At 53.7% G+C, this 57,671-nt stretch carries 52 protein-coding genes and 1 pseudogene (2 of these 53 cut by a window edge); 37 read left to right on the top strand and 16 right to left on the bottom strand.

Going from position 1 to position 57,671, the window contains the following annotated elements:
• Both hemB and yihA read right to left on the bottom strand, forming a co-directional pair.
• A protein-coding gene (gene hemB, locus PY990_RS02560) for a porphobilinogen synthase (RefSeq protein WP_275270269.1) crosses the window boundary here: on the bottom strand, positions 1 to 401 show its 5' end (the start). Its footprint begins 595 nt before the window's first position; only the first 401 of its 996 coding nucleotides appear in the window; its start codon is at positions 399 to 401; its stop codon lies off the left edge, out of view.
• Positions 398 to 1,060 carry a ribosome biogenesis GTP-binding protein YihA/YsxC gene (gene yihA / locus PY990_RS02555; protein ID WP_275270268.1) on the bottom strand — a complete coding sequence of 221 codons (663 nt, stop codon included), beginning with the start codon at positions 1,058 to 1,060 and terminating at the stop codon, positions 398 to 400. The genes hemB and yihA overlap by 4 nt, the downstream gene beginning before the upstream one ends.
• A gap of 163 nt (positions 1,061 to 1,223) precedes the next feature.
• Here yihA and PY990_RS02550 point away from each other — a divergent pair, with 163 nt between their 5' ends.
• From PY990_RS02550 to ccsB, 3 genes are all read left to right on the top strand, one after another.
• Positions 1,224 to 1,889: a c-type cytochrome gene (locus PY990_RS02550; protein WP_240605659.1), complete on the top strand. Its 666-nt coding sequence runs from the start codon at positions 1,224 to 1,226 to the stop codon at positions 1,887 to 1,889.
• A gap of 114 nt (positions 1,890 to 2,003) precedes the next feature.
• Entirely contained in the window at positions 2,004 to 4,181 is a 2,178-nt protein-coding gene (locus PY990_RS02545) for a cytochrome c biogenesis protein ResB (RefSeq protein WP_275270267.1), read from the top strand.
• Positions 4,178 to 5,518 carry a c-type cytochrome biogenesis protein CcsB gene (gene ccsB / locus PY990_RS02540; RefSeq protein WP_275270266.1) on the top strand — a complete coding sequence of 447 codons (1,341 nt, stop codon included), beginning with the start codon at positions 4,178 to 4,180 and terminating at the stop codon, positions 5,516 to 5,518. Before PY990_RS02545 ends, ccsB begins: the two co-directional genes overlap by 4 nt.
• 73 nt (positions 5,519 to 5,591) lie before the next feature.
• Here the strand turns inward: ccsB and lysA are convergent, their stop codons facing one another.
• Positions 5,592 to 6,899 carry a diaminopimelate decarboxylase gene (gene lysA, locus PY990_RS02535; protein ID WP_413789487.1) on the bottom strand — a complete coding sequence of 436 codons (1,308 nt, stop codon included), beginning with the start codon at positions 6,897 to 6,899 and terminating at the stop codon, positions 5,592 to 5,594.
• 77 nt (positions 6,900 to 6,976) lie between these two features.
• Positions 6,977 to 7,084 (bottom strand): annotated as a pseudogene (lptM, locus tag PY990_RS02530) (LPS translocon maturation chaperone LptM); the annotation flags it as partial.
• Between lptM and cyaY the strand changes: the two are divergent.
• Positions 7,083 to 7,409 carry an iron donor protein CyaY gene (gene cyaY, locus PY990_RS02525; RefSeq protein ID WP_105028088.1) on the top strand — a complete coding sequence of 109 codons (327 nt, stop codon included), beginning with the start codon at positions 7,083 to 7,085 and terminating at the stop codon, positions 7,407 to 7,409. The pseudogene lptM and the gene cyaY overlap by 2 nt on opposite strands.
• 6 nt (positions 7,410 to 7,415) lie before the next feature.
• Here cyaY and PY990_RS02520 read toward each other — a convergent pair whose 3' ends face one another.
• Complete coding sequence (locus PY990_RS02520; protein WP_275270265.1) at positions 7,416 to 9,893, bottom strand: penicillin-binding protein 1A; 2,478 nt, start codon at positions 9,891 to 9,893, stop codon at positions 7,416 to 7,418.
• Positions 9,894 to 10,073: 180 nt separating this feature from the next.
• Between PY990_RS02520 and PY990_RS02515 the strand changes: the two genes are divergently transcribed.
• From PY990_RS02515 to PY990_RS02465, 11 genes are all read left to right on the top strand, one after another.
• Positions 10,074 to 11,042 carry a hypothetical protein gene (locus PY990_RS02515; protein WP_275270264.1) on the top strand — a complete coding sequence of 323 codons (969 nt, stop codon included), beginning with the start codon at positions 10,074 to 10,076 and terminating at the stop codon, positions 11,040 to 11,042.
• On the top strand, positions 11,033 to 11,611 hold the full coding sequence (locus PY990_RS02510) for a PilN domain-containing protein (protein WP_275270263.1): 579 nt from the start codon (positions 11,033 to 11,035) through the stop codon (positions 11,609 to 11,611). Before PY990_RS02515 ends, PY990_RS02510 begins: the two co-directional genes overlap by 10 nt.
• The gene (locus PY990_RS02505; protein WP_275270262.1) at positions 11,598 to 12,212 is read left to right on the top strand and encodes a type IV pilus inner membrane component PilO; all 615 of its coding nucleotides are present in this window, start codon (positions 11,598 to 11,600) and stop codon (positions 12,210 to 12,212) included. The genes PY990_RS02510 and PY990_RS02505 overlap by 14 nt, the downstream gene beginning before the upstream one ends.
• Positions 12,209 to 12,727: a hypothetical protein gene (locus PY990_RS02500; RefSeq protein WP_275270261.1), complete on the top strand. Its 519-nt coding sequence runs from the start codon at positions 12,209 to 12,211 to the stop codon at positions 12,725 to 12,727. The genes PY990_RS02505 and PY990_RS02500 overlap by 4 nt, the downstream gene beginning before the upstream one ends.
• Positions 12,724 to 14,805, top strand: a complete 2,082-nt coding sequence (locus PY990_RS02495; RefSeq protein WP_275270260.1) for a type IV pilus secretin PilQ — start codon at positions 12,724 to 12,726, stop codon at positions 14,803 to 14,805. Before PY990_RS02500 ends, PY990_RS02495 begins: the two co-directional genes overlap by 4 nt.
• 49 nt (positions 14,806 to 14,854) lie before the next feature.
• Positions 14,855 to 15,412 (top strand): shikimate kinase, encoded by a 558-nt coding sequence (locus tag PY990_RS02490; protein ID WP_335618241.1) that lies wholly within the window; start codon positions 14,855 to 14,857, stop codon positions 15,410 to 15,412.
• A complete protein-coding gene (gene aroB / locus PY990_RS02485; protein ID WP_275270259.1) occupies positions 15,409 to 16,503 on the top strand; it encodes a 3-dehydroquinate synthase in 1,095 nt (364 codons plus the stop codon). Before PY990_RS02490 ends, aroB begins: the two co-directional genes overlap by 4 nt.
• Positions 16,476 to 17,639: a deoxyguanosinetriphosphate triphosphohydrolase gene (locus PY990_RS02480; protein ID WP_371815435.1), complete on the top strand. Its 1,164-nt coding sequence runs from the start codon at positions 16,476 to 16,478 to the stop codon at positions 17,637 to 17,639. The genes aroB and PY990_RS02480 overlap by 28 nt, the downstream gene beginning before the upstream one ends.
• Before the next feature lie 12 nt (positions 17,640 to 17,651).
• Positions 17,652 to 18,356 (top strand): hypothetical protein, encoded by a 705-nt coding sequence (locus PY990_RS02475; protein ID WP_275270258.1) that lies wholly within the window; start codon positions 17,652 to 17,654, stop codon positions 18,354 to 18,356.
• A gap of 156 nt (positions 18,357 to 18,512) precedes the next feature.
• Complete coding sequence (locus PY990_RS02470) at positions 18,513 to 23,237, top strand: glutamate synthase-related protein (RefSeq protein WP_275270257.1); 4,725 nt, start codon at positions 18,513 to 18,515, stop codon at positions 23,235 to 23,237.
• 29 nt (positions 23,238 to 23,266) lie between these two features.
• Positions 23,267 to 24,754 (top strand): glutamate synthase subunit beta, encoded by a 1,488-nt coding sequence (locus tag PY990_RS02465; RefSeq protein ID WP_275270256.1) that lies wholly within the window; start codon positions 23,267 to 23,269, stop codon positions 24,752 to 24,754.
• A gap of 66 nt (positions 24,755 to 24,820) precedes the next feature.
• Here the strand turns inward: PY990_RS02465 and PY990_RS02460 are convergent, their stop codons facing one another.
• A complete protein-coding gene (locus PY990_RS02460; RefSeq protein ID WP_275270255.1) occupies positions 24,821 to 25,435 on the bottom strand; it encodes a hypothetical protein in 615 nt (204 codons plus the stop codon).
• A 308-nt stretch (positions 25,436 to 25,743) separates the two neighbouring features.
• Positions 25,744 to 26,640, bottom strand: a complete 897-nt coding sequence (locus PY990_RS02455) for a mechanosensitive ion channel family protein (protein ID WP_275270254.1) — start codon at positions 26,638 to 26,640, stop codon at positions 25,744 to 25,746.
• A gap of 36 nt (positions 26,641 to 26,676) precedes the next feature.
• On the opposite strand from PY990_RS02455, the gene PY990_RS02450 reads away from it, so the two are divergent.
• Entirely contained in the window at positions 26,677 to 27,093 is a 417-nt protein-coding gene (locus tag PY990_RS02450; protein ID WP_275270253.1) for a hypothetical protein, read from the top strand.
• On the opposite strand, the gene uvrA is transcribed toward PY990_RS02450, so the two are convergent.
• A complete protein-coding gene (uvrA, locus tag PY990_RS02445; protein WP_275270252.1) occupies positions 27,094 to 29,976 on the bottom strand; it encodes an excinuclease ABC subunit UvrA in 2,883 nt (960 codons plus the stop codon).
• Between the two features lie 102 nt (positions 29,977 to 30,078).
• On the opposite strand from uvrA, the gene PY990_RS02440 reads away from it, so the two are divergent.
• The 3 genes from PY990_RS02440 to PY990_RS02430 all read left to right on the top strand — a co-directional run bounded on the left by PY990_RS02440 (position 30,079) and on the right by PY990_RS02430 (position 32,510).
• Positions 30,079 to 31,359, top strand: a complete 1,281-nt coding sequence (locus PY990_RS02440; protein WP_275270251.1) for an MFS transporter — start codon at positions 30,079 to 30,081, stop codon at positions 31,357 to 31,359.
• 94 nt (positions 31,360 to 31,453) lie between these two features.
• Positions 31,454 to 31,957, top strand: a complete 504-nt coding sequence (gene ssb, locus PY990_RS02435) for a single-stranded DNA-binding protein (protein ID WP_171097448.1) — start codon at positions 31,454 to 31,456, stop codon at positions 31,955 to 31,957.
• Between the two features lie 127 nt (positions 31,958 to 32,084).
• Positions 32,085 to 32,510 carry a hypothetical protein gene (locus PY990_RS02430; RefSeq protein ID WP_171097450.1) on the top strand — a complete coding sequence of 142 codons (426 nt, stop codon included), beginning with the start codon at positions 32,085 to 32,087 and terminating at the stop codon, positions 32,508 to 32,510.
• On the opposite strand, the gene PY990_RS02425 is transcribed toward PY990_RS02430, so the two are convergent.
• Together PY990_RS02425 and PY990_RS02420 are read right to left on the bottom strand one after the other, a co-directional pair.
• Positions 32,507 to 34,255: an ATP-binding response regulator gene (locus tag PY990_RS02425; protein ID WP_275270250.1), complete on the bottom strand. Its 1,749-nt coding sequence runs from the start codon at positions 34,253 to 34,255 to the stop codon at positions 32,507 to 32,509. The two genes, PY990_RS02430 and PY990_RS02425, sit on opposite strands and share 4 nt — an antisense overlap.
• On the bottom strand, positions 34,252 to 34,869 hold the full coding sequence (locus PY990_RS02420) for a response regulator transcription factor (RefSeq protein ID WP_275270249.1): 618 nt from the start codon (positions 34,867 to 34,869) through the stop codon (positions 34,252 to 34,254). Before PY990_RS02420 ends, PY990_RS02425 begins: the two co-directional genes overlap by 4 nt.
• Positions 34,870 to 35,000: 131 nt before the next feature.
• Between PY990_RS02420 and PY990_RS02415 the strand changes: the two genes are divergently transcribed.
• Together PY990_RS02415 and PY990_RS02410 are read left to right on the top strand one after the other, a co-directional pair.
• The gene (locus PY990_RS02415; protein ID WP_275270248.1) at positions 35,001 to 35,660 is read left to right on the top strand and encodes a fumarylacetoacetate hydrolase family protein; all 660 of its coding nucleotides are present in this window, start codon (positions 35,001 to 35,003) and stop codon (positions 35,658 to 35,660) included.
• Between the two features lie 4 nt (positions 35,661 to 35,664).
• Entirely contained in the window at positions 35,665 to 36,165 is a 501-nt protein-coding gene (locus PY990_RS02410) for a DUF411 domain-containing protein (protein WP_275270247.1), read from the top strand.
• On the opposite strand, the gene PY990_RS02405 is transcribed toward PY990_RS02410, so the two are convergent.
• Both PY990_RS02405 and PY990_RS02400 read right to left on the bottom strand, forming a co-directional pair.
• Complete coding sequence (locus PY990_RS02405; protein WP_275270246.1) at positions 36,140 to 38,176, bottom strand: alpha/beta hydrolase; 2,037 nt, start codon at positions 38,174 to 38,176, stop codon at positions 36,140 to 36,142. The genes PY990_RS02410 and PY990_RS02405 overlap by 26 nt on opposite strands.
• Positions 38,177 to 38,300: 124 nt before the next feature.
• Entirely contained in the window at positions 38,301 to 39,344 is a 1,044-nt protein-coding gene (locus PY990_RS02400) for an AraC family transcriptional regulator (protein ID WP_275270245.1), read from the bottom strand.
• Positions 39,345 to 39,458: 114 nt separating this feature from the next.
• Here PY990_RS02400 and PY990_RS02395 point away from each other — a divergent pair, with 114 nt between their 5' ends.
• The 10 genes from PY990_RS02395 (at position 39,459) to PY990_RS02350 (ending at position 50,141) form a co-directional block, all read left to right on the top strand.
• Positions 39,459 to 40,580: a fatty acid desaturase gene (locus tag PY990_RS02395; protein ID WP_275270244.1), complete on the top strand. Its 1,122-nt coding sequence runs from the start codon at positions 39,459 to 39,461 to the stop codon at positions 40,578 to 40,580.
• A 222-nt stretch (positions 40,581 to 40,802) separates the two neighbouring features.
• Positions 40,803 to 41,114: an FmdB family zinc ribbon protein gene (locus PY990_RS02390; protein WP_275270243.1), complete on the top strand. Its 312-nt coding sequence runs from the start codon at positions 40,803 to 40,805 to the stop codon at positions 41,112 to 41,114.
• Positions 41,104 to 41,793, top strand: a complete 690-nt coding sequence (locus tag PY990_RS02385; RefSeq protein ID WP_275270242.1) for a DUF502 domain-containing protein — start codon at positions 41,104 to 41,106, stop codon at positions 41,791 to 41,793. The genes PY990_RS02390 and PY990_RS02385 overlap by 11 nt, the downstream gene beginning before the upstream one ends.
• Positions 41,790 to 43,595 carry an aspartate--tRNA ligase gene (gene aspS, locus PY990_RS02380; RefSeq protein ID WP_275270241.1) on the top strand — a complete coding sequence of 602 codons (1,806 nt, stop codon included), beginning with the start codon at positions 41,790 to 41,792 and terminating at the stop codon, positions 43,593 to 43,595. Before PY990_RS02385 ends, aspS begins: the two co-directional genes overlap by 4 nt.
• A gap of 20 nt (positions 43,596 to 43,615) precedes the next feature.
• Positions 43,616 to 44,125: a dihydroneopterin triphosphate diphosphatase gene (nudB, locus tag PY990_RS02375; RefSeq protein ID WP_275270240.1), complete on the top strand. Its 510-nt coding sequence runs from the start codon at positions 43,616 to 43,618 to the stop codon at positions 44,123 to 44,125.
• A 204-nt stretch (positions 44,126 to 44,329) separates the two neighbouring features.
• Positions 44,330 to 45,124 (top strand): endonuclease/exonuclease/phosphatase family protein, encoded by a 795-nt coding sequence (locus PY990_RS02370; protein WP_275270239.1) that lies wholly within the window; start codon positions 44,330 to 44,332, stop codon positions 45,122 to 45,124.
• Positions 45,115 to 46,467, top strand: coding sequence for a phospholipase D-like domain-containing protein (locus PY990_RS02365; RefSeq protein WP_275270238.1), 1,353 nt, complete (start codon positions 45,115 to 45,117; stop codon positions 46,465 to 46,467). Before PY990_RS02370 ends, PY990_RS02365 begins: the two co-directional genes overlap by 10 nt.
• Positions 46,468 to 46,492: 25 nt before the next feature.
• Positions 46,493 to 47,503, top strand: coding sequence for a ligase-associated DNA damage response exonuclease (locus tag PY990_RS02360; protein WP_275270237.1), 1,011 nt, complete (start codon positions 46,493 to 46,495; stop codon positions 47,501 to 47,503).
• Complete coding sequence (locus tag PY990_RS02355; protein WP_275270236.1) at positions 47,500 to 49,248, top strand: ATP-dependent DNA ligase; 1,749 nt, start codon at positions 47,500 to 47,502, stop codon at positions 49,246 to 49,248. Before PY990_RS02360 ends, PY990_RS02355 begins: the two co-directional genes overlap by 4 nt.
• Positions 49,245 to 50,141 (top strand): DUF429 domain-containing protein, encoded by an 897-nt coding sequence (locus tag PY990_RS02350; protein ID WP_275270235.1) that lies wholly within the window; start codon positions 49,245 to 49,247, stop codon positions 50,139 to 50,141. Before PY990_RS02355 ends, PY990_RS02350 begins: the two co-directional genes overlap by 4 nt.
• Here PY990_RS02350 and PY990_RS02345 read toward each other — a convergent pair.
• Together PY990_RS02345 and PY990_RS02340 are read right to left on the bottom strand one after the other, a co-directional pair.
• Positions 50,138 to 51,553: an ATP-binding protein gene (locus PY990_RS02345; protein ID WP_275270233.1), complete on the bottom strand. Its 1,416-nt coding sequence runs from the start codon at positions 51,551 to 51,553 to the stop codon at positions 50,138 to 50,140. The genes PY990_RS02350 and PY990_RS02345 overlap by 4 nt on opposite strands.
• A gap of 14 nt (positions 51,554 to 51,567) precedes the next feature.
• The gene (locus PY990_RS02340; RefSeq protein WP_275270232.1) at positions 51,568 to 52,254 is read right to left on the bottom strand and encodes a response regulator transcription factor; all 687 of its coding nucleotides are present in this window, start codon (positions 52,252 to 52,254) and stop codon (positions 51,568 to 51,570) included.
• Between the two features lie 136 nt (positions 52,255 to 52,390).
• Here PY990_RS02340 and PY990_RS02335 point away from each other — a divergent pair, with 136 nt between their 5' ends.
• From PY990_RS02335 to PY990_RS02310, 6 genes are all read left to right on the top strand, one after another.
• The gene (locus tag PY990_RS02335; RefSeq protein WP_171097487.1) at positions 52,391 to 52,900 is read left to right on the top strand and encodes a Spy/CpxP family protein refolding chaperone; all 510 of its coding nucleotides are present in this window, start codon (positions 52,391 to 52,393) and stop codon (positions 52,898 to 52,900) included.
• A 96-nt stretch (positions 52,901 to 52,996) separates the two neighbouring features.
• Complete coding sequence (locus tag PY990_RS02330) at positions 52,997 to 53,773, top strand: hypothetical protein (RefSeq protein ID WP_275270231.1); 777 nt, start codon at positions 52,997 to 52,999, stop codon at positions 53,771 to 53,773.
• Positions 53,774 to 53,895: 122 nt separating this feature from the next.
• The gene (locus tag PY990_RS02325) at positions 53,896 to 54,555 is read left to right on the top strand and encodes a carbonic anhydrase (protein ID WP_275270230.1); all 660 of its coding nucleotides are present in this window, start codon (positions 53,896 to 53,898) and stop codon (positions 54,553 to 54,555) included.
• Positions 54,556 to 54,638: 83 nt separating this feature from the next.
• Positions 54,639 to 54,851 carry a hypothetical protein gene (locus PY990_RS02320; protein WP_105028126.1) on the top strand — a complete coding sequence of 71 codons (213 nt, stop codon included), beginning with the start codon at positions 54,639 to 54,641 and terminating at the stop codon, positions 54,849 to 54,851.
• Positions 54,852 to 54,859: 8 nt separating this feature from the next.
• Complete coding sequence (locus tag PY990_RS02315; RefSeq protein WP_275270229.1) at positions 54,860 to 55,282, top strand: GNAT family N-acetyltransferase; 423 nt, start codon at positions 54,860 to 54,862, stop codon at positions 55,280 to 55,282.
• Positions 55,283 to 55,296: 14 nt separating this feature from the next.
• A complete protein-coding gene (locus tag PY990_RS02310; protein ID WP_275270228.1) occupies positions 55,297 to 55,890 on the top strand; it encodes a TetR/AcrR family transcriptional regulator in 594 nt (197 codons plus the stop codon).
• A gap of 83 nt (positions 55,891 to 55,973) precedes the next feature.
• On the opposite strand, the gene PY990_RS02305 is transcribed toward PY990_RS02310, so the two are convergent.
• Both PY990_RS02305 and PY990_RS02300 read right to left on the bottom strand, forming a co-directional pair.
• A complete protein-coding gene (locus PY990_RS02305; protein ID WP_275270227.1) occupies positions 55,974 to 56,735 on the bottom strand; it encodes a hypothetical protein in 762 nt (253 codons plus the stop codon).
• A gap of 140 nt (positions 56,736 to 56,875) precedes the next feature.
• Positions 56,876 to 57,671, bottom strand: partial view of an acyclic terpene utilization AtuA family protein gene (locus tag PY990_RS02300; RefSeq protein ID WP_275270226.1) — the end only. Its footprint extends 986 nt past the window's final position; the window shows 796 of its 1,782 coding nt (coding positions 987-1,782); the start codon falls outside the window, past its right edge — the gene reads right to left on this strand; the stop codon is at positions 56,876 to 56,878.

Below are 57,671 nucleotides of genomic sequence, written 5' to 3'. Positions count from 1 at the left end.
CCGTCCTGGCCGTGACTGGTGAATGGGTCGAGTGCGACGTCGGTCAGCAGCATCAATTCAGGAAAGCGCTTTTTCAGTTCGCGCACCGCATGTGGCACCAAACCCTCGGGGTTGGTGGCTTCCAGGCCATCGGCGGTTTTTTTATCGGTTTCAATGACCGGGAACAGGGCCATGACAGGCACACCCAATTCCAGGCATTGCTCGGCTTTGGCAAACAACAGGTCGAGTGACAGGCGTTCTACGCCGGGCATGGAGGCCACGGATTCACGTTTGTTGCTGCCGGGTATGACGAAGACTGGATAAATGAAATCGGCTGCGCTCAGTGTGTGCTCGGACACGAGGCGACGCAGTGCGTCGGTTCGACGCAGGCGACGGGGGCGATGATACAAGTGTTGGGTCATATTGTCGGCGGCTCGGTTTCAGGTGTTTCGGGGGTGGGTGCAGGGGGGCGAACCCAGTTCGACAGTTGGGTTTCCAGTTCAACCATGCCGATTTTTTTCAATGCAGACCACAGTTGAACCGTGATTTCATGGCCATTGACCCGATACGGATCGAGGGCTTTTTGTGTGGAACGCAAGGCAAGCACCTGCTCTTGACGGTTGAATTTGTCGGCCTTGGACAGAAGGATGTGCACCGGCAACTGGCGATGCCCCACCCATTTGATTAAAGCATAATCCAGTTCAAGCAGACCGCGACGGCAATCTACAATCAGCACCGTACCCACCAGGCTGGGGCGTTCAGCCAGGTAGCTACCCAGTTCTTTGTCCCACACGCTTTGGCTGGTTTGCGCCAATTGGGCAAAGCCGTAGCCGGGAAGATCGACCAGGCGCGCAATTGGCTCAGCCTGCTCAATGACATGAAAAAAGTTGAGAAGCTGGGTGCGGCCGGGCATTTTACTGGCATAGGCCAATTGCCGCTGTTTGCACAGGGTGTTAATGGCCGTGGACTTGCCGGCGTTTGAGCGCCCGGCAAATACGATCTCGGGGACGCTGGCGCCCGGGCATTCGACCATGCGAGATGCTGAGATCTCGAAATGCGTGTTGTGGAAATTGATTGTCATGCGCACATTTTAGATGCAAGACAGCCGCTTGAGTGGTTATAATCTAGGGTTTGTGAAAACTTTGCTGCAGTTGCGCGCCTTTGGTGGCAGCGCCCTTGTTTTTGATTGGGTAGGCTGGGCAGGGTTTTTTGGATAGCCGCACTATTTTTTGATGCACTTTTTGATGGGTTTGACCATGCTGAACAAGCTGACGACGCTTAAACTGAGTTCTCTGTTTGCCGCTTTGATGTTTTCAATGTCTGTGGCCCAAGCTGCCGGCCCCGTTGAAGTGTTCAAGCCCGACTTGGCCAAAGGCAAGGAAATCATGCAGCAGTGTGTGGCCTGCCATGGTGCCGATGGCAATGCTTCTGCCCCTATTTACCCCAAGATCGCGGGTCAGCATGCCGAGTACCTGTACAAGCAGCTTGTGAATTTCAAGCCTGGCAAAGATGGTGAAAAGCCGCTGCGCGACAATGCGATCATGGCAGGCTTTGCGGCTGCTTTGTCAGATGAAGACATGAAGAACGTATCGGCGTACCTGGCTGCTCAGAAGCAAACTCTCGGTTCTGCCAAGAACAAGGACACTCTGGCCTTGGGTGAAAAGATTTACCGCGGTGGTATTGCCGACAAAAAAATTCCAGCCTGTGCCGGTTGCCACAGCCCGAATGGCGCGGGCATTCCAGCCCAGTATCCACGTTTGGGTGGCCAGCACGCCCAGTACACGGAAAGCCAGTTAATTGCCTTCCGTGATGGTGTGCGCAACAACAGCGAACAGATGACCGTGATTGCAAACAAGATGTCGGACAAGGAAATGAAAGCCGTGTCCGATTACATCGCAGGTTTGCGTTGAACATTTGACGCGATCGCCGGTCAAAAAGGGGCTAGAGGATAGCCCCTTTTTTTTCGGCATGGGCAAAAGTCGGAAAAGTGAGAGAAGTACAAAGAGTCAATAGTGGGGAAGCGTGTGAGTAGTTCAGGGGACGTGGCAAACAATTTGAACCCACAAAGAATGGGCAAGCAGTCGTTTTGGGTCAGTTTGATGGAGTTGCTGGGCTCCATGCGTTTTGCAATTAGCCTGCTGACGCTGATTTGTATCGCCTCTGCAATTGGTACGGTGGTTGGTCAGGCTGATCCCTGGGTGAACTACGTGAACCAGTTTGGGCCTTTCTGGGCTTCGTTTTTCCAGCCCATGGGTTTGTTCCGAATTTACAATGCGCCCTGGTTTATCGCCGTGATGGCGTTTTTGGTGGTGTCCACTTCCTTGTGCGTTTACCGCAATACGCCCAAGATGATCAAGGAGATGCGGGTGTATCGCGAGAATATTCGCGAGAACAGTTTGAGGGCCTTCGCTCACCGTTGGGAGGGGCGATTCAAGGAGAAGCCCTCTGAATTGCCTGGTATCGTCGCCGAGTGGCTGGAGCACAAAGGTTTCAAGGTAAAACAATCGGTGCGCGACAACGGCACCATGGTGGCCGCCAAAGCAGGCAGTGCAAACCGTTTTGGATACATCGCCGCGCATTTGTCGATTATTGTGATTTGCATTGGTGGCTTGCTGGACAGCGGTGTGCCTTTGCAGCTTGCCGTTTGGGCAACTGGCAAAACGCCTGTGACCGGGGCTGAAATTACTGCGGGTATTCCCGAAAAAGCGCGCCTTTCGGAGTCGAACCCTAGTTACCGTGCCAATTTGCTATTGCCGGAGGGTGAAACCAGCCGAGTGGCTGTGTTGAACACCGATGATGGTTTGCTGGTGCAAGACCTGCCGTTTGAGCTGACCCTGAAAGAATTCCGGATTGATTTTTACAGCACGGGCATGCCCAAGTTGTTCGCCAGTGATGTGGAGGTTTTTGACCCAGACACACAGGAGCGATTTGAGGCCACGATTGAGGTTAACAAACCGCTGATTTACAAGGGTGTGACGGTGTATCAGTCGAGCTTTGACGATGGTGGCACCAAGGTTCAACTCAAAGGCATTCCGCTGACCGGCGAGCGTGACTATCGCTTCGACCTGGATGGTGTGGTGGGCGGTGGCCGAGACCTGAGCCAGTTGCAAGGCGATTTGAGCCGGGATTTGAAGGTGGAGTTCACTGCCTTCAAATCAATCAATGTAGAGGCCTTGCCCGTGGAGAACGCCGATCAGGTGAGCGTGGATGATTTGGCTTTGGGCAATGCCGACGCGCTGTCGCCTTTCGAGACCAACCTTGCCAGCGTGTTGGGCCCCGGTGTGAAAGAGGACGCAAAGACCAAATTCACGAACATTGGTCCCAGCATTACCTACAAGTTGCGCGACCAGGCGGGGCAAGCCCGTGAGTTTCACAATTACATGTTGCCCATTAACCTGGATGGCGGGCGCTATTATTTGGCGGGTGTGCGTGAAACCCCCGCGGATGGTTTTAAGTATCTGAGAATTCCAGTCGATGACAACGGCCAACTGGAGGGTTTTATGCGCTTCCGTGCGGCTTTGCAAAATGATGAAATTCGCAGAACTGCGGCACAGCGTTTTGCGCAGCAGGCATTTGGTGACAGGCCCGATTCGGCACAGTTGGTGGCCAGTGTGGCCGACAGTGCGCAGCGTGCCCTGGAGCGTTTTGCGGGCTTGAATAATTCGCTGTCAGGCTTGCCCGCCATTGCGCAGTTTATTGAAAGCACCGTGCCCGAGGGCGAACGCGAGAAAGCCAGCGATGTGATTATTCGTCTGTTGCAAGGTGCCATGTGGGAGGTTTATCAACTTTCACGCACCACGGCCAACTTGCCTCCGGCAGTACCTGATGAAGTACATGGACGGTTTGTGCAGGACGCACAAATTGCTCTGTCTGATTTGTCGCTGTATGGCGCGCCTGTGATGTTTCAGCTGGACCAGTTTGATGAGGTGAAGGCCAGCGTGTTCCAGTTGGCCAAAGCCCCGGGGCAATGGATTGTGTATCTGGGTTGTTTGTTTTTGTGCATCGGGGTATTTTCGATGTTCTACATCCGTGAGCGCAGGGCATTTTTCTGGGTAACCCAGGATGAAGAGGGCTCCAAAGTGATGATGGGTATGTCCACCACTCGAAAGACCATGGATTTTGAGAAAGAGTACGAGCAGTTTGTGAATGAATTGAACAGCAGGGCTGCGCCTAAAGCAGCCTCGGCAGGAGATGCGGTATGAGTTCGACCTGGATCAATCAAAGCCCCACGGGCGATAAGCCAGGCTTGCCCACGAAAAAGGCGGGTTGGTTTTCAAAATCATTTCATTGGAGTGACTTTGCGTTTGCCGCATTGTTGGTGGCCGCGGCGGGTTATGCCTCGCAGCAATACCACAGTTTCATGGACATTTACGAGATCACTATTTTGTGGAGTTGTGTGCCAGTTGTTGCCTACATGGCCTACCGCTGGGGATCACTGAAATGGTTGATTTTGACTGTAGCGGGCTTGAGCTTGTTGGCGATTTCAAGTTATGGCGGTGATTTGGCAGCCGCTGAGCAGAAGTTTTTCCTGAAGTATCTGCTTTCAAGTCAATCCGCCATTTTGTGGATGGGCGTGATGTTTGTGGTCGCCACTGTGTCCTATTGGATTGGTTTGGTGGGGCGTTCACCCACAGCGGGTTTTGTGGGCACGGCGCTGACTTGGGGTGCTGTGGTGATGGGCTTTGCCGGCATGTTCATTCGCTGGTATGAAAGCTACCTGATCGGGCCAGATGTAGGCCATATTCCAGTTTCTAATTTGTACGAAGTGTTTGTGCTGTTTGCGCTGATTACGGCCATGTATTACCTGTTCTATGAGCAGGTGTACAAAACGCGCCAGCTAGGTGCCTTTGTGATGTTGGTGGTGGTGGCTGCTGTGGGCTTTTTGGCCTGGTACGGCGTAGAGCGCCAGGCTTATGCCATTCAGCCTTTGGTGCCCGCTCTGCAAAGCTGGTGGATGAAAATTCACGTACCGGCCAACTTTATTGGTTATGGCACTTTCTCGATTGCAGCAATGGTGGCGTTTGCTTACCTGTTGAAGGTGTATGCCCATGCGCCCAGTATCAAGGCATTGATTCCCACAGGTATTTTGGGTGTGTTGATGTTCCTGGAGCCCATGGTGTTTCGCACCGAAGGCATATCGATTTACTGGGCCTTGTACCTGGGCATTGGTTGTGCCGTGGTGGGTGCGATTTTGCTGGCGCGCAAGCGCATTGCAGATGCCTTGCCCGCGTTGGAAGTACTTGACGACGTGATGTACAAGTCGATCGCCGTGGGCTTTGCATTTTTTACAGTGGCCACCATTTTGGGCGCTTTGTGGGCCGCAGAGGCCTGGGGCGCGTACTGGCAATGGGACCCGAAGGAAACTTGGGCGCTGGTGGTGTGGCTGAACTATGCTGCATGGCTACACATGCGTTTGGTGAAAGGCCTGCGTGGCGTGGTCGCATCCTACTGGGCTTTGGTGGGCTTGCTGGTGACTGGATTTGCATTCCTGGGCGTGAACATGTTCCTCTCTGGCTTGCATTCTTACGGCGAGCTTTGATGTAACAAGCTGTGATGTAAAAAAGCCCCGGTTCGATTGAATCGGGGCTTTTTTCTTTCATACCTGGATGTGATTAAACGTCGAGTTCCGGGCGAAGCTGGTCTTCGATGGATTCTCGACGGCGAATCAAGGTAACTTTGCCGTTTTCCAAAAGTACTTCGGCTGCACGGCCACGGCTGTTGTAGTTCGATGCCATGGTTTGGCCATAGGCACCCGCTGACAAAATGGCAAGGTAGTCGCCCTGTTCAATGGCCAGTGTGCGGTTTTTCGCCAGCCAGTCGCCCGATTCACACACCGGGCCTACCACATCGTATTCTTGCGCCGTAGCATGGGGATTGTTTTGTACAGCCACCACACCGTGGAACGCTTTGTACATCGCCGGGCGCATCAGGTCGTTCATGGCGGCGTCTACAATCGCGAAGTGTTTGCCTTCATTTTCTTTCAGGAATTCGACCTGGGTCAGCAAAACCCCCGCGTTGCCCACAATGGAGCGTCCGGGTTCGAATGACAAGGTGGGCATGCCGCGACCCTTGGCATGAGCCCAGCTTTGAACTTTGCTGATTAATTTGGGTAGTACTTCAGCCGGTGTGGGTGGTGTTTCGTCCAGATAACGAATGCCGATGCCGCCACCCAGGTCGAGGTGGTTGATTTCAATGCCGTCGGCTGCCAATTGGTCAAGCAATGCCAGCACCCTGTCAAGCGCATCGAAATAGGGGCTTGCATCCGTGAGTTGAGAGCCAATGTGGCAATCGATGCCGTGCACATTCAACCACGGGTGTGAATTGGCAAATTGATAAACCCGCTTGGCCGCGTTCATCGACACGCCAAATTTATTTTCTTTCAGGCCCGTGGAAATATAGGGGTGGGTTTTTGCATCGACATCGGGATTCACACGCAACGACACATTGGCTTTCCGTTGCAATTTCTCGGCAACCAGGGCCACGCGCTCCATTTCGGCTTCAGATTCCACATTGAAGCAGCCCACGCCTTGCCCCAGCGCATACTCAATTTCCTGCATGGATTTGCCCACGCCCGCGAACACGGCCTTTTCAGGTGCGCCACCCGCCGCGATGACACGTGCCAGTTCACCGGCAGACACAATGTCGAACCCAGCACCCTCTTGGGCCAGCAATTTCAGAATGTGAATGTTGGAGTTGGCTTTGACCGCGTAGCAGATGGTGACGTGGGCTAGACCCTGACAGGCGCTGGCGTATGCACGATAAGCCGCTTTGATGGAAGAGGCGGAATACACATACAAGGGTGTTCCGAATTCCTGCGCCAAACCGGAAAGCTCGGTGCTCTCGAATTGAAGTTCTCCACTGGCTGTGTCGAACTGCAAGTGGGGGTTGAGATCGCTGGGATTCACTGAGTTGTTTTGCACGGTAAAATTGCTCGAAAATTGTAGGTTTAGCGGTTTTGCTGTTGTTCAGGTTTGTCGTAGCCAGCGGGTTTGGGCAGGGGTGCGGGCGGCTCGGGCAAATAAAGTGGTCCGCGTTGGCCGCAAGCATTCAGGCCCAGTGCAAACAGGGTGACAATGGCCAATGTTCTTAGAGGTGATTTTTTCATGACAGACACAGAATTCCAGGCGGTGGTGGATGCCACCTTGGTTCAAGTAGAAGAGTATATTGAATCCTTGGTCGATACGCTGGACCTTGATGCAGATTCAATGCGCTCGGGCAATGTATTAACCCTTGATTTTGAAGACAAAGGCAAGATGATTTTAAACAGCCAGGTGGCCAATCACGAGTTGTGGCTGGCTGCAAAATCGGGTGGTTTTCATTATCAGTATGCCAATGGCGAATGGCTGGATACCCGCAGCAAAACGCCCTTCAAAACCCACTTTGTTGAACTGCTGAGTGGCCAATTGGGGCAGAACTGCCCCAATTTCTAAGTTCTTTTAATTGTTGCCGAACAGCCGTTCAATATCATCCCGCGGCTGCTCTCGTGGACGGGCGGGTGCCGCGTGGCTGGTGCCATCACCGGCGGTGGGGTTGCCACTGATGGGTGCTTCACCGCTGCCCTCGAGCATGCCGCCCAAGCCCTTCAGGAAGTTAAACAGACTCGGAATGTCGTCACCACCACCGTTCACATCGATGCGCCCCACGCCGTTGCCCGGTGTGTATTCGGAGTAGTAATAATTCCCGTCAATGTATTCAATGCCTGGGGGGACCACTTGTGGTTTTTCTGGTGAATCAGCCAGCGCCACTTTCATGTAATCAATCCAGATTGGCAAGGCCAGGCCTCCACCGGTTTCGCGGGCACCCAGGTTGCGGGGTTGGTCGTAGCCAACCCAGGCCACCGCTGAAATATCGCTGTTGTAGCCTGCGAACCATGCATCATGGCTGTCGTTAGTGGTACCTGTTTTGCCAACAATGTCTCCCCGGTTGAGCACTTTGGCCCGGGTGGCTGTGCCGCGCTCGACCACTTCACGCAGCAGGCGGGTTGTCAGGAATGCATTGCGGGCATCGATTACACGGTTGGCTTCCTCGCCTGCAACAGCGGGGCGCGCACGGGCGACAATTCGACCGGTGCCATCGGTGATTTTTTCAATCAAATAGGGTTTTACGCGGTAACCCGAATTGGCAAATACGGCAAACGCGCTGGCCATTTGAAGAGGGTTTGTGGTGACAGCGCCCAAGGCCATGGTGAGGTAGGGTGGCACATTCGCAGCAGGAAAGCCGAACTGTGTGGCCCAACGCTGGCCGTATTGTGGGGTAATTTCTTGCAGTACCCGGATGGATACCATGTTTTTCGACTTGGCCAGGCCTTCTTTGAGCAACATGGGGCCGTCGTACTTTCCGTCGTAGTTCTTTGGGCTCCAGTCCTTGCCACCCGGGGTGTCGGCTGGCACAAAAATGGGTTCATCGGCCACCAGTGTGGTTGGTGTGATTCCCTTTTCAAGTGCAGCAGAATACACAAACGGCTTGAATGCCGAGCCCGGTTGGCGGGTGGCCTGGGTGACATGGTTGAATTTGTTGCGAGAAAACTCGAACCCACCGGACAGGGCGCGGATTGCGCCGTCTTTGGGGCTGATGGCAATAAACGCAGCTTCCACTTCAGGCAATTGCGTCAGCATGGGGGGCTGGTCTTTGCGTTTTAAAATACGCACAACAGCACCGCGTTTCAGTCGTTTGTTGGCAGGCGCGCGTTCATTTAACCAGCTTTCTGCGGGCTTCAGGCTGGTGCCTGTCAGTTTTAGCGGCTCCCCTGCGCCCTGCGATACCACCACTTCAGTGGGACTGGCTGATAGCACCACTGCGCTTTGTAAAAAACCGTAGTCGGTGTAGTCGCTGATGTTGTCACCGATGACTTCTTCGGCTTCTTTTGGGTCGTTCGGCAGTTCAATGTAGCCTTCCGGGCCACGGAAGAATTGACGCAGTTCATAGTCCATCACGCTGTTGCGCAAGGCGCGCTGGGCGGCACGCTGTTCTTTTGCAATCAAGGTTGTGGTTACGGTGATGCCCGAGGTATAGGCCTCTTCGCCATACATTTCAACCACGGCCTGGCGTGCCATTTCAGCTGCGTAGTCGGCATTGATGGTCAGGCCTGTCGTGGCCTCGATGTCATCGCCGTTGGCTTTGCGATTGCGGTACACCAACTCGGTGTTCAAGGCTTCTTCAAATTGTGCATCGTCGAGATACTCGAGGTCGTTCATGCGGCGTAGTACATACTCCTGGCGCACACGGGCACGGCTTGGATTCACAATTGGATTGTAGGCAGAGGGCGCTTTGGGCAAACCAGCCAACATGGCTGCTTCTGCGGCATTGATGTCGCGCAGCGGTTTGCCGAAATACACTTGTGAGGCAGATTGAAAACCGTAGGCGCGTTGGCCCAGGTAAATCTGGTTGATATAAAGCTCCAGAATTTCGTCTTTGCTCAGGCTGCCTTCAATCTTGTAGGCCAGCAGTACTTCATACAACTTGCGGGTCCAGGTTTTGTCTCGGGTCAGGAAGAAATTGCGGGCGACCTGCATGGTAATGGTGCTGGCGCCCTGTGTGCGCCCGCCCGAGGTGACGTTGGTCACCAAGGCCCGTGCAACACCCATGAAGTCGATGCCGCCGTGCTCGTAGAACCGATCGTCCTCGGCCGCCAAAATGGCTTGTTGCATCACCAAGGGCACCTCGGTAATGTCGACTGGGCGGCGGCGTTCTTCACCAAATTCACCGATGAGTACGCCATCGGTAGTCAACACGCGCAGCGGCACTTTGGGTCGGTAATCGGTCAGGGTATCGAGGTCGGGTAACTTGGGGAAAATAAGTGCCAAGGCCACGCCCACGAGCAGCGCGCCAGACACGCCCAAGCCGATCAGTACGGTGAGCGCGGTCGCAATGAAGCCATCGGAGTGGTGCTTGAGGCGGATTTTGTTTGAATTCACAGGTCGGAACAGGATAGGTGTTGGTGGCTACATTGTATCTGCCAACGCACGGGAATTTCCGATCGTTGACTCTAGTGGTGAATTCGTGCTCTCCCCCTAGTGGTTGTACCCCTCCAATGAGGGTTAGCTGGCTCCGCTGAATTCTCTACCCTGAAGCTCTACCTTGCTCAGGGTTCATTCATGAAATCAGTTCGAAAGTGGTTTTTCAGCCTACACGCAGGCGCGGCCCATGCCTTGTCCATCTCGTTCAGTGGGGGCAGGTGGCGGTGGGTTTACGGAGAAATTGAGCGCCAGGGCTGCCTGTCATTTAAGTCGATTCGTGCATCGGGTGGCGGCACCCTGGAGCTAGTCCCTCAGGATGATGCTTTGTTGAGCGCGGTATCCCTGGAGCAAGCGATCGTGGCTGCGATTCGAGAGCTACCGCCCACGCTGACCAAGCCGCAGTTCGTGGTGGTTTCTGTGCCTTCCAAACATGCGTATTTGGGGGAGATTGGCGTGGCCAAGGATGAGCGCGAGAACTTGATTCGTTTTCAGATTCAGGAATTGATGGAGGCCGCTGCAGGGGAATCGGAGCGTGAGGCTGCTTTTGATTGGCAGGTGAAGGCAGAACTGTCAGATGGCAGTGTCAGCCTTGCTGTTGCAGGGATTGACCAAAAACAGGTTGATGAAATCATGCGTGCCTGTCAGTCCTGTGGCTTGACCTGTTTGGGAATTACGCTGGACACCGTGGCTGCTATGAATGGCTATTTGCAGATGGCTCCTGCTGCATTGAAGTCGGCAGATATCCGTTTTCTGTTGCATGGTGAACTGTCTCGCCACCATGTTCGATTGGCTGTTTTCTCTCAAGGCGTGCTGTTCAATGAAAGCTGGGAGCACAGCGAGGAGGGCTTCTCGGTGGTGCAGGCAGTTTCTGCGTTGGAGCGCCTTGTATCGACCTGGACACGGGACGATGCCCCTGAGGAGGTTGCTTCGGTTCGCCTGATTCTTGGAGGCGAGCTGATGTATGCAAAAGGGTGTGAGTCAACTGCCAAACGCAGCCAAACCCTGTCACCTCGCTTGATTGATATTTCTCCCCGAAAAGAATTGCAAGGACGATGGCATGACGACGTGGTGCCATTCGGTGCGTTGGAGGCGATGCCATGCGAGTAATTCTATTCAATCTTTACCCTTACCGGGTGTTGCGTGAGACACGCAGAAAACGCCGATTCATGGCCGAGTTGACGGCGGGTGTAGTGCTCGGTTTGGGTGCCTGCTACGCCATTGGCAGTGAATTTAGCGCGCGCGTGGCAAGACAAGAGGTATTTCTTGGCAATTTGAGCGCGATGGAGTCGGAAATGGCGACACGCGTGGCGGAGGTTCAAGCCATGAAAGACAGGGTGACGGTGTTGAATCGCCAGGTGAGTGCTTTGGAGGCGGTGGAAAAAGAATCGATTCTTGCTAGCCGCTGGGTTTCTTTCCTTGACGGGACGGTGCCTTCCAATGTGTCGATGACGCGTTTGTTTGTGAGCAAAGACGTGCTGATCATCAACGGCTTTACAGATGCGGTGTCAAGCTTGGCGCAGTGGGTGGACCAAATGGAGGCTGGCAACAGCCTGTTCGAATCTGTCGACCTGGTATCGGTCACTGAGCCGAAGCAGACGGTCAAGGGTGTGGTGGACAACCGCCACCTGTTTGAGATCAAGGCTATTTTGCGAGGTGCTGAGCATGCGCCTCGATGAGATGAGTTTTCGGGACTTGGCCGATGAACTGCCCTTGCTTCCCTGGTCAAAAAGGCTGTTGTTGATTGGGGGGCTTTGGTTGGTGTTTTTGGTGCTGGGCTTTTTTCTGTTCTGGAAAGACACGTTAACCATAAGCACACAACTTGAAACCAATATTCAGGAATCTTTGGCACGCCTGGATACGCAGTCGCGTTTGTTGCTAGACCGACCTGCGATTGAGGCTGAATTGGCTCAACTGGAGGTGCAATTGCCTTTGCTGAAAATGGCATTGCCCTCTGAGCGTGAACTGGCCTCGCTTCTGGAACGTATCAATGAAGTGATTCTGGATCACGGGTTAAAGCTTGCCGAGTTTACGCCCAAAGAGCCATTGAGTCGCGAAGTGATGCGTGTGGTGCCCGTGACAGTCAGTGTGCGTGGTGATGGCGATGCAATTTCACGTTTGCCGAATTACATTGCCGCACTTAGCCGCCAGGTAAGTTTGAAGGAGTTTGACATGGCGTATTTGCCGGATGAGGGTGGTTGGAAAATGACCGGTGAGCTGAATGCCTTTGCACAACTGCCCTTGAATACACCGCAAACCGTGGAGGTCGAAAACCCATGATGGACTTTCTCTTTTCGATACTGCTGGTGCCCTTTTTTCCTGAATTGGGAGATCCCCAGGACAATCACGCCGTGGCCATGGCGGAGTTGGGGCAACGCCTGAACGCGGGTCAGAGACAAGCTGGGAATGTATCTGAGCCTGAGGATTCAAGCGCGTTACAACACACGGGCAACTTGAGTGTTCGTGCAGCAGATTTACCGCCGATCACCGGTCGTTTGTTTCAATGGTCGAGTACCCAATGGGGCGATGAAGCCGATCGGCGCGCAGCCGTTAATTTGTCGGCGGAATCGTTACGCCTGACGGGTTTGATTGAGTCGGCTGGTCAACGTGTTGCCATTCTGAATGACGGGCAAGTCGACCATGTTGTTGGGGTGGGCAGTTACGTGTTGGGCACCTACAAAGTGACCTCTTTTGGACCGGGACAGGTTGTGCTGTCGCGAATAGACTCCAGGGCGGGAGAAAAGCGCCTTGAACTGAACTTGATGCCAGTGAACATACCCGAGGATGCTCAATGAACAATCAACTATTTAATGCTGGGTTTGTGCGAACTTGTTTTAAGGCAGTTGCGCTGGCAGCGGGTTTGCTAATGCATCTTCAAGTCCATGCCCTGGCGGTGGTGGACGCCAAACTGGAAGAGTTGGCCGACCAGGCTCGCGTTACCCTGTTTTTTGATCAGGATTTCGATGGCAAATTGGGCTTGTTCCGGATTGCAAACCCTGCCCGACAGGTGCTTGATTTTCCCGTCGAATTGGGTAACAGCACGCTACCCATGGCTTTTCCCTCGGGCAGCAGAATCAAAAAGGCCCAGCTGATCGCGGCGGGCGGAAAAACCCGATTGGTGTTTGAGTTGGCGCAAAATTACGAAGTACGGCTTAATCAAAAAGACCGCGCAATTGAGCTGACATTCTCCGGACCAAAACCCTTTCAGCCCAACGGGGGGCAGGCAGCGGTGCTGTCTGAGCAAAGTGAGCTCAAAGACACTGTTGCGCAGATCATGGGCAAGCCTGCAATAATTGCAGAAGGCCCGGTCATGAAAGCCTGGAAGCTGGACAAAGTGGCCGGGAAATGGGTGCTTAGGCTGGAGTTCGATCGGCCCGATATCGTAGCGGACGCGGTGCTGCTGAACGACCAGTTGAAAGTCAGGTTCGCTAATGCGCAACTTGCTTCGGGTGTTGCGCGGCAATTGCAAACCACTGGAGATTCACCGATTGCCATGGCGGAGTTGAAACCTGGAGATTTGGCATTGACTGTTCAGATGAAACTGAATGGTGCCACGCACCTGGTGCGTCAACGCGGACCAGTGGTGGAGGTTGAGCTAAGCCCGACGCAAAACATGGCTATACAAACAAAGGCAATTGAACTGAAGCCCGCAAACTCAGAGCAAAGTGTGGTGGCCCGATACATAGGCCGCCCAATTACGCTCGACTTCAAGGATGCCGATATACGCACCGTGATGCAGGTGTTTGCCGACTTTACAAAAATGAACCTGGTGTTGAGCGACTCGGTTCAGGGCAAGGTGACGGTGTTTCTTAAAGATGTACCGTGGGACCAGGCGCTGGACATTGTGATGCGCTCCAAAGGTTTGGTGTCGAGCCAGTCGGGCAATGTGTTGTTGGTGTCCACGCCCACGGATGTCACCAACGATCAGTTTCAAACCGCCAACCGCCGTGCTCAGGACGAAATGGAGCCCTTGGTGTCCAAGGTGTTTCAGGTGAGTTACCAGAAAACGGCCGACTTGGTGGGTTTGATCAAGTCGGAGGATTCCAAACTGTTGTCGGCTCGAGGCACCTTGATTTCAGATGAGCGCACCAGCCAGATTTTCGTTCAAGACACGCCCACCCGGCTTGAGCGCATCAGCATGATCGTCAATGGTCTGGACAAACCTGTGAAGCAGGTGATGATTGAGGCGCGTGTTGTGCTTGCAGATACCTCGGTGTCTCGAGATTTGGGCATCAGGTTGCGGGCTTTGTCAGCTAGGGCCGACCCGGGTTTTGATGATGTTGGCGATCAGTTTGGCAGCGGTAATTTCGTGAATACCGGCGTTGAAAACACAGCCAATCTGGGCTACACCCTGTTCAATGCCAATTCAACGCGATTAATCAATCTGCAGCTTCGGGCGCTTGAAATTGAAAACAAGGTGCGCACGGTGTCCAATCCCCGCGTGATTACCTCGAACAAAGAACCTGCCTTGATTGAGCAGGGTACTGAAATTCCTTACCAAATTGCCACTAGCAGTGGTGCCACTGCCACCGAGTTCAAGGAGGCCAATTTGAAGCTTGCCGTGACGCCGCAAATTGCACCCGACGGCACCGTGCTGCTGGATGTGGATGTTGCGAAAGACTCCATTGGAATAGAAACTTCCAACGGACCTGCGATCGACACCCGCCGGGTGAAAACTAAAGTTCTAGTGAGCGACGGAGGCACAGTGGTCCTGGGTGGTATTTTCGAAGAAGATGACAATGTGCTGAATGACAAAACCCCGTTTCTGGGTGATATCCCGGGGTTGGGTGTCTTGTTTCGTGGCAAAAATGAATCCAAGCGCCGTGCTGAATTGTTAATCTTTTTGACGCCGGTTGTGCTTACAAGCCAATAGCACATGCTTTACCGTACAATGATTTGATTGTTCACAAAGACTTAACGAAGTGTCTAATCAATGCATTGTGCTGGTGGGCATGATGGGTGCCGGCAAAAGCACAGTCGGCAAGGCCTTGGCCAAGCATCTGTCCTGGGAATTCACTGACACCGATCACCTGATCGAGCATCAAACAGGTGTCAGCATTCCCGTTATCTTCGAGATTGAAGGCGAGGCCGGTTTTCGTCGACGAGAATCGACTGCACTGGCCAGCTTTGTTGGCCGGGAAAGGCAGGTGATCGCCACCGGCGGCGGCATCGTGCTGGCGCCAGAAAATCGTGAACTTCTGAAGCAAATTGGTGCCGTGGTGTATTTAAGCGCCTCGGCGGCTGAATTGTACCAACGCACTCGGATGGACAAGAACCGCCCCTTGCTGCAAGGCCCCAACCCCCGCAAAAAAATTGAAGAATTGCTGGCAGCGCGATTGCCTTTGTACAAACAGTGCGCCGATGTGGTCGTTGAGACTGGCAGGCAACCTGTTTACCAAATTGTGAACAAAATCAGCCATGCGTTAAAATTGGGCCAAAAGGCGCCCGACACTGAACAGAAGGCCACCGGAACAGAATGAGTCAATACACCCTTGAAGTTGATTTGGGCGAACGCAGTTACCCCATTCACATTGGCGCGGGCCTGCTAGACAAGGCTGCCCTTTTTCAGCCCCATGTGGCGGGTAAAACCGTGATGATTTGTACCAACACCACGGTAGGGCCGTTGTATGCAGAACATTTGAAAGCCACGTTGCAGCAAGCAGGTGCGAAACTGGTACATGTGGTCAGCCTGCCGGACGGCGAGGAATACAAAGACTGGCCCACCTTACAGCGGGTGTTTGATGCCTTGTTGCAAAATCACTGCGACCGCAAAACCGTGCTGGTGGCGCTGGGCGGCGGTGTGATTGGGGACATGGGCGGCTTTGCGGCGTCCGCCTTCATGCGCGGAATTCCCTTCATTCAGGTGCCCACCACTTTGCTGAGTCAGGTGGACAGTTCGGTGGGTGGAAAAACCGGTATCAATCACCCGCTGGGCAAGAACATGATTGGCGCGTTTTACCAGCCGCAAATGGTGTTGACCGATATCTCTACCCTGAACACCTTGCCGGATCGCGAACTGAGTTGCGGCCTGGCTGAAATCATCAAGCATGGCGCAATTGCAGACACCGAATACCTGGACATGGTCGAGGCCAATATGCCCGCTCTGCTGAACCGTGATCCCGAGTTGCTGGCGCTCGTGGTGAAGCGTTCTTGCGAGATCAAGGCTGACGTGGTGTCGAAAGACGAGCGCGAAGGTGGCATACGCGCCATTCTTAATTTTGGTCACACCTTTGGTCACGCCATAGAAGCAGGTATGGGCTACGGTCAGTGGTACCACGGCGAGGCAGTGGGTTGCGGCATGGTGATTGCGGCCGACTTGTGCCGTCGCATGGGTCGTTTGAGTGCTGAGGAGTCTGCGCGTTTGAAGAAAATTGTCATTGATGCCCGGCTGCCAGCCATTCCGCCGCGCCTGGGTGTGGACAAGTTCATGGCGCTGATGGCGCATGACAAAAAAGCCGACTCCGGTTCCATCAAGTACGTGTTGCTCAATGGTTTGGGCGGGGCGTCCACTTCGCCTGCCGACGAGGCCCTTGTACGGCAAACATTGCAGGAAATGGGGGCAGGGGACTAACAGTGCGCAACTTTGAACTCAGTTTGGCCCCGTATGCAGTCAGTTCCACAAACACACGTGGTCGATTGCACCCTGAAAAAAGCCCGGAAGGCCGAACCGAATTTGAACGTGACCGCGACCGCATTATTCACAGTGCAGCGTTTCGTCGCCTTGAATACAAAACCCAGGTATTTGTAAACACCGAAGGTGATTTGTACCGCACACGCCTCACCCACAGCCTTGAAGTGGCACAAATTGCGCGCAGCATTTCCCGCAACTTGGGCTTGAACGAGGAGTTAACCGAGGCGGTGGCGCTGGCCCATGATTTGGGGCACACGCCCTTTGGCCACGCCGGGCAAGACGCACTCAATGAATGCATGGCCCCGCACGGGGGCTTTGAGCACAACCTGCAAAGCCTGCGGGTTGTGGATGAGCTGGAAGAGAAATATGCCAGTTTCAATGGCCTGAACTTGTGCTTTGAAACCCGTGAAAGTATTTTGAAACATTGCTCGAGGCCCAATGCAGAGAAGCTGGGTGAAGTAGCCGACCGTTTTTTAAGCAACCGCCGTCCGGTGCTTGAAGCACAAGTGACTAACCTGGCCGATGAAATCGCCTACAACAACCACGACATCGATGATGGTTTGCGTTCGGGGCTGATTACCCTGGAGCAAGCGGCCGAGGTTCCGCTGTTCAAAATACACCTGGACCGTGTGAAAACCCGTCACCCCAATATTGAAGGTCGCAGGCTGATTCATGAAACTGTGCGCGGCATTATCAATGCCTTGGTTCAAGATCTTTTGCATGAATCGGAGCGCCGAATTCAAGCCATGAAACCCACCTGTGTAGCCGATGTTCAATTGGCCGACAAGTTGATTGGTTTCAGCCCGGAAATGGCTGAGCTGAACCACGCCCTGAAGGTGTTTTTGCGCAAAGCCCTGTATCAACACTATCAAGTGTTGCGCGCCACGTTAAAGGCTCGTCGCGTGGTTCAGGAGTTGTTCCATATTTTCATGGATGATCCGCGCCTGTTGCCACCCCAGTTTTTTCAGCGTTCCGAAGCGGATATACCGCGCGCAATTGCGGACTACATTGCCGGAATGACTGACCGCTATGCCATGAAAGAGCACCAGCGCCTGACTGTGCCCGGCGTTCAGTAACACCAGCGCCCCATGGCTCGCCAAGCCCGACTGTTTATTCCTGGATGTCCCATGGTGCTGGAGTTACAGGGCATCGCCGGGCAGGACGTATTCAAAACCCGCGAGGCTTTTTCCTTGTTTCATGCCCAGTTGCCCCAAAGCGCTTCCGAAGAAGACGTGGCAATTCATGCATATTGCCTGGTGCCGGCAGGTGCATTGCTCATGATCAGCACTGCCCAGGCTGCCCAAGCCGGGCGTTTTGTACAAAACCTGAACCGGCATTTTTCGCCTGCTGTTCGGCAGGTGCAAGCAGTGCATTCCAGTGCGCTGTGGGAGCCCCGGTTTAAATCCACAGTGGTTCAGCCCGGTTTGCACAGCTTGAAAGCCTGCCTGTTTGTTGAGCAATTGGCCATGCGTGCGGCAGGTGCCCCTGATTTGGCCACTTATCCCTGGAGCAGTTTTGCTGCCCATGCCGGAGTGGTGAATGAAGCCTGGTTGGTTGATTTGCCAATTTATTGGCAACTGGGCAACACACCCTTCGAGCGTCAAAGCCGCTATAGGCAGTTCAGTGAACAAGGCCTTGGCGAGCACGACAGCTCAGCCCTTGCAGAATGCTTGCGCAAGGGGTGGCTTTGGAGCGATGATGTTTTTTGCGCGCAAATTCAAGAGCTTGCGAATCGACCGGCTCGCCCTCGGTCCCGCGGACGTCCAACAATAAAGAATCAAGGCACCGACTAGGTGCAAAAAACACGCTGATTTATTTTGTGTGTCCCTATTTATAATCCCCTGATTTTGATGGGGTGCAATAAATAGGGTCAGACCCCTTTTATTTTCCTTGAGAATCTTGCCGCGCTGCAGTAAAGTGACCAACGTACTGAAATCAGGGGCTTTTCCATGCAACAAGACATTAGAAAGATTGCCGAAGAAAAAGGCATGTACTCCGCCAGCAATGAACACGACGCCTGTGGCGTTGGTTTTGTGGCGCACATCAAAGGCAAGCGTACGCATGACATTATCGCGGGCGGCCTGAAAATTCTGGAAAACCTGGACCACCGTGGTGCCGTGGGTGCCGACCCATTGATGGGCGACGGTGCCGGTATCCTGATTCAGATCCCCGATGCCTTCTTCCGTGAAGAAATGGCCAAGCAGGGCGTAACACTGCCACCCGCCGGTGAATACGGCGTGGGCATGTTGTTCTTGCCCAAAGAAACAGCATCACGCATTGCTTGTGAGCAGGAAATCGAGCGTGCGATCAAGGCCGAAGGACAGGTGTTGTTGGGCTGGCGCGATGTGCCGGTGAATGCCGACATGCCCATGAGCCCCACCGTGCGCTTGAAGGAGCCGGTAATTCGCCAGGTGTTCGTAGGCCGTGGCCGCGACATCATGGTGACCGACGCGCTGGAACGCAAACTGTATGTGATTCGCAAGCGCGCAGTGCACGCCATCAAGAACCTGAACCTGGCGCACGGCACTGAATATTTCAGCCCCTCCATGAGCGCTCGTACCATTGTGTACAAGGGCCTGTTGTTGGCCAACCAGGTTGGCGAGTACTACCTCGACCTAAAAGATTCACGTTGCGTGTCGGCCTTGGCCTTGGTGCATCAGCGCTTTTCAACCAACACATTCCCGGAGTGGCCGCTGGCTCACCCCTACCGCATGTTGGCGCACAACGGTGAAATCAACACCGTGAAAGGCAACTTCAACTGGATGCGTGCACGTGAAGGCGTGATGAAGAGCGCCGTGTTGGGCGACGACCTGCAGAAACTGTACCCCTTGATTTTTGAAGGCCAGTCTGACACCGCCTGTTTCGACAATTGTCTGGAACTGCTGGTGATGGCAGGCTACCCGATTGCCCAGGCCATGATGATGATGGTGCCGGAAGCGTGGGAGCAGCACACCTTGATGGACGACAACCGTCGCGCCTTCTATGAGTACCATGCCGCCATGATGGAACCTTGGGACGGCCCTGCTGCCATGGCTTTCACCGATGGCAAGCAGATTGGTGCCACGCTTGACCGCAACGGCTTGCGCCCAGCACGCTACATCGTGACCGAAGATGATTTGGTTGTGATGGCTTCGGAATCGGGCACATTGCCAATTCCGGAAAGCAAAATTGTAAAGAAGTGGCGCCTGCAGCCCGGCAAAATGTTCCTGATCGACATGGAAGCTGGCCGCATTATTAACGACGATGAGTTGAAGAACCAGCTCAGCGCTGCCAAGCCATACAAGCAGTGGATTGATACCATTCGTGTGAAGCTGGACGAAGTGGAAGGTCAACCCGAGCCAATCGAACCCAATGAAACCTTGCTGGATCGCCAGCAAGCGTTTGGTTACACCCAGGAAGACCTCAAATTCCTGATGGCCCCCATGCTGCAAAACGGCGAAGAGGCCACTGGCTCCATGGGCAACGACAGCCCATTGGCGGTGATGTCCAACAAGCTCAAGCCGCTGTACAACTATTTCAAGCAGTTGTTCGCGCAGGTGACCAACCCACCAATCGACCCGATTCGTGAAAATCTGGTGATGAGCCTGAACAGCTTCATCGGCCCAAAGCCCAACCTGCTTGACCTGAACAACATCAACCCGCCCATGCGTCTTGAAGTGTCACAGCCTGTGCTCACATCGAAGGATATGGCGAAGATTCGCAACATTGAAGCCTTCACTGGCGGCAAGTTCACCAGCCATGAATTGAACATTTGCTACCCAGTTGCATGGGGCAAGGAAGGCATTGAAGCGCGCATCGCTTCCCTGTGTGCCGAAGCGCGTGATGCAGTCAAGAACGGTGTGAATATTTTGATCATCACCGACCGCATGATGAGCCGTGACAACGTGGCCATTCCTGCGCTGCTGGCTGTTTCCGCCATTCACCAGCATTTGGTGAAAGTGGGCCTGCGTACCAGCACTGGTTTGGTGGTTGAAACTGGTTCTGCCCGTGAAGTACACCACTTTGCCTTGTTGGCAGGTTACGGCGCAGAAGCCGTGCACCCCTACCTGGCCATGGAAACCATTGCTGATATGAGCAAAGGTTTGCCTGGCGACCTGAGCCCCGAAAAAGCGGTATACAACTACATCAAGGCGGTGGGCAAGGGCTTGATGAAAGTGATGTCCAAGATGGGCATTTCTACCTACATGAGCTACACCGGCGCGCAAATTTTTGAAGCGGTTGGTTTGAACCAGGCTTTCGTAGATGCCTACTTCGCTGGCACCCCCACCAAGGTAGAAGGCATTGGCGTGTTCGAAGTGGCTGAAGAAGCCATTCGCATTCACCAAGCCGCTTTCAGCCCCGACCCCGTGTTGGCCGGTGCTCTGGATGCGGGTGGTGAATACGCTTGGCGTACCCGTGGTGAAGAACACATGTGGACCCCTGATGCAATTGCAAAATTGCAGCATGCCACACGTTCAGGCACTTACAACACTTACAAGGAATACGCGCAGATCATCAATGATCAAAGCAAGCGCCACATGACCTTGCGTGGATTGTTCGAGTTCAAGATCGATCCTTCTAAAGCCATTCCAATTGAAGAAGTGGAAGCGGCTGAAGAAATCGTGAAGCGCTTCGCAACCGGTGCGATGTCACTGGGCTCGATTTCAACTGAGGCGCACTCCACCTTGGCAGTTGCCATGAACCGCATTGGCGGCAAAAGCAACACTGGTGAAGGCGGCGAAGATGAAAAGCGTTACAGCGCTGAACTGCGTGCAGGCCTTGAAAAGTTTGGTCCCGGCCAAGGTTTGATTCAAGACGGCGAGACACTGAAGAGCTTCCTTGGTGACGTGGTGGTTGCAGACTTCCCCTTGAAGAAGGGTGACTCACTGCGCTCACGCATCAAACAGGTTGCTTCAGGCCGTTTCGGCGTGACTGCTGAATACCTGACTTCGGCTGATCAAATCCAGATCAAGATGGCGCAAGGCGCCAAGCCTGGTGAGGGTGGTCAGTTGCCTGGTGGCAAGGTGTCCGATTATATCGGCAAGCTGCGCTATTCCGTGCCTGGTGTGGGCTTGATTTCTCCTCCCCCTCACCATGACATTTATTCAATCGAAGATTTGGCGCAGCTGATTCACGACCTGAAGAACGTGAACCCGCAAGCCTCGGTCTCGGTGAAGCTGGTGTCTGAAGTGGGTGTAGGTACAATTGCCGCGGGCGTATCGAAGGCCAAGGCTGATCACCTGGTAATCGCTGGTCAAGACGGTGGTACTGGTGCGTCGCCTGTTTCATCGATCAAGCACGCAGGTACCAACTGGGAACTGGGCTTGGCTGAAACACAGCAAACGCTGGTGCTGAACGGTTTGCGTGGACGCATTCGCGTGCAGGTTGACGGCCAAATGAAAACTGGCCGCGACGTGGTAATTGGCGCCATGCTGGGTGCAGATGAATTCGGCTTTGCCACCGCACCGCTGGTTGTTGAAGGCTGCATCATGATGCGCAAGTGCCACTTGAATACCTGCCCCGTGGGTGTTGCGACACAGAACCCTGAACTTCGCAAGAAATTCACCGGCAAGCCAGAGCATGTGGTGAACTACTTCTTCTTCGTGGCCAACGAAGTGCGCGAAATCATGGCGCAGCTCGGCATTCGCAAGTTCGACGACCTGATTGGCCGTGCGAATCTGCTTGACATGAAGAAAGGCATTTCACACTGGAAGGCCAAGGGCCTGGACTTCAGCCGCTTGCTGTGGGTACCAGAAGGCACCACAGAGCCGCTGTTGCACACAGGCAGCCAAGACCATGGTCTGGACAAGGCGCTGGACCAGAAGCTGATCCAACTGGCCAAGCCAGCTTTGGAAAAAGGCGAGCGCGTTTCCTTCATCACACCGATCAAGAACGTGAACCGCACTGCGGGTGCCATGTTGTCAGGTGAAGTGGCCAAGCGCTACGGTCACGCTGGCTTGCCAGACGACACCATTCACATTCAGTTCACAGGCACAGCAGGTCAATCATTCGGTGCATTCCTTGCGCATGGCGTGACTGCTGACTTGGTCGGTGAAGGCAACGACTACGTGGGCAAGGGCTTGAGTGGCGGTCGAATCATTGTTCGCCCCACCAACGACTTCCGTGGCCTTTCTGAAGAAAACATGATTGTCGGTAACACCGTGTTGTACGGTGCAATCGCAGGTGAAGCATTCCTGAGCGGTGTGGCGGGCGAGCGTTTCGCAGTTCGCAATTCAGGCGCTGCCGCGGTAATCGAAGGTACTGGTGACCACGGTTGTGAATACATGACCGGCGGTACTGTGGTTGTGCTGGGTGAAACTGGCCGCAACTTTGCTGCGGGTATGAGCGGTGGCATGGCCTATGTGTACGACATTGACGGCCTGTTCGCAAAACGCTGCAACATGGCGCAGGTTGAGCTGGAAGAAGTGGTGCCCGCAACCGAACAGGAAGCGCTGGGTAACCGCGAAATCTGGCACAGCCCTGCACGTGGTGCAGACCGTCAGCCTGACGAAGTGATTCTGAAGAGCCTGGTCGAACGCCATGCCCGTTACACCGGCAGCGAACGCGCCAAGGAAATTCTGGAAAACTGGGGCACCGAACGCAAGAAATTCGTGAAAGTATTCCCGACAGAATACCGACGCGCCCTGAAAGAACTGTACGTGGCAGCGCAGGCCAAACCTGCCGTGGCCGCTTGAGAACCAACCTGTTAGTGAGGATTTGAAAAATGGGAAAGGTCACAGGATTTATGGAGTTTGAGCGTTTGAAGGAAGCCAGCGAGGCTCCAGAAAAGCGCGTCAAGCACTACAAAGAATTTGTTATTACATTGAACGACGACGAAGCCAAAATTCAGGGTGCGCGTTGCATGGATTGCGGCATTCCGTTTTGTAACAACGGTTGCCCGGTCAATAACATCATCCCCGACTTCAACGACCTGGTTTACAAGCAGGACTGGAAGGCGGCGCTGCAAACTTTGCACAGCACCAATAACTTCCCAGAGTTCACGGGTCGTATTTGCCCAGCACCTTGTGAAGCAGCGTGTACATTGGGTATTCACGAAGAGCCCGTCGGCATCAAGAGCATTGAGCACGCCATCATCGACAAGGGCTGGGAAAACAACTGGGTGGTGCCACAGGTGCCAACACAGAAAACCGGCAAGAAAGTGGCTGTGGTGGGTTCAGGCCCCGCAGGCATGGCTGCTGCGCAGCAGTTGGCACGCGTCGGCCACGATGTGACCGTGTTCGAAAAGAACGACCGCATTGGCGGTTTGCTGCGTTATGGCATTCCCGACTTCAAGATGGAAAAGCACCACATTGATCGCCGTGTCGAGCAAATGCAAGCCGAAGGCGTGACCTTCAAGACAGGTGTATTTGTGGGCGAAAAGCTGGCCGAGGGTGGCATCACCAATTTGGCCAAGGAAACCATTACACCGAAAGAATTGATGGCTCAGTTTGACGCCGTTATTTTGACGGGTGGTTCAGAAGTGCCACGCGACTTGCCAATTCCTGGTCGTCAATTGAAAGGTGTTCACTTTGCGATGGAATTCTTGCCCTTGCAAAACCGCGTGAACGCTGGTGACAAGTTGAAAGACCAAATCATGGCCACGAAGAAAAGCGTGCTCGTGATTGGTGGTGGCGACACAGGTTCCGATTGCGTGGGTACATCCAACCGCCATGGTGCCAAGCAGGTGACGCAAATTGAATTGATGCCCCAGCCACCCGAAGAAGAAAACAAGCCGTTGGTTTGGCCTTACTGGCCCATGAAAATGCGTACCTCTTCTTCACACGAAGAAGGTGTGGCACGTGACTGGGCAGTCACCACCAAGGAATTCATCGACGATGGCAAAGGCAACGTAAAAGCGGCCAAATGCGCCAAAGTGGAATGGGTAAAAGACGAAGCCACTGGACAAATGAAGATGCAGGAAATTGCAGGTTCAGAGTTCATGGTTGAGGCGGACCTGGTGTTGTTCGCAATGGGCTTCACAAACCCGGCGAAAAGCATTCTCGACGCCTTTGGTGTAGAAAAAGACAACCGAGGAAACGCCAAAGCCACCACCGATGGCGAAGGCTGTTACCGCACCAACGTCGACAAGGTGTTTGCTGCAGGCGACATGCGTCGTGGTCAATCCCTGGTGGTGTGGGCCATTCGCGAAGGTCGCCAGGCCGCACGTGAAGTGGACGAGTTCCTGATGGGCGCGACTGTATTGCCGCGTTAATTCCCAGCCAGTTCTGCTTCGGAGATTGTTCCGCAAAACCGCTGTTGGTATGCCAACAGCGGTTTTTTATTGTTTGTAGCGAGAGTCTTTGAAACTGATGTCAAGATTGCCCTTGACGGTTTTCATATTGAACTTTTCCGGTAAAGGCCCCGAAAATTTGCGTGGTAAAAAAAAGAAAGGTGCAATCGTCCTGTCGCGGTTCAGCGCTTTGAACGTGAATCGCATGTCAGACGAAAAAGATTTTGGGGCTGAAAGGTAGCCAAATCGGACTCCTCGGTTAATTAATGCCTGAGCGAATTCTTCCAAAAATTGGCCTTTGCCGATGTCGCAAGCGGCCAACTTGATAACGCCGATTTCTTGCAAGCCACTGGCGACCACGCAATCGGCCAGCACGGCAGGGGTGTAATCCTCAAAATGGGTTTTGTTGCCGTGTCCAATGAAATCAAGGCGGTCATGGCGCGTAAGGTGAGCCAATGGACGTTGGCCATTTAGAACTTCACTCAATAAGTTGTTGGTCGAAAACACATTGGCTTTTCTGCCATTGGCGGTCAGATTAAATCGGTTGTGGGGCAAAACCTTGCGGGTATTGGCCAGGTTTCGGGCACTTTGGTCAACGACCAGGTCGGTGTTGCTGGAGACGACAGCACGTTGCCCGAATTTGAGCAAGTCGGGCTGCAACACTTGGGCTTGCAGGGCATCGGGATTGATGCATTTGTATAGGCACCGAGCCAGTCGGTGAGCGACGTTTGAGATCCGGGGCAGATTGCGCTGTACAGAGTTAATGCGCTCGTTCTGAATAGAATGCGCAATCTGTGCCGTATACGCCGAACGTTGATTGTTTAATGAGGGGCTATCCATTGTGGTCGAATATCGAATTCTGATATTCATTAAGTGGGATGTTCACGCCGAAAAGTTTCAGTTTGAACAGGTCGTAAAATAAGTCATCAAAAAAGCCGCTGGCAAAACCAGCGGCTTTTTCTTGCTTTTGATTAGCTCGACGAAATCTGCGCTGGCAGCTCCACAGCACCTCCACCACTTGGACACATGGTCACGTGAGGGAATGGAATTTCAATACCAACATTGTCAAACGCCGCTTTAATACGCTTGTTGTACTCTCGTCTCACAGCCCATTGCTCACCAGGCAGTGTTTTGAATCGCACACGGATCACTACTGCAGAATCGGCCAGTTGCTGCACACCAAAGGTCGACATGGGCTCTGTAATTTTCGAGCGCCATTCCTTGTCTTCAGCCAGTTCCGTTCCCACCTTTTGCATCACCTGGATGGACGCATCAATGTCTTCTTTGTAAGCAATGCCTACATCAATCATTGCATACGCGAATTCCATCGTGGAATTGGTGACGGAGTTAATTTGCCCGTTCGGTACAAAATGCACATTGCCTTCGGCGTCGCGCAAGCGTACGTAACGCAATGTCATGTTCTCTACCGTTCCGCTTTTGCCGCCTACTTCGATAATATCGCCCGCGCGAATCTGGTTTTCGATCAGCAAAACAATGCCTGTGAAGTAATCTTTCACCAAGCTTTGTGCGCCAAAGCCGACCGCCAAACCCACCACCCCAGCAGCAGCGAGCACCGGTGCAATTGAAATACCAATGGTCCCCAAGGCAATCAGCGCACCCATTAGCAAAATGACCACGTTGGCCACGTACTTCAGCACACGCATCAGGGTTTCGATTCGTTTTTGATCGTCAAGTGTTTTGCTGCGGGCCTGCATGCGCGTACCGACGCGATCGATTGCTGTTTTTACCAAGCGCAATACAATCAAGGCAACTACGATGACCAGAAAAAATTTTGCGGCTTGCAAACCAAGGTCCAGCAGCTTGGCTGGTTCGATGTATTTGAATAGGGTTTCGAGTTGCTCGTTCATGGTGCTCCCACTGCTAAAAAGAGCCACCTATTGTACATGACTGAAAAACTGACGATATTTCACAGGGGAACTCCTTCCCCAGCCTTCAGTTTAAGTAGACCCAATGATCTGGATGTGGTGGTTAGCCCCTCTGCCATGGACCGTCTGTCCGATCTTGATCACCTGGGCTTGAGTCAACTCGGGTTTAAGTCCGAGCCTGGAAACACAGAAAGCCTGAGCTGGGCAGGGCAGGGGCGTGAGTCACTGTTGGTGGATGTAGTGCCCGCCAAAAACAGCATCGCTGGTCGGGGTTTTGAACACCGGCAGATGCACGGAGGAGTCAATGTCATTCCGCTTCAAGCGCTGGTCGACAATTTAACCTACAGGGTACAAAGCGAACCGCTCAACGACCAGGCCCGCGGTGATCTCGCTCGTGGAATTGATTTGTTGAATGCAAACAAAGCGCGCGTTTAACTACAAGCCATTGGCGCGTTGTGCTTTGTCAGACTCGTCGTTGTAAAAGCGGGCCAAAAATTTTCCGGTGTGGCTGTTTGCATTTTTTGCAATGTCCATGGGTGTGCCTTCTGCAATCAGCATGCCGCCGTTGTCGCCACCTTCTGGGCCCATGTCCAGCACCCAGTCTGCGCATTTAATCACGTCAAGGTTGTGCTCAATCACCAGCACGGTATTGCCTTGTTCAACCAGCGGGTTCAATACTTTCAGCAACATGGCAATGTCATGAAAGTGAAGGCCAGTGGTGGGCTCGTCCAGTATGTACAAGGTTTTGCCGGTGTCGCGTTTCGACAGCTCAAGCGACAACTTCACACGCTGTGCTTCACCGCCCGACAGTGTCGTGGCCGACTGCCCGAGGCGAATGTAACCAAGACCCACATCAATCAGGGTTTGTAGTTTGCGCGCAATATTGGGTACGGCCGAGAACACTTCCAACGCTTGTTCAACTGTTAATTCCAGCACCTCGGCAATGCTTTTTCCACGGTATAAAATTTCAAGCGTTTCCCGGTTGTAGCGTTTGCCGTGGCATACATCGCAAGGCACATACAGGTCGGGTAAAAAGTGCATTTCCACTTTCACCACACCATCGCCCTGGCAGGCCTCGCAACGCCCACCTTTCACGTTGAATGAAAAGCGGCCCACATCGTAACCGCGCTCACGCGAGGCGGGCACGCCTGCGAACAATTCACGAATGGGCGTGAACAAACCTGTGTAGGTTGCCGGGTTGCTTCGGGGTGTGCGGCCTATCGGGCTTTGGTCAACCGCAATTACTTTGTCGAAATGTTCAAGCCCGCTGATGTGGCTGTGTGGTGCGCCTTCCTTGTGCGCACGGTTTAGCTGGTGTGCAGCCTCGGCCAACAGAGTGTCGTTGATCAGGGTTGATTTGCCTGAACCTGAAACACCCGTAACGCACACAAACAAACCCACCGGAATACTCGCGGTGACATCTTTCAAATTGTTACCGGTGGCATTGTGAATGGTCAGCATGCGCGCAGGGTCAGATTTGCGCATGGGGCTCAGACGTTCAATTTTTCGCTTGCCATTCAGGTACTGGCCAGTCAGCGATTCCGGGCTGGCCAGAATTTCCGCGGGTGTGCCTTGTGCAACCACCTGGCCACCGTGCTCGCCAGCGCCTGGACCCATGTCCACCACATAATCGGCGCAGCGAATTGCGTCTTCGTCGTGTTCAACCACCAGTACGGTGTTGCCCAAGTTCTTCAGGCGCAACAGGGTTTGTATTAGGCGGTCGTTGTCGCGTTGGTGCAAACCAATTGAGGGTTCGTCCAGTACATACATCACACCTGTTAGCCCTGATCCAATCTGACTGGCCAGTCGGATACGCTGGCTTTCGCCACCGCTTAGCGTATCTGCACTTCTGTTCAGCGTTAAATAGTTCAGGCCCACGTCGTTCAAAAACTGCAAACGCGCCTTGATCTCCACCACAATTTTTTCTGCAATTTGCCCTTTGGCGCCCTGCATTTGCATGGTTTCAAAATAACTCAGTGCTTTGTGAATGGGCAGCTCAGTGACCTGATGCAAGGCCTTGCGGTGTTCGTGTTCGCCAATGAATACATGGCGCGCACCGGTTTTCAGGCGTGAGCCTTGGCAGGCCTGACAGCTTCGCACTGCCATCAGCTTGCCCAGTTCATCACGCACCGCTGAAGAGTCGGTGTCGCGGTGGCGGCGCGTGAGATTGGGCAAAATGCCTTCAAAGGCATGGGTTTTGGCCACTGGTTTGCTGCGCTCACTCAAATACGTGAATGTAATTTGTTCGCTGCCAGAACCATACAACACCACCTGCTGCACATCTTCTGGCAACTCGTTCCAGGGCGATTCCGGGTCGAATCCATAATGTGCAGCCAAGCTTTGAATCATCTGGTAGTACAAGGCGTTGCGGCGATCCCAGCCGCTGATTGCGCCCGCAGCCAGCGAAATATCGGGGTGGGCCACCACGCGCAAAGGGTCGAAAAAGTTTTCATGGCCCAGGCCATCGCACACCGGGCAGGCGCCCGCCGGGTTGTTGAACGAGAACAAGCGAGGTTCCAGTTCGGTCAGGCTGTAGTCGCACACCGGGCAGGCAAATTTGCTGGAAAACACGGTTTCAGTGTTCGTGTCCAGGTTCACTGCGATGGCTTTGCCATCGCTTAGCCGCAGTGCAGTCTCGAAACTTTCCGCCAGGCGCTGGCGGGCATCCACGCGCACTTTCAGGCGATCAACCACCACGTCCAGATTGTGCTTGTGGTGTTTATCCAGCGGCGGGAGCTTATCCAGTTCCAGAATTTCGGGTGCCTCTTGTGGGCCCTTTTTCAGGCGAATGCGCACGAAGCCCTGCGCGCGCAGGTCGTTGAGCAAATCCACATGTTCGCCTTTTCGCTGGTTCAACACCGGCGCAAGAATCATGATGCGCGCTTCCTCGGGCCAACTCAGTACGGTGTCCACCATCTCTGAAACTGTCTGCACACTCAGTTCAAGGTCATGTTCAGGGCAGCGGGGTGTGCCGGCACGGGCAAACAGCAAGCGCAGGTAGTCGTGAATTTCAGTCACTGTGCCCACGGTGGAGCGCGGGTTGTGGCTGGTGGCTTTTTGCTCAATGGAAATAGCGGGGGACAGCCCCTCGATCAAATCCACATCGGGTTTTTCCATCAACTGCAAGAACTGGCGGGCGTACGCGGACAAACTTTCCACGTAACGGCGTTGCCCTTCGGCATACAAAGTGTCGAAAGCCAAGCTGGATTTGCCAGAGCCAGACAGCCCGGTCAGCACCACAAGCGAGTCGCGCGGCAGGTCAAGCGAAATGTTTTTCAGGTTGTGGGTTCTAGCGCCACGAATGCGTATGGAGTTCATGCGGTACAACAAATGGAATCAGCGGCCAACCTGATACTATAGACGGTTTCCCGGAATAAGACATCTGCAAGGGTTGTTCAAGCCCTTGAATTTCAATCACACATGAGCCGCAAGACCGTGAGCCATACTGCAGCCCCCGATGCTTTCAAAATGCTGCCCTCCGAGCGCAAAGCCGCAGGGTGGCTGGCCAGCATCTACGCGTTGCGCATGTTTGGCATGTTCATGATTTTGCCCGTGTTCTCCCTGCATGCTGCGGGTATGCCCGGTGGTGACAATTTAAGCTTGGTGGGCCTGGCCATGGGTATTTATGGCCTTGCACAGGCGTGTATGCAAATTCCCTTGGGTTGGGCCTCAGACAAACTGGGTAGAAAGCCCATTATTATCGGTGGCCTGTTGCTATTTGCTGTTGGTTGCTGGTTGGGCTATGTGGCCGAAACAGTAGAGCAGCTGGTGTGGGCGCGCGCCTTGCAGGGCGCTGGTGCCATTTCAGCAGCTCTGTCGGCCTTGCTGGCCGATGTAACCCGCGATGAAGTGCGCTCCAAAGGCATGGCCATGATTGGTGCCTCCATTGGCGTTACTTTTGCTTTGTCGCTCGTGTTTTCGCCGGTGTTGTACAAGTTTTTTGGCTTAAGCGGGCTGTTTGCCATGACCGGTGTGCTGAGTATTCTGGGCATTGGTGTGGTGATTTGGCTGTTGCCCACCCCCAATTTGGCCGATCAGGAAGCCAAGCTCAAGGGCAGTTTTGCCGATGGTTGGGCCGTGCTTACCCAGCCCGATTTGCTGCGTCTGAACCTGGGTATTTTTACCCTGCATTTAACGCAAATGTCCCTTTTTGTGGTGGTGCCCAGCCTGCTGCTCAGCAGTCTTGAATTGCCACTGGCTGAACACTGGAAGGTGTATTTGCCGGTGGTATTGGGCTCGTTTGTGCTCATGGTGCCACTGATGGTGTGGGCCGAGAAAAAAGCGAAAACCAAGCAGGTTAAACTGGGTTCAATCGGCCTGATGGGTGCGGTGCTTTTGGGTTTCGTGTTGTTTTCAAACCAAGGCTGGGCGCTGGTTGTGCTGTTACTTGCCTACTTTGTGGGCTTTAATTTGCTTGAGGCTACCCTTCCCTCGTGGGTGTCACGAGTGGCACCCCTCAGTCACCGGGGTTTGGCTTTGGGTGTATATAATACTTCTCAGGCATTGGGGCTTTTTGCAGGTGGCGCTTTGGGCGGGCTTGCGTTTCGCCACCTGGGAGCGCAAGGTGTGTTTGAGGGTGCGTTGTTGCTCGTGGTTGTGTGGTTATTGTTAGCCATGGGCATTAAAGCTTTGCCCCCCCGCGCAGCCACGGTGGCCGAAGTTCAGGTACCTGCTGATGGCTCAACAAGTCCACTTGCTTAGTCACGCTTGGCAAACTCAACTCAGCGCGCCAATAAGTAGTCTCGCTCAAATGCATTTCAATACGTATTCAAGAATTTAAGGAGCAATTCATTCCATGGCCTCAGTAAACAAAGTAATTCTGGTTGGTAATTTGGGCAAAGACCCCGACGTGCGCTACCTGCCGGATGGCGGTGCTGTAGTTAACCTGGCCTTGGCCACGTCGAGCAGCTGGAAAGACAAAAACACGGGTGAAAAGCGCGAAGAAACTGAATGGCACCGTGTTGTAATTTATGGCCGCCTGGCGGAAATTGCAGGCGAGTACTGCAAGAAAGGCCGCTCGGTGTACATTGAGGGGCGTTTAAAAACACGCAAGTGGCAAGACCAGTCGGGCGTGGACAAATACACCACTGAAATTATTGCAGATCAGATGCAATTGCTGGGTGGTCGTGAGGGCGGTGGTGGTGGCGGTGGTTCATCCATGGGGGCAGGCGATGATTTTGATCAGTCGCCAGCGCCTAGCCGCAACTCGGGTGGCAGCAGCATGCGTTCATCTGCACCTGCACCGCAGCGCTCAGCCCCACAAAGCGTAGCCGATCTGGATGATGACATTCCGTTCTGATTGTTGTTTTGCAGTAACTCCAAAAAGCCTGTCGCCTTTTTAGGCACAGGCTTTTTTTGATTCCGGCTTGCTCTACCCAGTAAGCCTCAGTATGCTAATTGCAATAAGTAACGTTGCAGGGGGCTACATGAATTACAGGGTTGTTTTGCTGAGTGTGTTCTCGATAGCTTTTTCTGCCGCCGTTCATGCGGACACCGCATTGCCTCAGGAGCACCCGCTGGTGGGCTTGTGGCGAATCAATCTACCTGAACAAAACTGCGCTGAAATCTACGACATTCGTACCGATGGCACCACCCAAATTCTGAGCGGCGGACAGGTGGTGCAAACCCGGTATGACATCAGCTTGCGGCCAAATGCGCAGGGCTTCTACACTTGGGTCGACACGGTGGTGCAGGTGAACGACCAACCCGATTGCATGGGTCATAAAGTGCCGAATGGCAATGTGGCCACCAATTACATCGTGATGCATGCCACGGGCTCCAAATTCATGATGTGCCAGAAGGCTGAGCTTGACACCTGCTTTGGTCCTTTTTTGAAAGAGGCAGGTATCTAGGGTTTACCAAGCAAGTGTGTCAGCAAGGTTCTCAACTTGGCTGCACTCAGTGGTTTGTGAACCAATGGGAATCCTGATGACCGAGCTTCGCGAATGCGCTCGGGCTCGGTGTCACCAGTCAGAATGGCGGCGGGCACTGTGCCCCAGCGGGCCTGAATGGCTTTAATGGCCTGAACACCCGTTTCATCGTGTCGAAGGCGATAGTCGGCCACGATCACATCGGGCACAAATCCACTCATCTGCATCAGTTCGAGTGCTTCCTGTGCGGATTCAGCGGTAACCGCGGCGCAGTCCCAACGTTCCAGCATTTCGGCAACACCCACTCTCAAATTTGGATCGTCATCGATAAACAGCACAGTTTTGTCTCGCAACCCCTGGTTTGGGCTTGGCTGTACAAGTTGGTCAGGTGTTTCGGTTTGAATTTTTCCGAGGGGTACCGTGACTGAAAACACAGAGCCGCGACCCACAGTGGAATTCAGCCTGATGGGGTGTCCCAGCAAACCCGCCAGGCTGCTGGCAATGTACAAACCCAGGCCTAGTCCTTTCTCGCGATCTCGCTCGGGGTTGTCCAGTTGCACGAATTCCTTGAAAACCTTCTCGTGTGCCTTGTCTGGAATTCCAATGCCTGTGTCATGAACCTCAATCCGGACATCGCTTTCCTGTCTTCTGCATCCAATCAACACACTGCCTGCTGGCGTGTATTTGATCGCGTTGGACACAAAGTTGCGCAGTATTCGTTCAAGCAAATTGGGGTCGCTATGCACACAAAGCCTGCTTCCTACAAAACGAATGGAAATACCCTTGCGGTCTGCTTGGGCACAAAAATCGGTTTGAAGCACATCAAAAATCGATTGAATCGGAAAATGTTTTTTGTCCGGAGTAATTGCCGCAGCATCAATTTTCGAAAAATCGAGCAGGGCATTCAATAAGGTCTCAAGTCCTCGACCGGCAGCACGAATACGGTTCAGCATCACGGTGGCCGGCGTGTCCTTGAGATCTTGATCAAGTACATCGACAAACAGTTCAATGGCCTGCACTGGTTGCCGAAGGTCATGGCTTGCTGCGGCCAAAAACCGTGTTTTGGCCAGGCTTGCCTGCTCAACAGCCTCTTTTTGATGGGTCAGTGCCACCACAAGGTCGGCGTTTTGGAACCGCAGTCGCATGGTTTCAAGCAAGTTTCCCTGCAAGTTGCGGCCATACAGAATATTCACCAACATGAAGGTGAGTGAAAGGGTGCCAAGAACGACGTGAAAACCATCCAGCTCGGCGAAGCAGCGCAAGGCGAACGGGCTCACGGCAGGCACTGCAAAGGCAATATAAGCTGGAAGATGGCAGCTGTGGGATGAAACCGCGCCCGCTGTCATGCCGCCCAAAACAATCACCAGCGTCATGAGCACCAGTGGAGTGTCTTCAAAAAACAGAACACCCATGCTTCCCCACAGCAACCCTGCCAACGCGGTGAGTGCTGTAGCCACGTATATCCAGCGATTGGCGTCATAATCGGTGCCCAGTCGCATAAAGTATTGACGAATCTTCCAGCGTGCGAGGCACAACAGGTAGACCAGCGCCGTCCAGCCAAGAAGTACGGAATGCGCAACTTCATTCCAAAGAATCACGGCGACGCCTGTGGCAGAAACCAGGCTGCCGATCAGCACGAATGGCAGGTGTTCAAAAAGCAGGCGCGTCTGTTCTTTAAGAATGAGTGGTTTGTACTGATCGTCGTTGATGTTCAGTGCGGCGGTCACAGCAAACCCTTGCGTTTGGCCAATATGGCTGCTTCGGTTCTTGATTTTGCGCCCAAGGCTCGAAATACGCTGGCCACGTGGCAACGCACTGTGTTCTCGCTCATGCTCAGCGTGCGTCCAATTTCCTTGTTGGAATGTCCTTCGCACAACTGGGCCAACACCTCGACCTGCCGCGGCGTGAGGTGATAGGTTTGGTCCAGCCGAATGCCAACTCCTTGTGAGTTGCTGATCTCGGGGGGTATGTGGTGTTCGCCGTTGATCACTTTTCTGAGACCATTCAGCATGTCTTCCGCGCTGCCGGATTTCGAGACAAAGCCTTGGGCGCCACTGCGTATTCCCTCCGCAATTGCGCGTTGGTCTGCAACGCCGGAAATCAAGGTGATTGGGCTGGTGGGGAAAGCCCCCTTTAATGCATGCAGACCCTCCAGTCCTTGAAGGCCTGGTAACTGCATGTCCAGTAAAACAAGATCAAATTCGGTGATTTGCTTGGCGATTTCTATTGCATCCTGAACAGTGCCGCATTCGTGAATATCAACAGTTTGGTCAAGCCTCAGTAATATGTGGCGTAACCCTTCGCGAAACAGCAAATGATCGTCAACAACAAGTAATTTCATGCGGTGAGTTCGATTTTTTTTGATGGTGACAAATTCAGGTACCTTGCGCAACTGAAATCGTCTCGTCCTTATGGACGAGACTTTGACTTGATGCACAATTGAAAGATAAACGCTTTAAACAGGACACTTCCATGCCTCACATTGCCTTGTTGGCCCAGCAAACCAAAGCAGTACAGGTTCGTAATATTTTCTGCATCGGCCGAAATTACGCTGCGCACATTGCCGAGTTGGGCAATCGCCCCGAAGAAGATCCGGTGGTGTTTATCAAACCCACCTCGGCTTTGCATCCGCCGGGAACACCCATTGTTTTGCCTGCGCATTCCGGTGATGTTCACTACGAGGCCGAGTTGGTGTTGCTGGTGGGGCAGGGCGGGAAAAATATTGCCGAGGACAAGGCATTGAAACACATTGCTGGCTACGGCCTGGGCTTGGACTTGACTGCGCGGGACCTGCAAACCAAAGCCAAGCAGGGCGGCTTGCCCTGGGCTGTGGCCAAGGGTTTTGACTGTGCGGCCACAGTGACGCAGTTTGTGCCCGCTGAACACATTGAGCACCCGCACAGTATTGAGTTTCAAATGCATTTGAACGGGCAAATTCGCCAACATGGCGATGTCCGAAAAATGCTGTTTCCTATTCCGTTCATCGTGCGTTATTTAAGCCAGGTCTTTACCTTGCAGGAAGGTGATCTTGTTTTCACCGGAACTCCCGAGGGCGTTGGGGCTCTAAAAAGCGGCGATCAACTTCGTTTGGTGCTTCCGGGCTTGATCGATACTGAATTCAAAGTGAGTTGATTCAATGAAAAAATGTCGTACGAATTATTGGCTGGGCGCTTTGCTGGTAGCTTGCTCGGGCGTGATCTCTGCTTGCAGTGACAAGCCGGCAGAGATGGCCCAGCAAGGAGACAATTTCGTTGAGGTGTGGAAAACACCCACCTGTGGTTGTTGCTCGGAGTGGGTTGAGCACCTGGAGGAGAACGGCTTCACCGTGAAGGTGAATGATGTTCAGAATACCGATTCATTCCGCGCCGCTTTGGGCATGCCACAGCAATATGGCAGCTGTCACAGTGCCAAAGTTGCGGGCTATGCCATCGAGGGGCATGTGCCCGCTGGCGATATCAAGAAGCTGTTGGCCCAGAAGCCTGCTGACGTGGTGGGTTTGTCCGTGCCAGCCATGCCCATGGGTTCGCCTGGCATGGAACACCCTGATTACCCCAGCAAACGCGCCGAATACAATGTGTTGCTGGTGAGCAAACAGGGTGAAATCAGCTCATTTACACATTACGAAGCTCGCCCTTAGCACCCCGCTTGCGTTTGAATGCCAGTAAGCAGATCACCAACGCTGTCAGGCCCGGCAGTGTGGTTGATCCGCCGCCTCCCGAGGCGCTTCCCGCGTTTTCTGTGTTTCCCGAACCTTCGTTGGGGTCTACTTCGACGGGTGTTCCTGTGTCAGAGTCGGAAAGCTGAAGCTCACCTGCCAGTGCCTGAAATTGAAAGTCGGTCAGCTGCAGTTGGGTAGGGCCAACATGAATCAATTCCAGAGCGGCCAAATGTTCAAAATCCACGCCTTGAAAGCTGGCCAGCGGTAAGCGAACCATGTTCAGCAAGGTTTTTGCACCTTCGGTGTTCAGTGGGTCTCCAGGTGGCAAATAAAGCGCGTTTGAATAGCTGGCGACATCGACTACGGTGCTTTGCCCAAAGGTGTCGGTAAGCATGGCACGCATGTTGGGAGCCGTTGCCAGAGGATTATTCTCGGCAGCCTTGACTGGTATGCCAACCCTGAAGGTCAGGCTGTCATAAGAGGTCACGTCCAGATCATTCAGCTGGGTTTTGAAGCGTGATTCACTGTTGTCAGATTCCAGATAAAGCTGGCCACTGGTGGCCCAGGTGCGCAGGCTTGGACAGCCGGTCGAGTTCACGGTGCCCGATTCATTTCGGGTTGAGCAAAACTCAAAACGATCTGTGTCACTTGTGCTGTTTGCGCCGCCCAGCTGGTTGTTTGTCAATGATGTTGCGGTGGCTGTGTTGTCAATTTCAAGGCGTTCTTCCTTGGGTGTTTGTATGGTCAAGTGCACACGTTCATCACACCGTTGCCCCGCATTGGCCGAACCCACAGGGCAGGCGTCGGCGGGCAGGCTGGCCATGCCTGACCAGTAAGATGAGAATTGCGTTTCATTGCCCAAGAAAAGACGAAAGAAAGAAGACATCAGGAATTCGCCATGTCGACGTTGGTCAATGGGGCTGTCACGTCCACTCGTTTCAGCAGCACTGTCGCACCAAGAGTCACTGTTGGAATAATCATCCCCAGACCATGTGGTGTTGTAGAAATTGTGGTTTGCGCCCATGGTGACAAGTTGAAACTTTCGACTCGGTGTGGTTTCCTCCAGATTGCGGCTTTCGTCATACATGAATGCGCCTTGCAGGTTGGAAACATCCCCGTCGCAATAAGGCAGCAATACCGCAAAGGTGGCGTTGGGCGCGGTGATGATGTCGAAGTTGGTCGGGGCCAGGGCAAACACAGCACTGATATTGTGTGGCTGGTTGAATGCGCTGCCAGCTGGCGTTACTTCACCTACTTCCAGTGTGGGGCCACGTGCCTGGTTCACACTGAGTGAATGCGTTACGCCTTGCCCGCCGCGGGAATGGCCCATCAGGCCCACCTTGCCCATGTCGATTTTGCCCCGCAAACTGGCCAGCAGGTAGGGTTCGTCCAGCTTGCTGTAAAAGCCCGTCCGGTTGATTTCACGCAAAATATCGAGGTGGTGCAAAATTAATTCGGATCGCGCCTGAACCCCTGCATCACCGGCCAAATCTTTGTCGTTCACATCGTTGGCATTAATGGATACCACTACATATCCGTGTGCAGCCAAATTTCTGGCCATGTAATCGTAGCCTTTGTAGCTGTCCACCGATTTCACCACGTTCAGTGGCTGGCCGAGTACGCTGGGTAGTTCAAGATCACATTCGCCAGTGCTCAAAAATTCGGTTCCCAAATAGCTGCAGGTTACGTGGCGGCCATGCAAATAGAGCACCACTGGAAAGGGTCCATCTCCGTCCAGTGGGTAGCGCACCAGTGCATTCACGTCTGCGTTGTAGGCAATGCCTTCGGGGTCGGTGACGATGATCTGTGAAGATCGATAATCCAGAGGTTCGGACACACGAGAGGTCCCTGTCTGGTCGCGCACGCTCGGAGCGATGTCCTGTTGTTGCAAATTGCTGCTTGCTGCACCAAATGCAATCAGCCCACCCAGTGCAAAGGGCAAAACAAGTGCACAGGAGAGAAAGAATCGTGTAGGTTTATTACTTAGCATTGCACCAACTCCAATCAAAAGTAATCAAGTTGCCGTCGGAAAGACTTGGCATAAAGTAGATTTACTTTTGTTGCAGTGCAAAACCCGTGCCGTGTTTGTAGGTACGTGGCTCTACGAATGTTAATTATCTTTCGCGTATGTCGCTGGGGCTTTTGCCAAACCAGCGTTTGCAGGCCCGGCTGAAGGCTGAGGCATCAGAGAACCCCAGGTCAAGTGCGATTGCGGTAAGCGAATCCTGACTTTGCTTCAGGCGTCGTGTGGCTTCGCTCTGCCGAATTTCGTCCACAATGCTGGCCAGGTTGGTCCCTTCCTCTGCTAACCTGCGCTGCAGATTGCGGGCACTCATATTCATGAACGAAGCAGCTTCTTCAATGCTGGGTGCGCCTTGTTGCAGGCGGTCGATAACCCAGTGGCGTATTTTCTTGCTGGCACTGCTTGCAGGCTTGAGTCTTTCAATTGCTGCCTGGCTGGCTTGGTCCAAGTGCTCCGCTATTAACGGGTTGGCACCTTTCAGCCGGGTACGCACCATGGCAAGTTCGTAAACAATGCGCATGGTATCGCAACCAAATTTCAGTGGGGCTGCAAAACTTTTCTCAAAGAAATCCAAATTGCTGACTTGCGGGGCAGGGCGGCTGAGTTCAACCCTTTGTGGCACAAGGCTGGGGTCGCCAAGGCCTTTGCCTGCATTGGCCAGCAGGCACAAAAAACCATCGGTCGATTGATGTGCTGGTTGCGCACCTTCCCTCAATTTCAGCTCAACAACAAATTCATAGTCGGTGCTCAGAAGCTCAATTTCGCTGGCGTCGGTCACCAGATCGACAAATCGGCGCATTCGGCCAAAAGCCTGTTCCAGGGTTTCGCTGGCCATTACGCTCAAGCCCACAGCATGAAAAGTGGCAGGGGTAATGTGCCGAATGGCCTTGATGCCCAAGGTTTCGTCGCCAGTGGCCGCCACTGCTTTTTGCCAAAGCAGGGTGGTTTGGGGCACGGGGTAACGTGCTTCGGGTTCGTCCAGCAGGGAAAAGTCCAGCCCGGCCTCGCTGAACAAAGCCTGTGCATCGCAGCCTTGGTGTTCAAGTTCGCGGGCAAGGCCGCGCATCCAACTGGCCAGGGCCGTTGGGATGTTGCTGGCTGGGTTAGACGCTTTGTGGGTCACTTTACTGGTCATTGAGTGCTTATTGTGGCGTCGAAGGTCATAAGCTTGTCGTTTCAGAACAAGCTTTACTGCGCAACACCAAGCATACTTCAATCATCAAAAGCCAAATCATAAAGAGGCAAGAGTATGTCAAGTTTGAGTGAAAAGCTGATGAGCCAGCCGGCCAAGGCCGAAGGTGGTTCAAGAATCAAGCAGAACAGTATCAATACGCAAGACCAAAAGCGCATTGCAACCATCAAAACAGCGGTGCTTGCTGAAGGCGACAGAATTCGCGCCAAATACCCGATTCTGCAGCATCAAGACGCCATTGGCATGGCGATTTTGCTGTTCTCGATGGCGGGCGCAGTGTTGACTGGTTGGGCTTACCTGGAAGGTGTGCTGGCCTGGTATGTGACCATTCCGGTCATCGCCATATTCCTGAGCTTTACGCATGAGCTGGAACATGACCTGATCCATTACATGTATTTCCGCAAGAACAAGTTCATGCATAACCTGATGATGGCACTGGTGTGGATTTGCCGCCCCAGCACAATCAACCCATGGTTGCGCCGCCACCTGCACCTGCATCATCACAAACATTCCGGCACGGAAACTGATCTGGAAGAACGTGCTATCACCAATGGCGAGCGTTTCACCCCCTTGCGCTTGCTGATGATGCTTGATCTTGAACTCAGCGTGGTGTTGCGTATCCTGAAAGTGCCCAAGCACCTGCGCTTGAAAGCACTGATGCGTGGTGCAATTGGCAACTTCCCCTTGGCCTCTGCTTTCTACATTGGATGGCACGCCTACGTGGCTTACTGGGCGGTGGAGGCTGCAGCCTGGGCCGTAGGTTACAGCGTGCCTTGGCCCGCATTTGTTACACCTGAGCTGGTGGCTACCGCCAACACTGTTGCAGTGCTGATTTTTGCACCCAACCTGTTGCGTTCATTCAGCATCAACTTCATTAGCTCGAACATGCATTACTTCGGCGACATTGAAGACGGTAACTTCGTGCAGCAGTGTCAAGTCCTGAACAGCAAGTGGTTCATCATTCCCCACCTGTTCTGTTTCAATTTCGGCTCCACCCACGGCATTCATCACTTCGTAGTGCGTGATCCTTTCTACATTCGTCAGATGACTGCCAAGAAGGCGCACGAAGTGATGCGTGCAAACGGTGTGCGATTCAACGACCTAGGTACCTTCAAGCGCGCCAACCGCTGGTCAGCCAAGGAGCAGGGTCAACAAGAGGCAGGATACCAGGCCGCCTAAGAGCCTGTTGATCCAAAACCGCTCTTTGCTAGAGAGGGGGCGGCGTAGTTCTAGTGTCATTGGCTGAATTCATGATTGGGGCAGCCTACTCCGTCGACACGAAGAGCGCTTTTCGAAAGGAAAGCGCTCTTTTTTTGTCGTTGAAATTCAGGATGTTGGAGTTCTTGAGCCTTCCATCTTATAATGGGGAGTTTTTCGTTTGTATTTGCAGGTGTAGCGGAAATGCCTATTTATGCGTATCGCTGTGAAGCGTGTGGCTTCGAAAAAGACGTGTTGCAAAAACTGAGCGATGCCCCCTTGACCCAGTGTCCAAGTTGCGGGCAGGCCAGCTTTGCGAAGCAGGTGACTGCGGCGGGCTTTCAATTGAAAGGCTCCGGTTGGTATGTCACTGATTTCCGGGGCGGCGGCGGTGCATCGTCGGCCGCTGCTTCGACTGCTTCGTCCACCTCGGAAAAGCCGGCAGCGGGTGCAGCAACTGCTGCGTCAAATGCAAGCTCCCCATCAACCACGGCGTCAAGTTCAGATGCCAGCTAAGCCGTCGGTCAAGTTGCCTGAACGGGTATTGAACTCGGACATCATCAAGAAATACCTGCTGACGGGGTTGTTGATCTGGGTGCCCTTGGGTATCACCTTGTGGGTATTGGCCTTGGTGGTGGGTTTGATGGACCAAACCCTGATGTTGCTGCCCGATGCGCTGCACCCCCGGGTGTGGCTGGGTGTGCATATTCCCGGGCTGGGTGTTATTTTGACCCTTGCTGTGTTGTTGGGCACGGGGGTGTTGGCGGCCAATTATTTCGGGGCTTGGTTATTCAAGGCCGGTGACTGGGTACTGTCGCGCATTCCCTTGTTCAAAATTGTGTACAACAGCGTCAAGCAGGTGTCCGATACGCTGTTAAGCTCATCCGGCAAAGCGTTCACACGTTCGGTGTTGGTACCCTACCCACACCCTGGGGTGTGGGTCTTGGGTTTTGTGACCGGCACACCGCCGCCCAGCTTGCTGGAAAACCTGAATGATCAGGGGCCGCTGGTGTCGGTTTACGTGCCCACATCGCCTAGCCCTGCCTCGGGATACGTGATCATGGTGCCCGAAAAATTATTGCGGCCGTCCGGTTTGTCTGTGGACGAGGCCTTGAAGTACATTGTGTCTTTGGGGGTGGTAACACCTTCTGATGACGTGTTGGATCAACCCATTAAAAAAGACTTACATTCATGAAAATGCGTACTGACTATTGTGGCAATGTGTCACAGGCCTACTTGGGTCAAACCATTGCCCTGTGCGGCTGGGTACAACGTCGCCGAGACCACGGCGGAGTTATTTTTATCGACCTTCGCGACCGCGAGGGTTTGGTGCAGGTGGTGTGTGACCCCGACCTGGCCGATGTATTTTCCACCGCAGAAACTTTGCGCAACGAGTTTTGTGTGCGTGTGGAAGGTCTGGTGCGTGCTCGCCCGCAAGGCACTGAAAACAGCAACCTGAAAAGTGGTGGCGTGGAGGTGTTGTGCAAAGGCCTTGAAATTCTGAATGCCTCGGTCACGCCTCCGTTCCAGTTGGATGATGAGAATTTGTCTGAAACCACTCGCTTGACCCACCGGGTTCTCGATCTGCGCCGTCCGCAAATGCAGAAGAACCTGATGCTGCGTTACAAAGTGGCCATGGCCATTCGCAATCACCTGGATGCGCAGGGGTTTGTTGACATTGAAACACCGATGCTGACCAAGAGTACGCCTGAGGGCGCGCGCGATTACTTGGTACCTTCCCGTGTGCATGCTGGCGAGTTTTTCGCCCTGCCGCAGTCCCCCCAGTTGTTCAAACAAATGCTGATGGTGGCTGGTTATGATCGTTATTACCAAATCACCAAGTGTTTCCGCGATGAAGACCTGCGCGCCGACCGTCAGCCTGAATTCACCCAGGTGGACATTGAAACCTCATTTCTGACCGAGCAAGAGATTCGTGATTTGTTTGAGGACATGATCCGCAAGGTGTTCAAGCAAACCATGGATGTGGAATTGCAAAACCCCTTCCCGGTGATGCCCTACAGCGAAGCCATGGCGCGTTTTGGTTCAGACAAACCCGACCTGCGCGTGAAGATGGAATTCACTGAACTCACCGACATCATGAAAGATGTGGATTTCAAGGTGTTCTCTGGCCCGGCCAATACGGACAATGGCCGTGTAGTGGCGCTGCGTGTGCCGGGTGGCGCTGAAATTCCGCGTTCCGAAATTGACAACTACACCAAGTTTGTGGGCATTTACGGCGCCAAGGGGCTGGCCTGGATCAAGGTGAATGAACTGGCCAAGGGCCGCGATGGTTTGCAGTCGCCCATCGTGAAAAACATTCACGACACCGCCCTGAATGAATTGCTCAAGCGCAGTGGCGCAGCCGATGGCGACATTCTGTTCTTTGGTGCTGACAAAGCCAAGGTGGTGAACGACGCCATGGGTGCTTTGCGCCTGAAGATTGGCCATAGCGAATTTGGTCAGAAAGCCGGTTTGGCGCAGGGGCGGTGGGAGCCATTGTGGGTGATCGACTTCCCGATGTTTGAACTGGACGAAGAAGCCGGTCGCTGGGTGGCTTGCCACCACCCCTTCACCAGTCCCAAAGACGGCCACGAAGACTACCTGACTACCGATCCTGGCAAATGTATTGCCAAGGCTTACGACATGGTGTTGAACGGTTGGGAGTTGGGCGGCGGTTCAGTGCGTATTCACAAGGAAAAGGTTCAGAGCAAGGTGTTCCGTGCGCTGAATATTTCTGAAGAAGAAGCGGCAGCCAAGTTTGGTTTCCTGCTGGATGCCCTGCAATACGGTGCGCCACCCCATGGTGGTTTGGCCTTTGGCCTGGACCGCATTGTGACCATGATGAGTGGTGCAGAGAGCATTCGCGACGTAATCGCTTTCCCGAAAACACAGCGTGCGCAGTGCTTGTTGACCCAGGCCCCAAGCCCTGTAGACGAAAAGCAGTTGCGTGAGTTGCATATTCGTTTGCGGCAGACCGAACCCAAAAACGTGGCTTGACCACGTAGGGCGGCGCAGTTTTGAGCGGTCATAAAATCCCTGTGTCGGTGCTGGTCGTGATGGTCAGCCCGGACGGGGATTTTTTATTGATAGAACGGGCTGACAAAGCCGGTTACTGGCAATCGGTGACCGGCAGTCTCGATTTTCCAGATGAATTGCCCTTACATGCGGCTGTGCGTGAGCTGGCCGAAGAAACCGGGTTTGTGGCCACGCCTGTGCAGTCACCCACTGTGGTGGATGCCAAACCTGATGAATTGTTGCAACCCGGTGTGCTTAGGCCGTGGCCACACAGTTTGCAGTACGAAATTTTCGAACATTGGCGTCATCGTTACCCGCAAGGTGTTACCCACAACACCGAGCATTGGTTCTTGGCCTGTGTGCCTGTCGAATTTATTCCCAAGTTGGCTGCCGATGAGCATGTTGGGTATGCCTGGATGAATGCACAAGAGGCAGCGGGCCGCTGTTTTTCACCCAACAATGCACAAGCCATTCTTGATTTGAACTTAAAGCTTCAGGCCGGGCTGGCCTGAAAATACAAAGGGGCCGCGAAGGGCCCCTTTTTTCATATACGGTATGTAGCTACTGCTGGAAACGGTTTTAAACTGCTTTAGAAGGTTCAATATTTACAAATTGAGTTTAGGGGTAACCCTAATTGGGGGGCAATACCCTGTGTTTGTGACATGACTTGAATTGACTTGGTAATTTACCGATCTATTTTCTAGGTATTGCATGTAATGCGACTTCGAATTGCGACCTACAACATTCACAAAGGGGTGATGGGCCTGCGCAAGCCTTCCCTGACCATTCACGCCTTGCGCGAACAAATTCATGCCATGAATGCGGACCTTGTATTTTTACAGGAAGTTCAGGGTCGGCACGATCGCCATGCGGGCAAGTTTGAACATTGGCCCGAGGGCGGGCAACACGAGTTTCTCGCCCAATCGCCCTCTGCGATTGACAACCTGTTGGGCCATGCCAGCCAACAATACTTCACAGCTTACGGCATGAATGCGGTGTATTCGCACGGGCACCATGGCAACGCCTTGTTGTCGCGATACGAAATTGAATGGATGCTGAATCAGGACGTGTCAGACCACCGGCTTGAGCAACGTGGTTTGCTGCATTGCTGCGTAAAAACTCCAGCAGGCCCCATTCACGCCATGGTGGCGCATTTTGGTTTGCTGTATCGCAGCCGTGTACGGCAGGCCAGCAAACTGATTGAGCATGTGGGTACGCATGTGCCCGCTGGCATGCCTTTGGTGGTTGCGGGCGATTTCAACGACTGGCAGCGCCGCTTGGGGCCAATTTTGCAGCAAGGCTTGCAGGCCGAGGAAGTCATGCCCCTAGGCAAACACAATCGCCTGGCCCGTGTGGGTAGTTTCCCAAGCCGGTTTCCTTTGCTGGGGCTTGACCGCGTATTTGCCCGTGGTTTTAAGGTTCATGAGGCCACGGTGCTTCATGGGTCTGCTTGGGCCAAGTTGTCTGACCATGCGCCATTCGTGGTCGACCTGGAGTGTGCATGGTGTTGAACCTATTGCCAGCAGCCGCGCCCGAGCGGGAGGGCAATGCGGTTGAGTTGTTGGTGGGCGGCGAGCAACTGTTCCCAAGAGCGTTGAATGCCATCGAGCAAGCCAGGCATGCCGTGCGCGTCGAAACCTATATTTTTGCAAACGACTCAATTGGCGAAGCATTTTGTGAGGCGATGTGCCGTGCCGCAGCACGCGGGGTGAATGTGCGCCTGGTGCTGGATGGTTTTGGTGGACAGGAAGGCGCGCGCACATGGGTGCCCACTTTGCAGCAGCATGGCGTGCATGTGCGGGTGTTTCGACCTGAGGGCGTGTTGTTCAAGCTGAACCCGAAACGGCTTCGTCGCATGCACCGGAAAATCATTGCTGTCGATCACGACATTGCTTTTGTGGGTGGCATTAACCTGATTGATGACTGGAATCATGAAGGGGAACGCGATGAGTTGCTCAAGGCAACAGAGCGCGCGCGACAGAAACGGGAACCGATTTGGGGCGCTTCAGGTGGAATGCGCGAGCAAGCCATGGTGGTGAACACCGATTTGCTGGATCAAAAAACCTTGGGGCCCCGCTATGACTTTGCTGTGCAAGTGCAAGGCCCTGTGGTTCTGGATGTGTGGCACAACATGGAGTGGCTGTGGCTCCAAATTGGCCCGGGCGGCCGGGTGACTGATACTTTTAGTTCGGCTTGGTGGAAGGAAAGGGTTGAACAGTTACAAGAGGCAATGGCCCGCCAGCGCGCAACGCCCAAACCCAAAGCAGCGGGCAAGGTAAAAGCCCAGCTGGCTGTGCGCGACAATTTTCGCTTGCGCAGGCGAATTGAGCGCGCCTACGTGCAGGCCATTGGCAATGCGCAGCGCTCAATCATTCTGAGCAATGCTTATTTTTTGCCCGGCCGCAAAATACGCAAAGCCTTGTTGGCTGCGCGTGCGCGCGGCGTGCATGTTCAACTGTTGTTGCAAGGGCGAGTGGAGTATCGCTTTCAGCATTACGCCACGCAAAGTTTGTATTCGAGTTTGTTGAGTGCAGGGGTCGATATTTATGAGTATTTGCCCAGCTTTCTACACGCCAAAGTAGCAGTGGTGGATTCCAACTGGGCCACGGTGGGTTCATCCAACTTGGACCCATTGAGTTCTCTGTTTGCACGAGAGGCCAATGTGATTGTGTATAACCGCGAGTTTGCAAGTGCGCTGCGCGAAGAACTACAAAAATCCATTCAGAAAGACAGCCGCGAAATTCAAGCCCATGAACACGCACAGCGACCTTTGAAAGAAAGGGTGTTCAGCTGGCTGTGTTATAAATTAATGCTCTTGGCTGTTTTTCTGGGTGGTTTTGGCAGCCGGTATTAGTGCTTGTTCTTGAAGGTTGTGCAGCATGGATTTGGTGGTGAGTCGCCCCGAAGGTTTGTATTGCCCACCGGGCGATTTTTATATCGACCCGTGGCGCAAGGTAGACCGCGCAATTATTACCCATGCGCATGCTGACCATGCCCGTGTTGGCCACAACCATTACCTGTGTGCTGCGCCCGGCGAAGGTGTATTGCGTACCCGCTTGGGCAATATTTCTCTGGACACCTTGCCTTATGGCACAAGCACCGTTCACAACGGTGTGAAAATTTCGCTGCACCCGGCGGGTCACGTGTTGGGGTCTTGTCAAATTCGGCTGGAGTACCAAGGCCATGTGTGGGTGGCCAGCGGCGATTACAAGGTGGCTCCCGATTTAACTTGCGATGCATTCGAACCGGTGAAATGCCACACCTTCATCACAGAGTCTACCTTTGGCTTGCCCATTTACCGCTGGCGTAGCGACGCCGAAATTTATGCCGAGATCAATGCCTGGTGGGCTGCAAATGCAGCACTGGGCAAAGCCAGCGTGTTGTACGGCTATTCATTTGGCAAGGCACAACGAATACTGGCGGGTGTTGATTCAAGCATCGGCCCGATTGTGTGCCACAGTGCTTGCGAGGGGTTGAACAAGGCCTATCGAGATGCGGGTGTGAAGTTGCCAGAAACATTGACCGTGAGCGAGGTACTCGATAAATCCATTTACAAAACCTGTCTTGCCATTGCACCGCCCGCTGCCCAAGGTGCAGCCTGGATGAAGCGATTTGGCAATGCGTATTCCGATGCATTTGCATCGGGCTGGATGCAGTTGCGCGGCGGGCGCAGGCGCAGCAATGTAGACCGGGGTTTTGTGATGTCTGACCATGCAGACTGGCCCGGCCTGATGCGTGCAATCGGCGCCACTGGTGCGGAACAGGTGATTGTGACTCACGGCTATGTTCAGGTGATGGTGCGCTGGCTGCAAGAGCAGGGATTGAATGCACGTGCCTTCGTGACTGAGTATGGCGGCGAAGGAGAAGGCGAACAGGAGCCTGCCGCATGAAGCAGTTTGCAGAATTGTTCGCTGAACTGGATGGCTCTACCTCAACTTTGCACAAGGTGCAGGCCTTAAAGCGTTACTTTGAACATGCGCCTGCTGAGGACGCCGCTTGGGCTGTGTACTTCTTGTCGGGTGGAAAACCCAAGCGCACTGTGCCCACACGGACACTGCGGGAGGTTGCCTTGCAGGTGAGTGGTTTGCCCGATTGGTTGTTTGAAGAGAGCTACCAGGCGGTGGGCGATTTGGCAGAGACAATCGCGCATGTATTGCCGACCTCCTCTACAGTGCCCAGCCAGTCGCAAGGATTGGCCTGGTGGATGCAACACCGAATTCTGCCCCTGCGCAATTTGCCCGACGAAGATCGCATTGCGGCTGTGCAAAGCTGCTGGAATGAACTGACCGCCACAGAGCGATTCCTGTTTGTGAAACTGGTGGGAGGTGGATTTCGAGTGGGGGTGTCTAAGCTGTTGGTGACCCGTGCCTTGGCTGAGCTGGCTGTGCTGGATGCCAAACTGGTGGCCACTCGCATGATGGGATTTGCCGATGCAAGCAATCAACCCACCGCAGAGCAGTTCAGTGCCTTAGTGGCTGCAACCGTGGATAACAGCACAGGGCAAGACCCCGGCCGTTTGGGGCAACCCTTGCCGTTTTTTCTGGCGCATCCCTTGCAGGAGGAACCTGAAAATTTAGGTGCCGTTGACGACTGGTTGGTGGAATGGAAATACGATGGCATTCGCGCCCAAGTGGTGAAAGAAGGTGGGCAGGTGTGGGTGTGGTCGCGCGGCGAGGAGTTGGTTAGCGAGCAGTTTCCCGAGTTGCAGGCCGCGTTTGCAGAATGGCCAGACGGCTGCATTCTGGACGGTGAAATTTTGGTGTGGCAAGGCGATGCGCCGGCTGGGTTCAATGCTTTGCAAGGGCGTTTGAATCGCAAAGTGGTTAGCAAAAAATTGATGGCCGATGCGCCGGTTGTTTTTTTGGCTTACGACCTGCTTCGGCTTCATGGCGACAACATGGTGAATCTTCTTCAGCGTGAGCGTCGAACTGCGCTGGAGAAATTTCATGCTTCACACCATGAACAAAGTACCGTGAATGCCATGCCGCGTTTGTTGTTGTCGCAAAGTGTGAAAGCACCCAACTGGGATGCATTGAAACTGTTGCGCGAAGAGAGCCGTGGGCGAGGTGTGGAGGGTTTCATGCTGAAGCACTTGGAGTCCAAATACGGAGTTGGGCGCACCAAAGCCGATGGCTTGTGGTGGAAATGGAAAATTGATCCAATGACCGTGGATTGCGTGTTGGTGTATGCCCAGCGGGGCCATGGCCGCCGCGCAAGCCTTTACACCGATTACACCTTTGCCGTGTGGGAAACACCGCCCGCCTCGAAGGCGCAAGCGCAAGAGGTGGCACAGGCGATTGCGAACGGTGAGAAAGTGGAAGACACCGTCGCCCGTGGTTTGCCCCGTTTGGTGCCATTTGCCAAGGCTTACTCTGGCCTTACCGATGAAGAATTCAAGGAAGTGGATCGAGTCATTCGCAAACACACTGTGGACAAGTTTGGGCCGGTTCGCACTGTGGTGCCAGTGCTGGTTTTCGAACTTGGATTCGAAGCAATTTCCCGCTCCACTCGCCACAAAAGTGGGGTGGCCGTTCGTTTTCCACGTATGCTGCGCATTCGCCATGACAAACCTTTGCATGAAGCCGATCACCTTGCCGTGCTCGAAGCTTTGTTGCCCCCGGAGAATGCAGTTTGAATCCCGAAAACAGTCGCTTGCTCGGCATTGATTTTTCCAGCAGCCCCACCAAGAAAAAGCCGATTGCTGTGGCTGTGGGCCATTGGCAAGGCGCTGTGCTGGCGGTTGATGAACTGATGTCGCTGACCACGCTGGGCGAGTTTGAAACCCTGTTAAAAGAGGGGCCGCAGGCGTTTGGAAAATTCGAGCGCGCAGCCGGGCCTTTGGAACAGTTGGGGTTTGTGGCTGCGATTGACATGCCGTTCGGTTTGTCGCGCAAACTGGTCGAAGGTTTGAAGTGGCCAGGTGCCGGGCGTACCGACTTCAAGGCCTGGGAAAATCTGATCAGTTACTACAGTGCGCTAAGCCGCGAGCAAATTCGCGCCACCTTCAAAGCCTGGTGTGATGCACGGCCTGCGGGGCATAAGTTTGCGCACCGCGAGTGCGATGGCCCTGCGGGCTCCTCGCCTTCGATGAAGTGGGTGAACCCGCCGGTGGCCTACATGCTGCACGCGGGCGCACCGTTGTTGATGAAAACAGGCGTTCATATCCCAGGCATGCAACGTGGCGACCCCACACGCGTGGCCTTGGAAGCCTACCCCGGCTACCTGGCTCGCAAGGTATTGAACCGCGCCAGCTACAAAAGCGATGATCCGAAGAAAGACACAGCGGATCGCCGAATGGCCCGTTCCGAGCTGCTGTGTGCTTTGGAAGAGGGCATGTTGTTCGGTATCAAGGTGCAAGTGCGGCCTTATTTGCGCGCGAAGTTGCTTGACGATGTCAAGGCCGATCACCTGGATGCAGTGTTGTGTTGCTTGGTCGCCGGGTGGGCTGCAAAACGAGCCGATTCCAATTTCGGTTTGCCCAAGTTAATCGATCCTGTGGAAGGCTGGATAGCGGGTGTGACGCCCTAAGTGCCCTTGCCTGGCAATTCAATGCACACGAGCAAGCCGGTCGGCGCACAGTTGCGTGCGCCAAGTACCCCATTCACACGCTGAATCGACTTCTTGGCGATTGCCAAACCCAGACCATGGCCTGAGTGTTCTCCATGCTTGAAAAATGGAGTGAACAGTTTGGGCAGCAGCGCGGCGGGCACACCCGGGCCTTGATCCCTGATTTCAATGCGCAACTGTTTTTCCTGAAGCGAACAATCGATGCTCACGGCTGTGTTGGCTGGTGTGTGCTTGATCGCATTGCGAATAATATTGTCGAACGCGCCTTGCAGGCTTTCAGCATCGCAGTTCAAACGCCATCGTTTTACCCGGCTGTTGAACAACACTTGTTTGTTCTGTTGTTCGGCTTCAAATTGCGCGTCATCCACCACGGCCAACAGCAATTCAATCACATTGTGTTCGCGGTTGCTTTCCGGGTTTTGCTTGGAGTCGAGTCGAGACAGGTTGAGCAGTTGTCCGATCAGGTTGTCCAGTCTTTCTGCCTCGGTTTCAATGCGGCTCAAGCTGGTGTCCAGCTGTTCGGGGTTCTGGCGGGCAAGGCCTACGGCCAGATTCAGGCGTGCCAATGGCGAGCGAAGTTCATGCGACACATCATGCAGCAGGGCTTTCTGTTGTTCAATGCGGGTTTCAATTTCTTCAGCCATGTGGTCAAAACCACTGAGTAATTCCCCAATTTCATCGCTGCGTTTTTTACCGGTTTTGTGGCCGTTTGAGATGCGCACACCCAATCGACCCTTGCCCGCTTCCCTGAACGCATTTTTCAGAGTGTTCAACGGCCTGCTGAATGTATAAGCCAATACCCCGGCAAATAAAAGGCTGGCCAAAAACGCGGCAAACAAACCCGCGCCGGGGAGGGGTGGAAGTGGCGGCTCGAGCGCCTCACGTTGCTTGCGCTTTTCACTGTGAGTTTGTTCGGGTTCGCCAGTGTTTGGATTGACAGTATTTGCTGGTTCTGGATGGCGACGATTGCGTGGAATGAAAAGAATCCATTGCGACTGATCTTGTGCGGTGACTCTCAAGATACCCTGCTCGGTTGGCTCGTTGTTGTTGAACAAGGCGGTAATCCGTTGCTGAATATTCTCAGGCACCTCGCGGCTTAAAATCTCCTCGCCTTCGCTCGACACCGCAAACACCGGTATGGCGTTGCCGGTTCGCTGGCGGTTGCGGTCCAGCAGGTCCCGCAGGGCATCGGGCCCTTTGCCTTCGAGTACTTCTTGAATGGTCTCCAGCATGAACTGTGCGCGCGGGCCTTCAGCAATGTCGCTGCTGGCGGGTTTCTCCCGTATCAGGTATAACGCTGTCCCGGTGGCCACAGCCGCAGCGATCAGGCACAACCAAAAACCAAAGAAGAATTTCCAGAACAACTTGCCCATGAATGCAGCCCTGGCTAATCGAGACTGAGCTGATAGCCCTGCCCGCGAATGGTGTGGAGGGTCAAGGGCAGTCGCTCGTCGTTCAGATTAAGCTTGTTGCGCAGGCTGCTTAAGTGCACATCAATGCTGCGGTCAAACCGCTCCAGCGGGCGACCCAATCCCTGCTCACTCAGCACCGCCTTGCTGACCACCTGGCCTGCATGGCTGGCCAAAACCTCCAGCAAATTAAACTCGGCACTTGTCAGCTCTACCTCGTTGCCGTGTAACAGCACCTTGCGTTTGGCGGGCTGCACCTCCAGTGGGCCCAACTGAAGAGCCTGCTTCGGCGCATTGTTGGAATCACTGGCGCGCCGTAAAATTGCGCGGACACGGGCCACAATTTCACGGGGCAGGCAAGGTTTGGGTACGTAGTCGTCGGCACCCAGCTCCAACCCCACAATGCGGTCAATATTGTCGCCCCGCGCAGTCAGCATCAACACTGGGGTGTTGTACTTCAGGCGAATCTGTTTCAGGGTTTCAAGCCCACTTTGCTGCGGCATCATGACATCGAGCACCACCAGTTGGTATTGATCGTCAGCCAGTTTTTTTAAACCCTCAATTGGATTTGCGCAATGCTCTGCCTCAAAGCCTTCACCGCGCAAGTATTCGCACAGCATTTCGCCCAGTTCAATGTCGTCGTCGATATGAAGTATTTTCGTCATGGCTTCAATATTACTAGGCAGCCTGGGTTGATGCGCACTTGTTTGCAAACGCTTTACCCATCTTTACACAGCTTACATCCTCGTTTACAAGCCGGTTTTGCACAATGCAGTTGTCCATTACACAAGGAGTAGACAAATGAATGTATCCAGATTGACCATCCAGAAAATGATTGCTGTCACTGCAATGGCCATGGCGATTCCCATGAGTGCGTACGCAGGTCATCACGAGGAGGGTGGCAAAAAGCAACATTCAGAAATGCGTCATCACCACAAGCATGGCGGGATGGGCATGTTGAAACAGCTTGATTTGACTGAGGCCCAACAGGCGCAGGTGAAACAGATTATGGACAAGCAAAGGACCGAAATGAAAGCAGCCATGAGCGATCGCCGTGCACACCGCGAAGAGATGAAATCGATTGTTGAGCAAGACACATTCGATGCTGCCAAAGCGGAGCGACTGATTGCCCAGCAACAGGAACAGGAACGTGCTACCAAATTGAGCATGCTGCGTACCCAGCACGAAATTTATAAGGTGTTGACTCCCGAGCAGCGCGAAAAGGCCAAAGTGATTCGGGCCGAATGGAAAGAGAAAATGAAGGATCGCTACAACAAACGCAAGGCGGAGAGTGCAAGTAATGCCATGTAATACCTGAATTTTGTAGGTACTTTCCCAACCACCTTTTGAAGTATCCCAGTAGTAGCACTTTTGCCCCTATACTGTTCCAAAAAAAGGAGACAGTTAATGGGGCATTCTTTTATTCGACTCGCATTGGCCTGCACTTTGACAGCAGCCGGCACTACAGCAATTGCAGCCCCTCCGGGCTTGCTCATGACCTATAGCTTCGACAGTTTGTCGGGCAAGTTTGGTCAACCACAGGAAATCAAGGCCCGATCCTTCACCTTGGGTGCAACCCTGGTAGGCGAGGGGTATCGCGCTTCCCTGTTTGTGCCCTACATTTCACTGGAAGGTCCTGGTACCCTGGTGGCAGGCACGGTGACAGGTACCAATGGCCCGGCACGTCGCAGTGAGCAAGGCTTGGGTGACATGGTGGCCACATACACTACCGATATTATCGGCGGCATTCAAACCAAGGGCTTTGCCATGTCGGCAACAGGCTTGGTGAAAATTGCAACTGGCAATGAAGACCGGGGGCTTGGCACAGGCAAGACAGACTACGGCATTCAGACTGACCTGGCCTATCGCTTTAACAATGGTTTTGGACTGACCGCAGTGCTGGGTCGGCAGTACTACGGGGATACCCCTGAGCTCCCTTTGCTCAATGGCAACTACGCCACCGTGGGCGTGAATTTCCCCTTGGGTGATTCTTTGTTCATCAACCTGACCACCTCTCAGCGGGATGAACTGCTGGCAGGCACCGAGAAGCGCAAGGAAAGGGCAATTTCAGCCGTGTATGCGCTGGACACCACTTCAGCCCTGCAGTTTGGTTATACCAAAGGCCGCAGCACGGCCAGCCCAGACGATGTTCTGTCCGTCAGCTACGTGTCACAGGTTGAATAAAATCAGGATATAGATTCTGGTGATCCTGAGGTGATGCAAAAGCGTCACCTCGGGCTCTCCCCAATGCCACTTCATGCTGCGCTGCATTAAAATGAGGGCCTTGACTCCAACAGGCGAACACCGTGTCCAAAGACCTTTCACACCTTCTTGATGCCAACCAAACCTGGGCTGCGGCTCAAGTGGACAAAGACCCCGAATTTTTCAAACGCCTTGAGAATCAGCAATCTCCGGAGTATTTCTGGATTGGTTGTTCCGACAGCCGTGTGCCAGCCAACACGATTGTCAATTTGCAGCCCGGCGAAGTTTTTGTACACCGCAACGTGGCCAATCAGGTGTTTCATGGCGATTTGAACGGCCAATCGGCCACGCAGTTTGCAGTGGAGTTTTTGAAGGTGAAACACATCATTGTGTGTGGTCACTACGGCTGCTCGGGCGTGCGCATGGCCATGCGGGGCGACAGGGTGGGTTTGGCCGATGCATGGGTTCGTCCCATTCACCAGTTGGCGCGCAGACACGGGCTTGTTACTTGCGACGCAGCCCTTGAGCAGAAATGCCATGATCAACTGTGCGAATTGAACGTGATTGAACAGGTGAAACATCTGTGCGAGAGCACCTTGATCGAGGATGCGTGGGAGCGCGGACAAGACCTCACGGTGCATGGTTGGTTGTATAGCCTGAAAGATGGCATTGTGCGAAACCTTCAAATTTCCATCTCGGATCCCAAAGACCTCGACAAGATTTACAACGAGGCAGTGGCTGCGTTGAAAAAGCGTTACAGCTGATCGATTCTTGGTCTAGAATGAGGAAATAATTCAAGCGTTTGTTTGAATTGTGGGTTCATTTAAAATTCTAGGAGACGATTTACATGGCTTTCTCAACCCAATCCAAACTGGGCGATTTGCTGGACAACCCCCAAACCGCAGCAATTTTGGAAAAACACATGCCCGGCATTTCCACACACCCGCAAATCGGCATGGGCAAAGGTTTCCCATTGGCTGTTGTGGCCAATTTTTCTGGTGGTTTGATTACCCAGGAAATGCTGGAAGCAGTTGATGCTGAATTCGCCGCATTGGGCTGATCGATTCGTTGATTCGGATTGACTGTTCCAGTTGGTTGATCAACGGCGAGTGGGCCAGTTCCATTCGCCGTTCTGTTTTTGTTCAAGAGCAGGGCATTGATGAATCCGAAGAATGGGATGAACACGACTCGGTTTCTACACATGTGCTTGCTTGGCTAGGTGGCACGCCTGTGGGTACAGCAAGGTTGTTGCCTGAAGGAAAAATTGGCCGTATGGCGGTACTCCCTGAATTCAGAAGCCAGGGAATAGGTAGCGCCATGTTGCTGGCTTTGCTTGCAGTGGCCAAAGAGAACAATTTGCCGCAGGTGCGCCTGAGCGCGCAGCAGCAGGCGATCGAATTTTACAGTCGACATGGATTTGCACCGTGTGGCGATGCTCACATGGAAGTGGGAATACCCCACCAGTGGATGGTGCGAAACCTGACAACATAAAAAAGGACTGGGTTGTGGCTAGAGTATTGAAAGAACAAAAACACGATGACGGGCGGCGTGGCGACATTGTTCGTGCAGCCGCGAAGCTGTTTCGCGACAAGGGCTACGATGGTGCCAGCATGCGGGCCATTGCCAATGCGGTCGGTATGCAGTGCGGCAGCCCCTTTTATCACTTTGCCAGCAAGCAAGATATTTTGGTGGCGGTGGTTGAGGAAGGCTTGCGCCAGGGGCTTGAAAAAACCCGTGCTGTCGTCAAGCCCAACTTGCCGGCCGATGCGCAGTTTCGTGCCCTAGTGAAAGTGCACCTCAGCATTATTCTCGAAGACGGCAATGACTTCATTCCAGTGATGCTTTACAACTGGCGTTGCCTGGACGAGGTACATCAGCGCAGGCTGATTGCAACCAAAGATGAATACGACGCCATTTGGCAAAATGCTGTGAACGGCTTGCACAATGCAGGTTTTCTGGGTGGGGACACCAAGTTTGCGCGCTTGATGGTATTGGGTGCCATGAACTTCATGGTGACTTGGTACAAGCCCAAGAAGGGCGACAACCTGGACACGCTCTCAGACAAAGTGGTGGCTTTCTTTCTATCCCAACACGCTTAATATTTGCTGAACTCAATTTCACTGAACCAAAAACCCTTGCTGATGACTATCACCAGCAAGGGCTCTCAGCGCTTCGCTTGCGATTAACGCAGCAAGCCTGTCAATGAAGCTGGGCGGGAAGCAATCACGTTTTGGATCAGGCTTGAAGTCATGGCAGTAATTGCGCCCAACTGGCCCGCATTCATCATGCTGGCTGTTGCGCTCATATTGCCAGCCATCGATGCTGTAGCCAAGCCCGCGATATCCATTGAACCAGTGTTGGACATGTCCGCCGCCATTGAGGTACCCGAAGTTTTGTCGGCCACGTTTTGCACCGTGCCGAACACACCACCGGCAACACCTTCAACCACTGTGCCTGCTGTTTGATAAACGCTGTCTACCTTGTTCATCATCTGGGCACTTTGGCCTCCGCCCAGCTCAATTGTCGCGCTTACGCTTGCGCTGGCTGACGCTGTTGCCTTGCCGGCATTGTCTTGACCTGCTTCGGCAGATTCACCCACGTTGTCACCTGTAGAGGCTGTTTGGTCGCCTGCCTCGGGTTTTTCCATTTCCGGGGCTTCAGCGGTTGGGGCTGGTTCGTTGGTGGGTGTGGGTTCAGCCACTGGTGTCGGCTGTGGTGTTGCTTCAGGAGCAGGTTGGGCTGCGGGAGGTTGCTGGCGCTGGAACAGGCTGACCTTGATTTCACCTTGTGCCTGACCTTGGGCAGAAGCCTGCTGACCTGAATGTGCGGCTGCGAACAAAGCACCCCAGCCGTTCAGGGTAGCAATGTCAGAAGCCTGAGCTGTCATGGGCATTGCGAAAGAGGAAGCGATGGCTGCAACGATTGCGATCTGTTTAACTTGCATGGTGTTCTCCTGTGTGTTGGATGTAGTAGGCGCTTTCTGGATCTCGCCTCACACTTTCACTAACGGAGACACCGTGTAGGAAAAAGATAACTAGCTAGGGGGTCCGCCCAACGTGGTGTACCCCTTCAAACAGGTGAAGATTATTCGGTAATTTTCATGTTCAGCAACACTTGGGCCATGCCCTTGCCCAGTGGGTCGTTTCTCATCGAGGTCATGCCACCACCATCGAGTGCTTCTTTCATAACGAGATTAAAGGCTTGAACTTGAGGTAGCTCGAAAGTGTGAACCTCACCTTTCACCAAGTGAGCCAAGTGATTTTTTACATTCTCGGGACGCAGTAAATGCCGCAGCACGGGCCAATACTCCAGCTTTCTGGCCACAATGCCCACGTTGCTGGTGTCGCCTTTGTCGCCGCTGCGGCCGTGTGCAATTTCAATCAAGCGTTTGCCCAATAGCTCGCGGGGCACGGTTACTTCGCCAAATGACTGTTCATTAGTCGGGCGGGTTTCAGCGCGTGCCTTGGGGTGTTCCGGTTCTTGGTATTGAATGTTTTCACCGCCTACCTGAACAATCGCAGTTTGCATGTTTTTTGGCACAAAGCAGCTGAACATTTTTACCAAGGGCGTTACATTGGGGCGTCCCATACCAAAGTTGCCACTGGTACCCGGCGCATAGCTGGTGCCTGCCGGGGCAATTTCACGAGAGAAAATTGTTGCAGCTTTCTTGTCGCTGTGCGTAATTGCGATGCGCATCATGGCTTCGTGACCCAACCGTACCTGGGCATGTGGGCCCAAATCGGTTTCACTGCCAATGATTTCTATTGACGTGCTTGTGTAGTCTGCCAAACCTTGGCGCTTGAACATGGCGCGTGTGCGTTCCAGAATGGTTTCGCCTGTGCGCTTTGCCTTGGCATGCGCATCAAACCCCACAATCGAC

This window comes from Limnobacter olei (assembly GCF_029087225.1).
GTDB classification, from domain to species: domain Bacteria; phylum Pseudomonadota; class Gammaproteobacteria; order Burkholderiales; family Burkholderiaceae_B; genus Limnobacter; species Limnobacter olei.
The sequence above is the reverse complement of the archived record's forward strand: the minus strand, read 5'-3'. Positions and strand labels throughout refer to the sequence as shown.

Excerpts from the sequence above, each read along its gene's own strand:
- PY990_RS02340 (WP_275270232.1), bottom strand. The coding sequence starts at position 52,254 with ATGACGAAAATACTTCATATCGACGACGACATTGAACTGGGCGAAATG.
- PY990_RS02400 (WP_275270245.1), bottom strand. The coding sequence starts at position 39,344 with ATGACCAGTAAAGTGACCCACAAAGCGTCTAACCCAGCCAGCAACATC.
- PY990_RS02320 (WP_105028126.1), top strand. The coding sequence starts at position 54,639 with ATGGCTTTCTCAACCCAATCCAAACTGGGCGATTTGCTGGACAACCCC.
- PY990_RS02510 (WP_275270263.1), top strand. The coding sequence starts at position 11,033 with ATGCGAGTAATTCTATTCAATCTTTACCCTTACCGGGTGTTGCGTGAG.
- PY990_RS02365 (WP_275270238.1), top strand. The coding sequence starts at position 45,115 with ATGGTGTTGAACCTATTGCCAGCAGCCGCGCCCGAGCGGGAGGGCAAT.
- PY990_RS02385 (WP_275270242.1), top strand. The coding sequence starts at position 41,104 with ATGCCAGCTAAGCCGTCGGTCAAGTTGCCTGAACGGGTATTGAACTCG.
- PY990_RS02330 (WP_275270231.1), top strand. The coding sequence starts at position 52,997 with ATGGGGCATTCTTTTATTCGACTCGCATTGGCCTGCACTTTGACAGCA.
- PY990_RS02405 (WP_275270246.1), bottom strand. The coding sequence starts at position 38,176 with ATGCTAAGTAATAAACCTACACGATTCTTTCTCTCCTGTGCACTTGTT.
- yihA (WP_275270268.1), bottom strand. The coding sequence starts at position 1,060 with ATGACAATCAATTTCCACAACACGCATTTCGAGATCTCAGCATCTCGC.
- PY990_RS02470 (WP_275270257.1), top strand. The coding sequence starts at position 18,513 with ATGCAACAAGACATTAGAAAGATTGCCGAAGAAAAAGGCATGTACTCC.
- PY990_RS02440 (WP_275270251.1), top strand. The coding sequence starts at position 30,079 with ATGAGCCGCAAGACCGTGAGCCATACTGCAGCCCCCGATGCTTTCAAA.
- PY990_RS02305 (WP_275270227.1), bottom strand. The coding sequence starts at position 56,735 with ATGCAAGTTAAACAGATCGCAATCGTTGCAGCCATCGCTTCCTCTTTC.
- PY990_RS02505 (WP_275270262.1), top strand. The coding sequence starts at position 11,598 with ATGCGCCTCGATGAGATGAGTTTTCGGGACTTGGCCGATGAACTGCCC.
- cyaY (WP_105028088.1), top strand. The coding sequence starts at position 7,083 with ATGACAGACACAGAATTCCAGGCGGTGGTGGATGCCACCTTGGTTCAA.
- ccsB (WP_275270266.1), top strand. The coding sequence starts at position 4,178 with ATGAGTTCGACCTGGATCAATCAAAGCCCCACGGGCGATAAGCCAGGC.
- PY990_RS02550 (WP_240605659.1), top strand. The coding sequence starts at position 1,224 with ATGGGTTTGACCATGCTGAACAAGCTGACGACGCTTAAACTGAGTTCT.
- PY990_RS02515 (WP_275270264.1), top strand. The coding sequence starts at position 10,074 with ATGAAATCAGTTCGAAAGTGGTTTTTCAGCCTACACGCAGGCGCGGCC.
- PY990_RS02345 (WP_275270233.1), bottom strand. The coding sequence starts at position 51,553 with ATGGGCAAGTTGTTCTGGAAATTCTTCTTTGGTTTTTGGTTGTGCCTG.
- PY990_RS02500 (WP_275270261.1), top strand. The coding sequence starts at position 12,209 with ATGATGGACTTTCTCTTTTCGATACTGCTGGTGCCCTTTTTTCCTGAA.
- PY990_RS02455 (WP_275270254.1), bottom strand. The coding sequence starts at position 26,640 with ATGAACGAGCAACTCGAAACCCTATTCAAATACATCGAACCAGCCAAG.
- PY990_RS02390 (WP_275270243.1), top strand. The coding sequence starts at position 40,803 with ATGCCTATTTATGCGTATCGCTGTGAAGCGTGTGGCTTCGAAAAAGAC.
- PY990_RS02430 (WP_171097450.1), top strand. The coding sequence starts at position 32,085 with ATGAATTACAGGGTTGTTTTGCTGAGTGTGTTCTCGATAGCTTTTTCT.
- PY990_RS02410 (WP_275270247.1), top strand. The coding sequence starts at position 35,665 with ATGAAAAAATGTCGTACGAATTATTGGCTGGGCGCTTTGCTGGTAGCT.
- aspS (WP_275270241.1), top strand. The coding sequence starts at position 41,790 with ATGAAAATGCGTACTGACTATTGTGGCAATGTGTCACAGGCCTACTTG.
- PY990_RS02335 (WP_171097487.1), top strand. The coding sequence starts at position 52,391 with ATGAATGTATCCAGATTGACCATCCAGAAAATGATTGCTGTCACTGCA.
- aroB (WP_275270259.1), top strand. The coding sequence starts at position 15,409 with ATGAGTCAATACACCCTTGAAGTTGATTTGGGCGAACGCAGTTACCCC.
- PY990_RS02415 (WP_275270248.1), top strand. The coding sequence starts at position 35,001 with ATGCCTCACATTGCCTTGTTGGCCCAGCAAACCAAAGCAGTACAGGTT.
- uvrA (WP_275270252.1), bottom strand. The coding sequence starts at position 29,976 with ATGAACTCCATACGCATTCGTGGCGCTAGAACCCACAACCTGAAAAAC.
- PY990_RS02495 (WP_275270260.1), top strand. The coding sequence starts at position 12,724 with ATGAACAATCAACTATTTAATGCTGGGTTTGTGCGAACTTGTTTTAAG.
- PY990_RS02450 (WP_275270253.1), top strand. The coding sequence starts at position 26,677 with ATGACTGAAAAACTGACGATATTTCACAGGGGAACTCCTTCCCCAGCC.
- PY990_RS02420 (WP_275270249.1), bottom strand. The coding sequence starts at position 34,869 with ATGAAATTACTTGTTGTTGACGATCATTTGCTGTTTCGCGAAGGGTTA.
- PY990_RS02465 (WP_275270256.1), top strand. The coding sequence starts at position 23,267 with ATGGGAAAGGTCACAGGATTTATGGAGTTTGAGCGTTTGAAGGAAGCC.
- ssb (WP_171097448.1), top strand. The coding sequence starts at position 31,454 with ATGGCCTCAGTAAACAAAGTAATTCTGGTTGGTAATTTGGGCAAAGAC.
- PY990_RS02475 (WP_275270258.1), top strand. The coding sequence starts at position 17,652 with ATGGCTCGCCAAGCCCGACTGTTTATTCCTGGATGTCCCATGGTGCTG.
- PY990_RS02370 (WP_275270239.1), top strand. The coding sequence starts at position 44,330 with ATGCGACTTCGAATTGCGACCTACAACATTCACAAAGGGGTGATGGGC.
- PY990_RS02395 (WP_275270244.1), top strand. The coding sequence starts at position 39,459 with ATGTCAAGTTTGAGTGAAAAGCTGATGAGCCAGCCGGCCAAGGCCGAA.
- PY990_RS02355 (WP_275270236.1), top strand. The coding sequence starts at position 47,500 with ATGAAGCAGTTTGCAGAATTGTTCGCTGAACTGGATGGCTCTACCTCA.
- PY990_RS02360 (WP_275270237.1), top strand. The coding sequence starts at position 46,493 with ATGGATTTGGTGGTGAGTCGCCCCGAAGGTTTGTATTGCCCACCGGGC.